The sequence below is a fragment of the Rhodococcus sp. ENV425 genome, from assembly GCF_002887785.1.
Taxonomy (GTDB): Bacteria; Actinomycetota; Actinomycetes; order Mycobacteriales; family Mycobacteriaceae; genus Rhodococcus; species Rhodococcus aetherivorans.
On record NZ_PCZU01000086.1, the window covers coordinates 8943 to 53940 of the forward strand.

The 44998-nt window shown below is 65.8% G+C and carries 37 protein-coding genes and 3 pseudogenes; 19 read left to right on the forward strand and 21 right to left on the reverse strand.

The annotated features are described in order from the left end of the window. On the forward strand, positions 1-1420 hold a 1420-nt coding region (locus CQZ88_RS06350; protein ID WP_258008472.1), incomplete at its 5' end, for an SDR family oxidoreductase. Between the two features lie 50 nt (positions 1421-1470). Here CQZ88_RS06350 and CQZ88_RS06355 read toward each other — a convergent pair. The 3 genes and pseudogenes from CQZ88_RS06355 to CQZ88_RS06365 all read right to left on the reverse strand — a co-directional run. Next, positions 1471-2609 (reverse strand): annotated as a pseudogene (locus CQZ88_RS06355) (BCCT family transporter); the annotation flags it as partial. 100 nt (positions 2610-2709) lie between these two features. Continuing rightward, the gene (locus CQZ88_RS06360; RefSeq protein WP_043802862.1) at positions 2710-3291 is read right to left on the reverse strand and encodes a lipocalin family protein; all 582 of its coding nucleotides are present in this window, start codon (positions 3289-3291) and stop codon (positions 2710-2712) included. Positions 3292-3320: 29 nt separating this feature from the next. Then, complete coding sequence (locus CQZ88_RS06365) at positions 3321-3992, reverse strand: fasciclin domain-containing protein (protein ID WP_029546844.1); 672 nt, start codon at positions 3990-3992, stop codon at positions 3321-3323. A gap of 147 nt (positions 3993-4139) precedes the next feature. Between CQZ88_RS06365 and CQZ88_RS06370 the strand changes: the two genes are divergently transcribed. The 3 genes from CQZ88_RS06370 (at position 4140) to CQZ88_RS06380 (ending at position 6306) form a co-directional block, all read left to right on the forward strand. Continuing rightward, positions 4140-4769, forward strand: coding sequence for a dienelactone hydrolase family protein (locus CQZ88_RS06370; protein WP_029546843.1), 630 nt, complete (start codon positions 4140-4142; stop codon positions 4767-4769). Between the two features lie 219 nt (positions 4770-4988). Then, positions 4989-5564 carry a sigma-70 family RNA polymerase sigma factor gene (locus CQZ88_RS06375; RefSeq protein WP_006931514.1) on the forward strand — a complete coding sequence of 192 codons (576 nt, stop codon included), beginning with the start codon at positions 4989-4991 and terminating at the stop codon, positions 5562-5564. Further along, a complete protein-coding gene (locus CQZ88_RS06380; RefSeq protein WP_006931512.1) occupies positions 5554-6306 on the forward strand; it encodes an anti-sigma factor in 753 nt (250 codons plus the stop codon). Before CQZ88_RS06375 ends, CQZ88_RS06380 begins: the two co-directional genes overlap by 11 nt. A 35-nt stretch (positions 6307-6341) precedes the next feature. On the opposite strand, the gene CQZ88_RS06385 is transcribed toward CQZ88_RS06380, so the two are convergent. Beyond that, positions 6342-6761 carry a MarR family winged helix-turn-helix transcriptional regulator gene (locus CQZ88_RS06385; RefSeq protein ID WP_006931511.1) on the reverse strand — a complete coding sequence of 140 codons (420 nt, stop codon included), beginning with the start codon at positions 6759-6761 and terminating at the stop codon, positions 6342-6344. A gap of 74 nt (positions 6762-6835) precedes the next feature. On the opposite strand from CQZ88_RS06385, the gene CQZ88_RS06390 reads away from it, so the two are divergent. The 5 genes from CQZ88_RS06390 (at position 6836) to CQZ88_RS06405 (ending at position 12048) form a co-directional block, all read left to right on the forward strand. Then, on the forward strand, positions 6836-8908 hold the full coding sequence (locus tag CQZ88_RS06390; protein WP_102799422.1) for an MMPL family transporter: 2073 nt from the start codon (positions 6836-6838) through the stop codon (positions 8906-8908). Between the two features lie 121 nt (positions 8909-9029). After that, positions 9030-9383 carry an HPF/RaiA family ribosome-associated protein gene (locus tag CQZ88_RS06395; RefSeq protein ID WP_006931507.1) on the forward strand — a complete coding sequence of 118 codons (354 nt, stop codon included), beginning with the start codon at positions 9030-9032 and terminating at the stop codon, positions 9381-9383. Between the two features lie 566 nt (positions 9384-9949). Continuing rightward, entirely contained in the window at positions 9950-10072 is a 123-nt protein-coding gene (locus CQZ88_RS30545; protein ID WP_006931504.1) for a hypothetical protein, read from the forward strand. 231 nt (positions 10073-10303) lie between these two features. Further along, entirely contained in the window at positions 10304-10462 is a 159-nt protein-coding gene (locus tag CQZ88_RS29790; RefSeq protein WP_006931502.1) for a hypothetical protein, read from the forward strand. Between the two features lie 464 nt (positions 10463-10926). After that, entirely contained in the window at positions 10927-12048 is a 1122-nt protein-coding gene (locus CQZ88_RS06405; RefSeq protein ID WP_146034261.1) for a hypothetical protein, read from the forward strand. 234 nt (positions 12049-12282) lie between these two features. Here the strand turns inward: CQZ88_RS06405 and CQZ88_RS06410 are convergent, their stop codons facing one another. The 13 genes and pseudogenes from CQZ88_RS06410 to CQZ88_RS06465 form a co-directional block, all read right to left on the reverse strand. Further along, positions 12283-13077: an SDR family NAD(P)-dependent oxidoreductase gene (locus CQZ88_RS06410; RefSeq protein ID WP_072633857.1), complete on the reverse strand. Its 795-nt coding sequence runs from the start codon at positions 13075-13077 to the stop codon at positions 12283-12285. Then, on the reverse strand, positions 13074-13571 hold the full coding sequence (locus CQZ88_RS06415; protein WP_050034299.1) for a hypothetical protein: 498 nt from the start codon (positions 13569-13571) through the stop codon (positions 13074-13076). The genes CQZ88_RS06410 and CQZ88_RS06415 overlap by 4 nt, the downstream gene beginning before the upstream one ends. Then, positions 13568-14712 (reverse strand): annotated as a pseudogene (locus tag CQZ88_RS06420) (thiolase family protein). Before CQZ88_RS06420 ends, CQZ88_RS06415 begins: the two are co-directional and overlap by 4 nt. Next, complete coding sequence (locus CQZ88_RS06425) at positions 14709-15101, reverse strand: Zn-ribbon domain-containing OB-fold protein (RefSeq protein ID WP_102799425.1); 393 nt, start codon at positions 15099-15101, stop codon at positions 14709-14711. Before CQZ88_RS06425 ends, CQZ88_RS06420 begins: the two are co-directional and overlap by 4 nt. Before the next feature lie 3 nt (positions 15102-15104). Then, positions 15105-16259, reverse strand: a complete 1155-nt coding sequence (locus CQZ88_RS06430; RefSeq protein WP_050034298.1) for an acyl-CoA dehydrogenase family protein — start codon at positions 16257-16259, stop codon at positions 15105-15107. Between the two features lie 17 nt (positions 16260-16276). Then, positions 16277-17959, reverse strand: a complete 1683-nt coding sequence (locus CQZ88_RS06435; RefSeq protein ID WP_102799426.1) for a class I adenylate-forming enzyme family protein — start codon at positions 17957-17959, stop codon at positions 16277-16279. Next, a complete protein-coding gene (locus tag CQZ88_RS06440) occupies positions 17956-18894 on the reverse strand; it encodes an SMP-30/gluconolactonase/LRE family protein (protein ID WP_006931487.1) in 939 nt (312 codons plus the stop codon). The genes CQZ88_RS06435 and CQZ88_RS06440 overlap by 4 nt, the downstream gene beginning before the upstream one ends. Continuing rightward, positions 18894-20030 carry a CaiB/BaiF CoA-transferase family protein gene (locus CQZ88_RS06445; protein ID WP_102799427.1) on the reverse strand — a complete coding sequence of 379 codons (1137 nt, stop codon included), beginning with the start codon at positions 20028-20030 and terminating at the stop codon, positions 18894-18896. The genes CQZ88_RS06440 and CQZ88_RS06445 overlap by 1 nt, the downstream gene beginning before the upstream one ends. Then, positions 20027-20275 (reverse strand): Zn-ribbon domain-containing OB-fold protein, encoded by a 249-nt coding sequence (locus tag CQZ88_RS30550; protein WP_006931483.1) that lies wholly within the window; start codon positions 20273-20275, stop codon positions 20027-20029. The genes CQZ88_RS06445 and CQZ88_RS30550 overlap by 4 nt, the downstream gene beginning before the upstream one ends. A gap of 33 nt (positions 20276-20308) precedes the next feature. After that, positions 20309-20428, reverse strand: a pseudogene (locus tag CQZ88_RS32380) (zinc ribbon domain-containing protein); the annotation flags it as partial. Then, positions 20425-21603 (reverse strand): thiolase family protein, encoded by a 1179-nt coding sequence (locus CQZ88_RS06455; RefSeq protein WP_258008474.1) that lies wholly within the window; start codon positions 21601-21603, stop codon positions 20425-20427. The gene CQZ88_RS06455 and the pseudogene CQZ88_RS32380, both read right to left, overlap by 4 nt. Before the next feature lie 219 nt (positions 21604-21822). Beyond that, a complete protein-coding gene (locus tag CQZ88_RS06460; protein WP_102799429.1) occupies positions 21823-22935 on the reverse strand; it encodes an NDMA-dependent alcohol dehydrogenase in 1113 nt (370 codons plus the stop codon). A 31-nt stretch (positions 22936-22966) separates the two neighbouring features. After that, positions 22967-24472 carry an aldehyde dehydrogenase gene (locus CQZ88_RS06465; RefSeq protein ID WP_102799430.1) on the reverse strand — a complete coding sequence of 502 codons (1506 nt, stop codon included), beginning with the start codon at positions 24470-24472 and terminating at the stop codon, positions 22967-22969. A 280-nt stretch (positions 24473-24752) separates the two neighbouring features. Between CQZ88_RS06465 and CQZ88_RS06470 the strand changes: the two genes are divergently transcribed. The 4 genes from CQZ88_RS06470 to CQZ88_RS06485 all read left to right on the forward strand — a co-directional run bounded on the left by CQZ88_RS06470 (position 24753) and on the right by CQZ88_RS06485 (position 29855). Next, a complete protein-coding gene (locus CQZ88_RS06470) occupies positions 24753-25484 on the forward strand; it encodes a GntR family transcriptional regulator (RefSeq protein WP_006931474.1) in 732 nt (243 codons plus the stop codon). A 632-nt stretch (positions 25485-26116) separates the two neighbouring features. Next, a complete protein-coding gene (locus CQZ88_RS06475; RefSeq protein ID WP_180986957.1) occupies positions 26117-27433 on the forward strand; it encodes an MFS transporter in 1317 nt (438 codons plus the stop codon). Positions 27434-27548: 115 nt separating this feature from the next. Further along, positions 27549-28328: an alpha/beta fold hydrolase gene (locus CQZ88_RS06480; RefSeq protein WP_050034290.1), complete on the forward strand. Its 780-nt coding sequence runs from the start codon at positions 27549-27551 to the stop codon at positions 28326-28328. A gap of 183 nt (positions 28329-28511) precedes the next feature. Next, complete coding sequence (locus CQZ88_RS06485; protein ID WP_102799432.1) at positions 28512-29855, forward strand: MFS transporter; 1344 nt, start codon at positions 28512-28514, stop codon at positions 29853-29855. Here CQZ88_RS06485 and CQZ88_RS30555 read toward each other — a convergent pair. Further along, on the reverse strand, positions 29770-30402 hold the full coding sequence (locus CQZ88_RS30555; protein ID WP_308410790.1) for an alanine racemase C-terminal domain-containing protein: 633 nt from the start codon (positions 30400-30402) through the stop codon (positions 29770-29772). The two genes, CQZ88_RS06485 and CQZ88_RS30555, sit on opposite strands and share 86 nt — an antisense overlap. A 441-nt stretch (positions 30403-30843) precedes the next feature. On the opposite strand from CQZ88_RS30555, the gene CQZ88_RS06495 reads away from it, so the two are divergent. Next, the gene (locus tag CQZ88_RS06495) at positions 30844-34308 is read left to right on the forward strand and encodes a serine/threonine-protein kinase (RefSeq protein WP_102799434.1); all 3465 of its coding nucleotides are present in this window, start codon (positions 30844-30846) and stop codon (positions 34306-34308) included. A gap of 5 nt (positions 34309-34313) precedes the next feature. Here CQZ88_RS06495 and CQZ88_RS06500 read toward each other — a convergent pair whose 3' ends face one another. The 3 genes from CQZ88_RS06500 to CQZ88_RS06510 form a co-directional block, all read right to left on the reverse strand. Beyond that, the gene (locus CQZ88_RS06500) at positions 34314-35576 is read right to left on the reverse strand and encodes an MFS transporter (protein WP_102799435.1); all 1263 of its coding nucleotides are present in this window, start codon (positions 35574-35576) and stop codon (positions 34314-34316) included. 96 nt (positions 35577-35672) lie between these two features. Continuing rightward, positions 35673-36419 carry a GntR family transcriptional regulator gene (locus CQZ88_RS06505; protein WP_050034286.1) on the reverse strand — a complete coding sequence of 249 codons (747 nt, stop codon included), beginning with the start codon at positions 36417-36419 and terminating at the stop codon, positions 35673-35675. A 9-nt stretch (positions 36420-36428) separates the two neighbouring features. Next, positions 36429-37814 (reverse strand): MFS transporter, encoded by a 1386-nt coding sequence (locus CQZ88_RS06510; RefSeq protein ID WP_258008479.1) that lies wholly within the window; start codon positions 37812-37814, stop codon positions 36429-36431. 448 nt (positions 37815-38262) lie between these two features. Between CQZ88_RS06510 and CQZ88_RS06515 the strand changes: the two genes are divergently transcribed. From CQZ88_RS06515 to CQZ88_RS06535, 5 genes are all read left to right on the forward strand, one after another. Continuing rightward, positions 38263-39633: an MmgE/PrpD family protein gene (locus tag CQZ88_RS06515; RefSeq protein WP_102799437.1), complete on the forward strand. Its 1371-nt coding sequence runs from the start codon at positions 38263-38265 to the stop codon at positions 39631-39633. Between the two features lie 118 nt (positions 39634-39751). Further along, positions 39752-41266 (forward strand): aldehyde dehydrogenase, encoded by a 1515-nt coding sequence (locus CQZ88_RS06520; RefSeq protein WP_006942120.1) that lies wholly within the window; start codon positions 39752-39754, stop codon positions 41264-41266. 20 nt (positions 41267-41286) lie between these two features. Further along, entirely contained in the window at positions 41287-42438 is a 1152-nt protein-coding gene (locus tag CQZ88_RS06525) for a zinc-binding dehydrogenase (RefSeq protein WP_006942121.1), read from the forward strand. Between the two features lies 1 nt (position 42439). Beyond that, the gene (locus CQZ88_RS06530) at positions 42440-43606 is read left to right on the forward strand and encodes a CaiB/BaiF CoA-transferase family protein (RefSeq protein WP_006942122.1); all 1167 of its coding nucleotides are present in this window, start codon (positions 42440-42442) and stop codon (positions 43604-43606) included. A 343-nt stretch (positions 43607-43949) separates the two neighbouring features. Then, the gene (locus CQZ88_RS06535) at positions 43950-44708 is read left to right on the forward strand and encodes a GntR family transcriptional regulator (RefSeq protein ID WP_006942123.1); all 759 of its coding nucleotides are present in this window, start codon (positions 43950-43952) and stop codon (positions 44706-44708) included. Positions 44709-44998 lie beyond the last annotated feature (290 nt).

The window sequence follows — 44998 nt, forward strand, 5'->3', positions numbered from 1 at the left end:
GCACCGGGTGCGGGTACTGGCCCGGACCCCCGACAAGTTGCGGGACGTGCCGTGGGCCGGCGACGTCGAGATCGTGCGCGGCGACCTGACCGACCCGGAGTCCCTGGCCGTCGCCTGCCGGGACATCGACGTCCTGTACTACCTGGTGCATTCGATGGGCGGGCGCGGCGAATTCATCGACACCGAACGCGCCGAGGCCGAGAACGTCGCCGCCGCCGCCCGGGCGGCCGGGGTGCAGCGCATCGTGTATCTCGGTGGGCTGCACCCGGACACGGCCGATCTCTCCACGCATCTGCGTTCCCGGGAGCAGGTGGGCCGGATCCTCGTGGAGTCCGGCGTGCCCACCCTGGTGCTGCAGGCCGGGGTGGTGATCGGTTCGGGCTCCGCGTCGTTCGAGATGATCCGGCACCTGAGCAACCGTCTGCCCCTGATGACCACCCCGAAGTGGGTGAACAACAAGATCCAGCCCATCGCAGTGCGCGACGTGCTGCACTACCTGGTGGGCGCGGCCACCGCTCCCCTCCCCCGCAGCCGCACCTACGACATCGGCGGCCCGGACGTGCTGCGCTACGGCGAGATGATGCAGGTGTACGCCGAGGTGGCGGGCCTGCGCCGGCGCCGCATCCTGGTGCTGCCCGTTCTCACCCCGAAGCTCGCGGGCCTGTGGATCGGACTGGTCACCCCGATCCCGCCGTCGCTGGGGCGGGCGCTGATCGAGTCGCTGAGCAACGACGCGGTGGTCGCCGAACACGATATCGACGAGGTGATCCCGCCGCCGCCCGGCGGACTGACCGGCTACCGCGAGGCCGTCCGTCTGGCCCTGCACAAGCTCGAGCGCGGCGACGTCGAAACCACCTGGGCGAGCGCGTCGCCCGTCGGCGCCCCCGCCGAACCGCTGCCGTCCGACCCGCACTGGGCGGGGGAGGCGGTCTTCGTCGACGAGCGCGTTATCGACTGCGACACCGACGCCGGCACGGTGTGGGAGGTGGTCGAGAGCATCGGCGGCGAGAACGGCTGGTACTCCTTCCCGCTCGCCTGGACGATCCGCGGGTGGCTCGACCGGTTCGCCGGCGGCGTCGGTCTGTCCCGGGGCCGCCGGAACCCGCGCACCCTGCACACCGGGGACGCGCTCGACTTCTGGCGCGTCGAGCGCCTCGAACGTCCCACCCTGCTGCGGCTGCGGGCCGAGATGCGGGCGCCGGGCGGGGCGTGGCTCGAGTGGCGCATCGAGCCGCTCGATCCCGGCCGGGCCCGGCTGCACCAGAGGGCGATCTTCTTTCCGAAAGGGCTTGCAGGACGGATCTACTGGTACGCGCTCGTGCCGTTCCACGGCATCATCTTCAAGGGCATGCTCGAGAACATCGCCGGCACCGCGCACCGCACGTCGGGGCCGAATGTCACATACGGTCACGTGAAGTGATGCGGTGTGACATTCGGCCCGCGGAAGGACGGCAGTAGCCGCCGCGGCCGTCAGTTCGGCGCGGGCTGGCGCCCGTGTTCGGCCTCGCGCTGGGCCACACCCTCGGCGGACTCGGCGAAGTGCGGCGTGTCGAACACCTCGCCGCCCAGCGGATCCTCCGGGTGGGCGTCGTCTGCGATTGCGACCTGCCCGGTCTGCGCGTCGACGCTGACGGAATTCGCGGGCACCTCGTGCACGGCGACGACGAGGCGGGCGGGCGCACCGGGCTCCACGACTCCGTTCCGGCTCGGATCCAGGCCGGCGAACGTGGCGGAGATTCCCGGCCGGTGGCCGGCCTTGTGCCCACCCGGGGCGGCGGCCGGTTCCCGCACGGCCACCTGCAGGTACCGGGGGCGGTGGCGACCTCGTACCGGAACGCCTTCAGCATCGACACGCACGCCAGCACCATGACGATCGAGAACGGGACCGCCGTCACGATCGACGCCGTCTGCAGGGCGGTCAGCGACCCGCTGCCGCCGACGATCAGCAGCACCGCGGCGGCCACGCCCTCGAGCACCGACCAGTAGACACGGGTGATCTTCGGTGTCTCGAGGTTACCGCCGGTGGAGAGGATGTCGATCACCAGCGACCCGGAGTCCGACGACGTGACGAAGAAGAACACGACGACGACGATCGCGAGCAGACTGGTCAGGACGGACAGCGGCAGACCGTCGAGCAGCACGAACAGCGACGTGTTGGTGTCCACCGTGCCGTCGGCGGCGAGCATGTCGCCGTCGTTGCGCTGCCGCAGGATCCCGGCGTTGCCGAAGATGGTGAACCACAGCGACGCGACGAGGGTGGGGGCGAGCAGGACACCGAAGACGAACTCGCGGATCGTGCGACCGCGGGAGATGCGGGCGATGAACATACCGACGAACGGCGCCCAGCTCATCCACCAGCCCCAGTAGAAGACGGTCCACGCCCCCGACCAGCCGTCCTCGGCGAACGGGGCGGTGCGCAGCATCAGTTCGGGCAGGGCCTGCACGTAGCCGCCGAGGTTCTGCACCCACGACTGCAACAGGAACAGCGTCGGCCCGAGCAGCAGGACGAAGACCGCGAGTCCCGCCGCGAGTGCCATGTTGATGTTGGACAGCCACTTGAGGCCGCGCGAGACGCCGGACACCACCGAGAAGGTTGCCAGCCCCGTCACCGGGGGCCGAATGTCACATGCGATCGATCGAGCTGATGCAATGTGACATTCGGCCGGGCGGAGCGGCACCGGTACGAGTCCGGTACGCGCAGAAGGCGGTTCACACGGTGCAGAGCGGTTTGATCTCCTGCAGGCCCTCCGTGGTGGGCGAGGTGAGCATGAGGCAGCTGTTGTAGCCCTGCTGCTCGACCACGGTCCGGATCTGCTGCCACGCAGCGTCGTCCACGACGGGCGAACGCGACAGTACGAACCCGGAGATCCGGGTCGGGTCCCCCACGAGCGCCCACGAGTAGTCGTCCGCGAGGTAGCTCACGATGTAGTTGCTCGGACCGTCCAGCGAATCCTGGGACGGCACACCGGGGAAGCTCACATGCAGCGACGCGGTGTCGTTGACCCGCGCGTTGCCGACGATCCCCCGTCGCTCACCGGTGACCGTGGTGCACGAGTTCTCCACCCGCACGTTGCGCTCGTCGAGCAGGGTGTAGTTCGCCGTGGTGTCGCGCACGCAGTCGAGATTGAACGGCGCGGGATTGGCGGCCAGCTGATACCAGGTGCCCATGTACCGGTTCACGTCCAGCTCCGCCACCGGGGTGAGCGGGGCTGCCTGCGCCGGTGCCGCCATGAGGGCGGCGCCCGCGGCGGCCAGGACGGCCGCCGCGAGGCCTCGGATCATTCGTTTCACGTCGCTCCTCGGGTCCTACCGGGTCCGGGTCACTGCTGCGGTGCCGGCGGCAGCAGGACGGAGTCGACGAGGTAGACGGTCGCGTTGGCCGTCTTCACGCCGCCACAGATGACGTTGGCGTCGTTCACCTTCCATTCCTCGCCTTCACCGGTCACCTCGACGGTACCGCCCTGAACGGTGGTCTGGGTACCTTCGATGTCCGACGGCGCGATCTGGCCGGGCACGACGTGGTAGGTGAGAATGGTGGTGAGAGTGGCCGTATCGGTCTTCAGGCTCTCGATGGTTGCCGGATCGACCTTGGCGAAGGCGTCGTCGACCGGCGCGAACACGGTGAACTCGCCGCCGTTGAGCGTGTCGACGAGATTCACCTGCGGGTTGAGCTGCCCGCTGATCGCCGCGTTCAACTGGGTCAGAATCGGAATGTCGGCGACGGCAGTCCCGACGGGTTGCTGCGCGATGGCCTCCAGCGAACCCGGCCCGCTGGGAACCTGCTCGGCGTACGCGGCGCAACCCGGACCCACCGGGGCCGACGCCATGGCCTCGGTGGTGGGCGACATCGCCGACGTGGCGCTCTCCATCGCCGACGTAGCCGACGTGGCCGACGACGAACCCGAGTCGTCGGACGAGCACGCCGCGACACCCATCATCGCCATTGCGCCGATTCCGACTGCCGCCAAGCTCTTTCGCGTGTTGATAACCATGGCCCCAATTCCCTTCGGTGTCGTGGTCCTTGCGACCACGTCGGTCAGGTGTGTCATCTGCCATTCGGCGCGGACGGAAGGGCGGATGGGTGGATCTGCAAGATTTTTTCGACCCATCCGATTCCGGCCGCGCTCCGAACACCCGGCATGGAGATTGCATCGAACCGGCCCCGCGCACACGTGCTGGTTCTTCCGGGTGGCAAGCCGGCCAGCACGGCCGCCGCCCGGCCGTGGCACCTGTCCGCGCTGCGGATGACCTTGCTGACCGAATCCCTGCGCTCCCGGCTGAGCATGTACGACATCACCGTCGGGCAGGTGCGCTACACACACCGCGGATGGAACGGGGACCGGATGAGTCCCGTCCACGACGCCCTGCGCGCCCTCGACGAGGTGCACCGGCGGCGCGGCGACGTCCGGATCGGGCTCGTGGGCCACTCCATGGGCGGAAGGGTGGCGGCCCACCTCGCGGCACAGCCCGGCGTCGGGGCCGTCGTCGCGCTGGCACCGTGGTGGCCCGACAACGACGGCGCTCTCGTCCCACCCGAGCGACGGCTGCTGGTGGTGCACGGTACCGCCGACACGAGGTGCGATCCGCGCCTGAGCGCGGTCCAGGCGGCCCAGGCCCGCGGACGCGGCGTGGACGCCCAGTTCCGTCCGCTCGCGGGGGCCGGCCACTTCCTGCTCACCAAGCCGGGCTGGTGGCATGCCGTCACCGCCGAATTCCTCCGTGAATCCCTGGCCCCGGCCGGCCGGCGGGCAGGAGGAGACCATGCCTGACACCCCGCGCGACGTCGCAGTGCTCGGCAGCGGTGGCGCCGGCCGGCCGGAACGGGCCGGCGGCGTCGCGCTCGAGAATTCGTTCCGGAGGTGATCGCCTTGCTCGATTCGACTCTTGCCTCGCCCGCCGGCCCCGGCCACCCGAACGGACCGGCCGAGGACGGCTTGAGCCGCCCGAATCGCCCGACTAGGCTTTCGCTCGATGAGCGGACAGGGCCGATGACCGGCGTCGGCGGACGTACCGACACACTCGATGCGCTGCTCGCGCGCGTGGCGGTGCAGGACGCGGCTGCATTCGCCGAGTTCTACGACCTGACCCGCGCCCGCGTGTACGGCATGATCCTGCGCGTCCTGCGCGATCCCGGCTACAGCGAGGAGACGGCGCAGGAGGTCTACCTGCAGGTCTGGCGTTCCGCCTCCGGTTTCGACGCCGCCCAGGGTTCGGCGCTGTCCTGGCTGATCACCCTGGCGCACCGCCGGGCGGTCGACCGGGTGCGGTCCGAGCAGTCCGGGGCCGACCGCGAGGCACGCTACGGCGCGAGCAACGTCGACGCGGCGTTCGACGTCGTCAGCGAGGAGGCGGCCCGGCGCGAGGACCGGCAGCAGGTCGCCCACTGTCTGGGCACGCTGACCGATCTGCAGCGTCGGTCCGTCGAACTGGCCTACTTCGGTGGGCTGACGTACCGCGAAGTGTCCGAACAACTTTCGGTCACGCTACCGACCGTGAAATCGAGAATCCGAGACGGACTGCTCCGTCTGCGCAAGTGTCTGGGGGTGCAGGGCGATGACGAGTGAGGCCCGGCCCGGTTTCGGCGATGTGGACCGCGAACTGATCGACCTCGCGGTCGTGTACGCGCTCGACGCGGTGTCCGATGCCGAACGCCGCGACATCGAGTCCCGGGTGGCCGAAGCCGCTCCCGAGGTGGCGGCGGCGTTCGCCCGGGAGACGGCGGCCGTCCGGGAGACCATGGCCGTGGTGTCGGCGTCGACGGCCACCGAGCCGCCGGCCGGACTGCGCGAGCGTCTGCTGGACGCGATCGCCGCCGAATCCGGCCCGCAGGCGCCGCCCGTCGCACCGATCTCGCTGGACGAGCGGCGCGGCCGGCGCCGCAACTTCCTGCTCGCCGCGGCGGCCGCACTGCTGGTCGCCGTGGGTGGATTCGCCGTCGTCGCCCAGTTGCAGGAGGGCACCGCACCCACCTCGGCGCAGGTGTTCGCGGCGGAGGACGTGCGCACCACGTCGGGTGAGATCGAGGGCGGCGGAGTCGCCACGGTGGTGTACTCGAAGGAAGCCGACGCCGGGGTGCTGGTGATGAACAACGTGGCGCCGCCCGCCGAGGGCAGCGTCTACCAGATGTGGCTGATCACCCCCGAGGGCCCGGAGTCCGCGGGCATCATGGACGCCGAGGCGGTGGCGCCGTCCACCACGGCCGTCCTCGAGGGTGTCGGGCATTCGACCGCCCTGGCATTCAGCATCGAACCGCCGGGCGGGTCGGCGCAGCCGACGCAGATCTTCGCCCAACTGCCGCTGGGCTGACCCGGGGGACGGAATCGCCCGCACCTCGCGGCGGCTCAGCGCTGTGCCGATCGGACCAGTTCGATCAGAAGGGAGCGCAAGGTGGCGGGGTCGGACACCACCGCGGTCGGCTGCGCATCGGTGCGCTCGAGTTCGATCATCGCCCGGTACAGCTCGTACCCCGATTCGGTGATCCGGACGCGCATGCGCCGCTCGTCGGCGGGATCGACGGTGCGCGTGGCGAATCCGGACCGCTCGAGGTGCTCGACGGTCCGGCTCATCGTCTGGTCGGTCACGCGGCAGGCCCGGGCGATCTCCCGCTGGGAGCGCGGACCGTCGGCGATCGTGTGCAGGGCCACCAACCCGGCGTGGGTGAGACCGTGGGCGCGCAGAGTCGATTCCCAGGCCTGCTCCACCAGCCGGGCGGCCGTGGACAGCAGCCGGCCGGTCGGCCAGCTCTCGAGATCGTCGGTCATGAGATACCTTTTCACTATTGTTCAGCTAGCTGAGTAATCTGGGCTCGGCGTACTCGCATTCTCCTGGAGGAAGATTGAACACCGTCACCGCGCCGGCGCGTTCACCTCGTCGCATCCGCTGGCTGCTGCCGGCGCTGCTGCTCATCGCGTGGCTCGCGATCGCCGGCGCCGGCGGTCCCTTCGCCGGCAAGCTCAGCGAAGTCCAGCAGAACGACAACAGCTCGTTCCTCCCGGCCTCCGCGGAATCCACCCGGGCGGGCGAGCTCTATGCGGACTTCACCGACACCCGGTACGTGCCCGCGATCGTCGTCGCCGAACGCCCCTCCGGCATCACCCCCGACGACCTTGCCTACCTCGCGGGGGCGTCGGCCGGCCCGCCGCCGGTCCCGTCGCAGGACGGTCAGGCCGCGCGGATGATCGTGCCGATCGACAGCACCGGAGAGGTCGGGGACGCCGTCGACGAACTGCGCGCCGAGCTTGCCGATCCGCCCGAGGGGCTGACGATCTACGTCACCGGTCCCGCCGGGCAGATCGCCGATCTGACGACGGCGTTCGAGGGCATCGACGGCCTGCTGCTGCTGGTCGCCGGTGGGGTGGTGCTGCTGATCCTCGTCGTCGTCTACCGCAGTCCCCTGCTGCCGTTCGTGGTGATCCTCTCGGCGGTGTTCGCCCTCGCGCTGGCGAGCCTGCTCGTGTACCTGCTGGCCGACGCCGACGTCATCGCCCTCAACGGACAGAGCCAGGGCATCCTGTTCATCCTCGTCTTCGGCGCCGCGACCGACTATGCGCTGCTGCTGGTGTCCCGCTACCGCGAGGAACTGCGCCTCGAACAGGACCGGTTCGCCGCGATGCGCACTGCGTGGCGGGCCACGCTGGAACCGATCGCCGCGTCGGCGGGCACCGTCATCGCCGGCGTGCTGTGCCTGTTGCTGTCCGACCTGAACTCCAACCGCGGCCTCGGCCCCGTCGCCGCGATCGGCATCGTCGCCTCGTTCGTCGCCTCCATGACGTTCCTGCCGTCCGCACTGGTGCTCCTCGGCCGGGCCGCGTTCTGGCCGAAGCGGCCGACGGCCGACCCCGACGCCGATCGGGACGACCTGGCGTCGGCGCACCGGTTCTGGAACGGGCTCGCACAGCGGGTCGGCGCCCATCCGCGGCGGATCTGGGTGGTGTCGAGCCTCGTCCTCGTCGGCTTCGCGATGCTGCTGCCGCAGTTCAAGGCCGACGGCGTCGCCCAGTCGGAGATCTTCCTGCTCGAGACCGACTACGTGACCGGCCAGGAGATGCTCGGCAGGCACTTCGAAGCCGGCACCGGCTCCCCCACCGTGATCATCACCCGCGAGTCCGCGGCCGGCGACGTCGCCGCCGCCGCCCGCGTCGAGGGCGTCACCGAGGTGGCGCCGGTGACCGGCCCGGACGGTGCGACGACCGTCGTCGACGGCCGCGTCGCGCTGCAGGCGACCCTCTCGGATCCCGCCGACTCGCCGGCCGCCGAGAACACCGTCGAGCGCATCCGCGACGCGGTCGGCGGAGTGCCGGGGGCCGAGGCCCTGGTGGGCGGGACCACGGCGGTCGATCTGGACACCAAGAACACCGCCACCCGCGACCGCACGGTGATCATTCCCGTCGTCATCGCGGTGGTGCTGCTGATCCTGATCCTGCTGCTGCGGGCACTCGTCGCGCCGGTGCTGCTGATGCTGACGGTCGTCGTGTCCTTCGCGGCGACCCTCGGCGTGTCGTCGCTGGTCTTCGACCATCTGCTCGGGTTCCCCGGCGCCGACCCGGTGGTGCCGCTGTTCGGCTTCGTCTTCCTCGTCGCGCTGGGCATCGACTACAACATCTTCCTGATGACCCGGGTGCGGGAGGAGAGCGCCCGGGTGGGCACCCGGCGCGGCACGCTGCGGGCCCTGACCGTGACCGGCGGGGTGATCACCTCCGCAGGCATCGTCCTGGCCGCGACGTTCTCGGCGCTGGCGGTGATCCCGCTGCTGTTCCTCGCGCAGATCGCGTTCATCGTCGCGTTCGGCGTGCTGCTCGACGCACTGCTGGTCCGGTCGCTGCTCGTGCCGGCACTGACGATCGACATCGGAAAGCGGATCTGGTGGCCGAGCACGCTCGCGCGCAGGGAACCGGAAGAGGTGGGCTGACACGGCCGGCCTGGTTGCTCACCCGTACCGAGTTCGGGTGGAATCGACACGACGCAGCGCGCGAAGGCACGGAGAACGACCTCCGGCCGTACCGACGCGCTCGAGAAGGAGACAGCTCGCGATGCAGATCCAGCTCAACAAGGACAGCCACATCCAGATCGACGACGACATCGCCCGTCGCCTCGAGGAGGAGTTGGAGTCCGCACTGAACCGGTTCGCCGACCGGATCACCCGGGTGGAGATCCACCTCAGCGACGAGAACGCGGACAAGTTCGGCACCACGGACAAGCGTTGTCTCCTCGAGGCGCGGATCGCCGGCCAGCAACCGATCGCGGTCACCCACAACGCGGGATCGGTGAAGGAGGCCTTCGACGGCGCCGTGCACCGCCTCCGCAGCCTGCTCGATTCCAAGCTCGGCCGCTCGACCGACCACAAGGGCGGCCCCTCCATCCGTCACATGGAGGTCGACGAGTAGACGACTCTCCCGGGAGTCGTCGGGACGAGAATCGCCGCGCCGCAGTTCCTCGTCCCGCACCGTCGACCGTTCAGGACGGCACGACGTGTCCCGCAACACCGCCCCCGACGGCATTGCGGGACACGCCGGGGGCCGCCGACCCGGCACGGCAGGTATCGCCGGCGCGGACACGACCCCACGGGACCGAGCGTGTTCAGCTCAACCCGACACCGAGACCGAACGTCACGCTCAGCCACTTGAGGAACGCGCTGAATGCGACGCCCAGATCGAATCCGGCAGACATCGGACTCTCCTTCACCCTCGAAGATCCCGACCCGACCTCAGTGTATTACCCTCGAAAGAGTCACACCACCAACGGATTTCGGGCAAATACCCCGGAGGGGACTTCTCGGGCGGTGGCGCGGGCTACGGCCCGAACCCCCACCACCTCGAAAATTGCGTCTCCGGCGACGCCGCCACCGCGGGCGGGTACCGACGCCGGGCGCCGTTCCGGCGAACTGGACTTTATTTTTTTGTTGGGTATGGTCGTGGCCAGTTTGCGATTGCCGATTCGGAAAGGATTGACAATGGCCGCCAAGCCCGCCGTCAAGAGTTCCAAACAGTCCGCCCGCACCCTGAAGGAGCGGCGCGCGGAAAAACGAGCCAAGGCGCTCGAGTCCACCCAGTTCCTCCGCAAGCGGAAGAGCTGACCGCGGATCGACGACGACCGATCCGAACGAAATGGATTTCACAACAACAGTTCTCGAAAGACTCTACGCGCAGCTCGGAAACGAGATCGCCCTCGCGAACCCCGGGGACGAATTCCTTCCGGGATATCACCGGGGAATTCGGACCGCGCGACTGTACGTCCTCGACGAATTGGCTCGCCATTCCGCACTGCCTGCCACCATCAGAAAAACTACGAGAGAATCGCATCTCCCATGAACACGGCACAGCACGCGCTCGGGAGAATTCGAGCGAACCTGGAAAATGATCTGGAGACACTCGCCCGCGCCGAGCACACCCGCGGGTTCCGCCGGGGACTGCGCGAGGCGTTGACTCGCGTGACGGAACTCGAGGACGCCACCGCCGCGGGCTGACCCTCCGGATCCCTCCGCCCCGGCCCGGGCGCTGCGTCCCCGGGCCGGGGCGGAGCGCTTCGCGCCGGAGGCGCCGACCTCGTCCCCGTGCCGAAAGCGAAGAATCAGATGCCGCGCCGGTATACCGATGTTGTTGCCACGCACGCCGAACCGATGCCCTCCCCGGCTCGGGCCGGGGTGCTGAAGGTGATGTTCCTGCCGCTGGACGTCGCAGCGAGCAGGCTTCCTCCCGCCGTTCCCGCCGTTGCCGGCACGAGCCGTTCCTCCCGGCACGCATAGCCGACGCGCCCGGTGCCGATCACGTCGAGCGGGCACCGAGCCTGCTGGCGTTCCGGCACCTCACGGACCCCGGCGACGGCCCCGCCGCCTTCGGACCGGTCCGGCGTCCGGCGGCGGACACTCCACCGTCGGCGCCCGGCCGGACCCGTGTCGGCGCGCCCGGCGCGTGTGCGTCCCTGTGGGAGGTGCCCGGCGGCGGACTGGTGCTGGTGTGCGAGGAGCTGACCGCCGAGGCGCCCGGCACCGTGCTGACCTGGCACAGCGATCCCCTCTTCGACGGTGCCGACACCGGATTCCGTCGTGCGCTCGACGCATTTCTGGCGCCGTTCCGGGTGACCGCCGATGCCGGACTGGTCGACGTGTTCCCCCGGCTCGACACCCGGCTGCCCGACCCCGCGGTGTACCGCCCGCTCCGCGAGGTGGTCGTTCGCACCGCTCGTTCCCTTGCGGGCGAGCGCACCGTCGAGGGACTGGTCGTGGAGGTCGCCGGGGACGGGTTCGATGCGGTGCGCCGGCTCGTCGGACCTCCCCGCTCCGGCACCCTCGCCGACGGGGTGTCGCGGGCATCCGGACGGTTGCGCACCTGGCATCCGGAACCGTTGGCCGATGCGCCGGTGCGGGCCGGGGCGCGGCTGGGCGTCCGCGACGACGCCCGGGCGATGCTCGTCGATCTCGGCGCCGCAGACCGTCACGGTTACCTCGGGGAAGGCACCCGCGAGATGCTCTACCACCTGATCTGCTGGGTCGGCGCCCGGGCACACCTGCACACCGATCGGCGCCGGCTGCTCGGGCACCTGCGCACCCACCGCTCATACGACCGTGCGCAGCTCCTCACCGCGCTCGACGAGGTGGCCGACGTGCGTGCGCGCCTGGTCGAGGTGGCGCTGCTGTGCGCTCCCCCCGACGACGCGCCGGGACGGATCGCGCCGACGCGGTTGCGCTCGCTGCTCGCGCACCGGGCGAGCGCGGAGATCGACGGGGCACGAGCCGAGTTGACCGAGCTGTGCGCCACCGCCGACCTGGTGCTGCACCGGCGCCTGCACACCGCTCGCCCCCGGCCGCAGCCGCTGCCCGCCGCGCCCGCCGTCCTGTCGGCGATCGCACTTCCGGCAGCGGCGACGGCGGCGCTGCTCGTCCCGCTGCAGCATCTGCACCCCCCGGCGCTCGTGCCGGCCGCCGTGTCCGCCGCCCTGGCCGTGGCGTTCCTGGCGGCGCCGCGACGAGATGGTGATGCCGCCGGACTCGTGCCGTTCCGGCGTCGGGACCCGCGGGCGCTGCGCCGCAGGGACGCCGGACCCGGGGTGTAAAGAATTCGTCAGGACATCGGCCGCGGGCGTCAAGATTCCGTATGGATCGCGGTCCGCGGACGGGCGCGGTGCGACAGTCATCGGTGACATCGGCTACCAGCGGGGGGACGACCTTGTTCGTAAGATCGTTCGGATTCGCGTAAACGGGATTGGAAGGCATGCTGACCCTTTCGTGGTGTTTTGACTTCAGCTGAAAGGGCGGTCTTCTGCGCAATGTCCGGACGAGTCTTCTCGTTACGCGGAGACGGTGTCCTTTCTGATCGAGCCGCTGATGCTTCGACCCCCGCATACCGGAATGCTCTGTCCGGTCACGTAACCGGCGTTGGCGTCGCCGAGGAAGGCAACCGCGCGGGCCACATCGATGGGCCGTCCTACCCGGCCGACCGGGATGGAGTGCCGGACCCGATCGAGGATGTGGGCGGGCATCGAATTCGACATCGGTGTTTCGATGAACCCGGGTGCAATGCAGTTGACGGTGATGCCGTCGGGCGCCAGGGACAACGACAGGCTTCTACTCACGCCGGCGATCCCCCCCTTGGAGGCGGCATAGTTGGTGGAGCCGAAGTTGCCCAGCCAGGCACGCGAAGTCAACGAGATGATCCGGCCACTTCCAGAGCAGCGCAGCGCTGGCAGAGCTGCGGCGGTGGTAGTCAGCATCCCGATCAGATTGACCTCGATGACCTGGCGGAAAACCGCGGGGTCCATTTTCTCGATGCGGGCGTCCTTGAGGATTCCCGCGCAGTTCACCAGAACGTCGAGTCCACCGAGATCGGCGACGGTGGCATCGACGGCGGCTTGTATGGACTGCCGGTCGGCGAGGTCTGCGGCTCGGGCCGACACAGCTACACCGGTTGCGTCGGCGATGTCGTTCGCTACGGTTTGCAAGGCAACTTCGGAGATGTCCGACAGCCCTAGGCTGTATCCGAGTTCGGCCAGGTGTTCGGCGATACCCCGTCCGATGCCGCCCGCAGCGCCGGTGATGAAGGCGACACGAGCACGCGGCGTGGATTGCTGGTGGTCGGGGTTCATGGGTGCAGCCTCCCGAGGTCGGCGCCATTGGCAGCGTAAATTTCTTGGCCGGTCACCGCAGTGGCATGCTCAGCGGTCACCGTGGCGATCAGCTCGGTAACGGCCGGTTCGTTGGGGTCGGTGTCGAAGAAGATCGCGTTCGCGGCACCGCCGTGCCGCTGCAACTCGATCGCGACCGACCGGACGAAGCTGATCAGAGCCCCCGTAACCGCACAATCCAATGGTCTGAGCGGATCCCCCAGGGCCGCAGACGCGGGGGCGAGGACGACCACCCGACCGCGACCGTGTGTTTCGGTTATCGACGGCCAGTGATGCTGAACGGCGGAGAACGCGGACAGCAGCGGATGTGCCACCGCATGCTCGAGGTCTGCGGTGTCGAGCGTCTGATCACCGTCTGCGCCGCGGAAGACGAGCACCACTACCGGGGAGGCGGCTACGTCGGCGGGGTTCGCGGGATCGGTGAGGTCGATTGTAGTGACCGTGGAGGCAGTCATCGCGTCACCAGCAGGACTGTGACCGAGCCACCGTCGGTGCCGCTGACGGTGCCTCCCTTGCAATAGGCGAGCCCGACGTTCGCTTCGTCGACTTGCCGTCTACCGGCTCGGTGGGTGAGTTGCCAGGTGAGCTCGCAGATCTGCGCGACGCCGGTGGCCCCCACCGGGTGTCCACGGCTGAGGAGGCCGCCGCTGGCGTTGACGGGAAGTTTGCCCCCGATCGAGGTGTTACCGCTCTCTGTCCATCGCCCACCCTCACCGACCGGGACGACGCCGAGGCTTCCAGGCGCACGATCTCGGCGATGGTGAAGCAGTCGTGCATCTCCACCAGGTCGATGTCTTCCGGCCCGTATCCGGTGATGTTCCACGCCTGTTCACCCGCTCGACGAGAGACGTCCTCGTCGTTGAGGTTGGTGTCGGCAGTGACGATTTTGCCGCTGACCAGGGCGCAGCCGGCGATACGCGGAGCTGATGAACGCCCTAGTCTGGCGAGACCGGCCGCACTGCACAGAACCACTGCGGCGGCACCGTCGCTGATGGGACTGCAATCGAGAAGTCCCAGTGGCTCGGCGATGGTGCGGGCGTCGAGAACTTCCTGCAAACTGATCGGTCGCTGGTATTGAGCGAACGGGTTGTGCACCGAGTGGGCGTGATTCTTCACGGCCACCGCGGCGATCTGCTCGCGAGTGGCACCGTGGTCGGACATATACCGCCGCGCACTCATTCCATGATTGGCGGCCATGACCAGGCCGTTGATGGCATCGAGGTCCGTCGGGTCGGGCATGACGCCGCCGGAGACACGGTCGGTCATCTTCTCCGCACCGATGACCAAGACGATGTCATACAGCCCGGCCTTGATCGCGATCCACGCCTCGCGGATCGCGGTCGCCCCGCTGGCGCAGTAATTTTCGTGGTTGGAGACGGGAAGCCCGCCAAGACCCATCTGCGCCGCGACGCGTTGGCCGGCGACCGGGCCGCCGAACACGTGCCCGACGTAGACGGATTCGATATCCTTGGTGGTCACGCCCGCGTCGGACATCGCTTCGCGGGCAGCGCCGACGGCGAGTTTCTCGAACGTGATGTCGACGGGGTATTTGCCGAATCGCACCATGCCGGCGCCGGCGATGTAGGTCTCGCTCATCGGTTCTCCTCGGTGCCCCGGAATCGGTACCACCACAGTGGTTCTCCGGAGGAATCGGTCTTCAACGTAAACAACTCGACGGCAACTTCGTCGTCGATCGCGACGGTGCCTGTCGCCGCGCCCAGCAACCGGACACCGTCGTCGAGATCGACGGTCACCAAGGTGTAGGGCGTCCGTAACGGGGGCGGAGCCTGGTGAACGATGGTCCAGCTGGTGACTCGACCTCGGTCGGCCAGCAGGACGTTGTCGACGGCGTCGGCGCCGCAAATGGGGCACAGCGGCCGCTCCGGGAACGAACGCCGGCTGCACGCCCGGCAGGCGATACCCTTGAGGCCCTGGGGCTCCAAGCTGACAACGTCGCTTCTCAGTGGTGAACCCGTGGAAGTCATGGGCTACATTCCGCCTCTCTGGACCAGCTGCGCTGCAATGATGTTCTTCTGAATTTCATTCGTACCCTCGCCGACGATCATCAAGGGGGCGTCGCGGAAGTACCGCTCGATGTCGTACTCGGTCGAGTAGCCGTATCCGCCGTGAATGCGCAGTGCGGACAGCGCGACCTCCATCGCGGTCTCGGAGGCGAACAATTTCGCCATTCCCGCCTCCATGTCACATCGGAGTCCGGCGTCGAATCGACTGGCGGCAAACATGGTCAGCTGACGCGCGGCAGTGAGTTTGGTTGCCATGTCGGCAAGTTGGTGACCGATTGCCTGATGCTTCCAGATCGGCTTGCCGAACGACTGCCGATCCTGTGCGTATTGCAGCGCGTCTTCGAGCGCGGCGCGGCCGACCCCGAGGGCGCGGGAGGCGACCTGGATCCGGCCGGTCTCGAGGCCCTTCATCATCTGGGCGAAGCCGTGGCCCTCGGCGCCGCCGAGCACGGCCGAAGAGGGAACTCGGAAGTTGTCGAAGGAGAGCTCGCAGCTCTCGACGCCCTTGTATCCGAGCTTGGGGAGGTCACGCGAGACGGTCAGTCCGGGGCCGTGCTCGACGAGCAGGATGGAGATGCCCTTGTGCGTCGGGGTGGCCTGGGGGTCGGTCTTGCAGAGCAGGGCGATGAGGCCGGAGCGGCGCGCATTGCTGATCCAGGTCTTCGAACCGTTGACGAGGTATTCGTCCCGTTCGAGGCGTGCATGGGTACGCATCGCCTGGAGGTCGGATCCGCCGCCGGGTTCGGTCAGCGCCATGGTCGCGCGCAGTTCGCCGGTGGCCATCCGAGGAAGGTAGGTGGCCTTCTGGTCGGGGGTTCCGAAGGTGGTGAGCAGTTTCGCGACGACGGTGTGACCGCCCATGGCGCCGGCCAAGCTCATCCAGCCGCGCGAGAGCTCCTCGGTGACCTGAACGTAGCACGGCATCGACACCGGAGCGCCCCCGAACTGCTCGGGAATGGCCAGCCCGTAGATGCCGATCTTCTTCATCTGTTCGATGAATTCCTCGGGGTACTCGTTCTGGTGTTCCATCTCGTGTACGACTGGCTTCACATCGCGGTCGATGAAGTCGCGGACGGTCTGGACGAGGAGTTGTTCTTCCTCGGGGATGTCGATATTCACGTGAGAGTCCATCTGCGTCAGTGGTCGGAGAGCGGAGTGTCAACCGCCGGGGTGGGCATCCCGGCGGCGTCGAGCCCGAGTTCGGTGAGCGCAAGTTCGCGCAGGCGGGCCTTGGGTACCTTGCCGCTCGCGACCCGCGGGAAACTGGCACTGGTTCCGTAGATCACATGGTGCGGGGCCTTGTACTTGGCGGCTCTGCTGCGGACGTGGTCCTGGATCCGGTCGAGGGTGACGTCGTCTCGGTCGGCGTCGACGAAGACAACGATCGCCTCCCCGCGCGCGATGTCGGGAATGCCCACGGCATGCACTTCGCGGACGCCGGCGATCTCCCCTACCAGAAGTTCCACTTCGAGTGGGCTGACGTTGATGCCGCCGGGCTTCATCATCTCCGAGAGCCGGGAGTGGAAGTGCAGGTATCCGTGCTCGTCCATGTATCCGAGGTCACCGGTGCGGAAGAAGCCGTCGGGTGTCATGACCTCGCGATTGCGGTCGGGATCTTTGTAGTAACCCCGCATGACGTGGCCGCGGATCAGGATCTGTCCGATTTCACCGGTCGGTATGGGCTCGTCGGTATCCGGGTCGGCGATGCGGATGTCCCAGTCGGGGAGGGGACGTCCGATGGTGTCCTCGGCCCGCTCGACGGGGTCGTGGGCATCGGTCAGCGCGCACAACCCGTAGGACTCGGTCAATCCATAAATGCTGGTGCCCAGGGTCAGCCCGAGTTCGGTGCGGGCGAGTCGACGGTCCGCCTTGCTCAGGCCGAGGACACCCTTGCGAAGGCTGAGTTGGCGGCGAGCGCAGTCGGGATGGTCGACGAGGCTTCGGGTCATGTTTCCGAGCCCGTAGTACGCGGTGCAGCGCTCACGTTCGAGCAGTTCGAGGGCTCGGCCCGGTTCGTACACCTCCATGAGAACCACACAGGCGCCGTGGGTCCAGGTCGCGCCGAGGGCCTGGATGACACCGAGTCCGTAGAACAGCGGTGTCGCGAGGAACGACCGGTCGTGTTCGTCGAGCGCCTGCCGTTCGCCGATGTTGAAGGTGTTGACGATGGCGTGGTGATGTTCGAGCGCGACACATTTCGGTCGCGCCGTGCTGCCGCTGGTATAGATCAGGTACGCGAGGTCGTCCGGCTCGACTGCGGCTTCCGCATCGGCCAGCGCGTCGTCGCTGATCTGTTCTCCGCAGCCGAGGAACTGACGGAGCGATACGGCAGCCGGGAGGCGGTGCTGCCCGAGCTCGACGACGTGGTGCAAGGCCGGCAATTTCGTGTCATGGAGTATGCCGTCGGGGCCGGGTGCCTCGGTGACCGCCGCGACGGTGCCCGCGACGATGGGAACGTAGTCCGTATCGCGAAGCCGATCGAAGAACAGCAGGACCTTCACGTCACCGTGGTCGAGCGCGTACGCGAGCTCATCGGTCTTGTACCAGGTGTTGATGGGCACGACAACTGCGCCTATCCGCGCCCCGGCCATCGCGGTGTACAACCATTCGGGGCGGTTTCCGGCCAGTATTGCGATCGAGTCACCACGGCCGATTCCCATGGCCAGCAGCGCCTTCGACCATTGGCTGACCCTGTGATCGAGTTCGGCGAAGGTGGTGGCCGTGCCTTCGAACGAGATCGCGGCCCGGGTGGGGAAGCGGTCGGCCATTTCGTGCAGCAGGGCCCCCCAGGTGCGAGCGGCAGGAGCTGATGCGGTCATTGGAGTTCCTCGCGGTGTGCAGGCGACGAATCGGGTGGGGCCGGAGAAGCAGGCGGGGTGGGTAATCCGGAGGTTTCGACAGGGAAGGCGAGTACGCGCCCGCCCTTGGCAACGGTGACGATCAGACGGTCGAGCGCGTCGCCGGCGAAGCAGACGCTGGTGGGCATCGTTCCTACACCGATCGCCAACTGCTCACACATCTGGCCGGTCGAGTCGAAGTAGGTGACCTTTCCCGATTTGCTGCCTGCTACCCACAGACCGCCCTGAGCGTCGATGGTGATGCCGTCGGGGGTCGAGACGGTGATTTGCGGGAAGTCATGATCGACGGTCGCGCTGTGTGCTGTGACCACATAGCGGCGTACCCGATCACGAGCGGTCTCGGCGACATACAGGTGTTCCGGGTCGGGCCCGAACGCGATGCCGTTGGGAAAGAAGACGTCGTCGAGAACGACTGAGGCGTGATCGGCCGCGGGGTCGTACCTCCAGACGCGCCCCGGCAGGGCTGCGCTGCCGAAGCCGTGGCCGTTCGGGTCGGTGAACCAGAGGGCGCCGTCCGGTCCGAACGTACAATCCGACGGAGCGTGAACCCTTCCGTTGAAGATGGTGCTCGGCGCGGCGGCCGCCCGGTGATCCCAGACCTGGATGGACGGCGAGACCGGCACCTGTGATCGGGTGGGCATCGCGCCGCCACCATTCTGGGTGATCCACAGTCGCCCGTCGCAGCCGAGCGTCATGCCATTGGGTCCACCACCGGTTTCGGCGACTGCCACAGCCGGGCGCCCGTCGAGGAAGATCTCGTACAGCGCGCCTCGACTGACGCTCGTGACGAACAATCGGCCGTCTGTGGTCCATACGGGCCCCTCGGTGAAACCGATGTTCTTCCCGAGTGTCAGGCCGTCGTGGACTGTTCTGCGGATAATTGTCGGTGCCGCCATCAGTGCTGTCCTGTTCTGATTGTCTCCGGTGCCGCGCGGACGGTCGACGCCCAACGCGTCATCAGGGTCTCGGCTGGCTCTGTGTTCTCGCCGCGGCCACCGGCGGTGCCCGGTGTTCTGCTGTAGCGAGGAGCGGGCGCCGGCTCGACGCGATCACCACGGACGAGGGTGTTCCGAAACTGCATATGCGGATCGGTCACCGCCTCGTCGAGCGCGAGAACGGGGGATACGCACGCGTCGAGTTCGGCGAAGACCAGTGTCCATTCTGCGCGCGTTTTCATCCGGAAGATTCGCGCAAACAGGTCCTTCATGGCGGGCCACTGCGCCCGGTCGTGCTGTGCCGGTAGGTCGGCGTCGGCGAGCCCGAGACCGAGGAGCAGTCGCTGGTAGAACTGCGGCTCGATGCTGCCCACGGCCATGAAGGCGTCGTCCGCGGTCCGGTAGACGTTATAGAAGTGCGAACCACCGTCGATGCTGTTCGTGCCGGGTTCGCCCGACCAGTTCCCGGTGGCCTTACGGTTCCAGATACCGCTCATGAGCAGGCTGGTTCCGTCGATCATTGCGGCGTCGACGACCTGGCCGGTACCGCTGGATACCCGCTCGTAGAGTGCGGCGAGGATTCCGGTGACCAGCAGCATCCCGCCGCCGCCGTAATCGCCGACGAGGTTCAGTGGCGGAACAGGGACTTCGCCCTGGCGGGCGATGGACCGGAGGGCACCGGTCAGGGCCAGGTAGTTGATATCGTGCCCAGCGGTAGCGGCGAGTGGTCCGTCCTGCCCCCAGCCGGTCATTCGGGCGTAGATCAAGGCCGGGTTGCGGTTCAGGCAGGTGCCGGGTCCGAGCCCCAGCCGTTCCATCACGCCCGGCCGGAATCCTTCGATGAGTACGTCGGCGTGGTCGATGGCCTCCAGAGCACGGTCGCGATCGTGTAGGTCCTTCAGATCGAGGCTCAGTGCGGTCCGTCCCCGGCCGAGGATGCCGGGGTCGTCGGTGTGCTGCCCGGGCCGGTTGATGCGCAGAACTTCCGCGCCGGCGTCGGCGAGCATCATCGCGGCGAACGGTGCCGACCCGAGTGCGGCAATCTCGACGACGCGCAGTCCACGGAGCGGGCCGAGGGAGGGGGCTGTGTCGGTCATGTGCCTTCCTTGTCGGCTGCGACGAAGATCAGGTGCGACTCTCCGTCGTCGATGGTGGTGAAGTCGGCGCGGACTCGCTGCCCGATCCGGAGAGAGGACATCGGCGCGCCGACGACGTTGCCGTAGATCCTGGCGCCCTCGTCGAGTTCGATGACCGCGACGACGTACGGGCTCGGCAGGTAGAAGTCGGTCAGGTAAGTCCTGTGGAAGGCGGCGTAGGACCACAACCGGCCCTCACCGCTCACCGTGTTCCACTGCGGGCTTTCCGTGTTTCCACAGCGAGTACAGGCCGCTTTCGGGGGGAACTGATGATTTTCGCAGGCTGCGCATGCGCTGATCAACAGCTCGTGCCGGGCCAGTCCTTCGAGGTGGGCGGTCAACGAATAGCGGGGGTTCATGCCTGTGCTCCGTACACGACCGAGGTCACCACGGGAGCGGCGCACAGGTACTGAGCGATGGTCGCATCGTGCACCTGGCGGTCGCCGCACGTTTTCCTCAACTGGCGGATGGCCTCGACGTTCAGCCCCCACCCTTGCATGTAGCTTTCCGACAGATGTCCGCCGGAAGTGTTGATCGGCAGTTCACCGCGCAGTCCGATGCGGCCGTCCTGGATCCATGCTCCGGACTCGCCGGGAGCGCAGAATCCGAGGCCCTCCAAGGTAAAGAGCACATTGGGGCTGAAGTTGTCGTATGCCATCAGGACGTCCACGTCGGCCCGAGTGCAATCGGCCATTGCATACGCTTGTTGCCCGGCGGTGCCGATTGCCTCGCGCCAGAAGTCGTCCGGCGGGAAATCGGAGTTGCGCAGCTGCCCTTGTTGTCCGAACCCCAGGACGTGAACGGGTGGTTGAGCGCAGTCGCGGGCCCGGTCCGCTGAGGTGAGAATCATGGCCACGCCGCCGTCGTTGATCAGGCAGTAGTCGTAGATCTTCAGCGGTTCGACGATGAATCGGGACTCGAGGTAGATCTTGTGTGAGATGGGATCTTTGAATACGGCTTGCGGATTCCGCGATGCGTGCTCTCGCAGGGTGACCGCAACCTGCGCCAGTTGTTCGGCGGTGGTGCCGTACTGCGCACAGTGCCGCTGGAACATCATCGCGTAGAAGGCTCCGGGCGAGGTCATCCCATACGGCAGGGTCAACGCCGGGTTGGTGCCGTATCCCTCGGCGGCCGCGCTGGCGCTCGCGCCGCCGCCTCCATAGGTGTGCCCACCCGAGCGCCCGTTGTTGCCGTACACCAGCGCGACGGTAGAGGCCATTCCGGTAGCGATGGCCAGCACCGCCATCTGGATGGCGACGCCGGTCATGCGTCCCTCCGCCGGCAGCTGCGCCGACCAGCGGGGTTCAATTCCCATCCGCGAGGCCACCACCTCGTAGCTACTCACCCGGTTCACGATCAAGCCGTCGAGGTCGCGCGTGGTGAGTCCGGCATCGGCGAGTGCAGCCTCGAGGGCGGTCAAGCCCAAATCGTCGGCGGAGGAACCCGTGAAATTGCCGAATTCGGTCGTGCCGACCCCAACCACTGCGGTGGCCGCGCGAAGTGCGGCGCGATCTGCGTGACGGTGCGTCTGCACTACAACTCCCGATTTGATAAATGATACGTACGGACAAATTCACTGTGACATGCCCGCGGTGTTTTCGCAAGAGGGCGGACGTGAGGGTTGTACCGTATACCTTTGTGCTGCTGAGGCATTGGGCTAAGAGTGAGTTCACCGGATGTGCGAGCATGCCACGGCGACCTTCCGGTCCCTTGGAAGGGACCGGAAGGCCCCAAGCGGCCGCGGTAGAAGCGCTCAGAGTGAGAAGTCGATGATTCCGCGGATGTTCTTACCGTCTCGCAGGTCCTGATAGCCCTGGTTGATCTCGGCGAGCTTGTAACGGGTGGTGATGAGTTCGTCGAGTTTGAGCTGTCCTGCATCGTAGAGTCGCAATAGCCGGACGATGTCGTACTGCGGGTTCGACGAACCGAACAGAGTGCCCTTGATGGTCTTCTCCATGAACACCATTTCCTGGCCCGACACGTGGACGGTGAGGTTGGCGGCATTGGACACGCCCGTGACCACGACCGTCGAGCCCTTCCCGATCACCTTGAATGCTGCGGTGATGGTTTCCTCGTCCATGGTGCCGATCAGCACGAGGGCCTGATCGGCACCCTGGCCCCAGGTGAGTTCATCGACCTTCGCATGTGCTTTCTCGGCGTTGGAAAAGACGTGAGTCGCTCCGAATTTGAGCGCGGTGTCTCGCTTGAATTCGACGGGGTCAACACAGACGATGTACTTCGCTCCGGCGTGCACCGCACCCTGAACCGCATTGACGCCCAATCCGCCGATGCCGTAGATCACGGTGGTGTCACCGGGGCGAACGTTGCCGGCATTGACGGCGGTGCCCCATCCGGTCGGGACGCCGCACCCAACGAGCACTGCAGAGTCGAGGGGAAGCCAGTCGTCGACCTTCACGACCGAGTACTCGGACACGGTCGCGAGTTCCGAGAAGGCTCCGAGCATACAGAAGGCGCTGTAGTCGGTGCCGTCCTTGTGTAGGCGGAAGGTGCCGTCCGGCATGCTGCCTTCGAGAATTGTCGATCCGGCATCGCAGAGATTCTGGTGCCCGGTCGAGCAGTACCGGCAGATGCCACAACTCGGGGTGAAGCTGCAGACCACGTGGTCTCCGACAGCGACCTTCTTCACGCCTGGGCCGATCTTCTCGACGATGCCCGCGGCTTCGTGCCCTCCCACCATCGGATAGCGCACCGACAGATCTCCGTCCATCATGTGCAGATCCGAGTGGCACAGTCCAGCCGCGGACATTCGCAGCATGACCTCCCCGGGCCCGGGATCGTCGATGTCCAGTTCCATGATTTCGAACGGGGCGTGGGGTGCGGTCAGTACGGCGGCGCGTGTCTTCATTGTTCTTCCGATCGTCGTTCGAAGGATTTTCTCAGCTGTACATGGTCCATACGGACTTGGTTTCCAGATATCCGTCGAGGCTGTCCGGGCCCAGGTCACGGCCGTAGCCCGACTGGTGGAACCCGCCGAACGGAGCTGCTGGATCGGTCAGCCCCCAGCCGTTGACGTAGACGGTCCCGGCCTGCAGTCTGCGCGTCATCGTCTGGACGGTATTCACATTCGTCGTCCAGATACCCGCGGCCAAGCCGTAGTCGCCGGCATTCGCCCGCTCGATGACCTCGTCGATGTGGTCGAAGGCGAGAACGACGACAACCGGACCGAAGATCTCCTCACGTACGCATTCCATGTCGTCGGTCGCATTGGCGATGATCGTCGGAGGGTGGAAGTGCCCGGTCAGATCGCCGGGAACCTGAGCAGCCTGATAGACCTTGGCGCCCTTGATTTTTGCACGTTCGACGTATCCCCGGACGCGCTCGAGTTGCGCATTGTTGACCAAAGGGCCGAAATCGACACCCTCGTCGAGTCCATGTCCGATCCTCAACTGCCCGGCGATCGCGGTGAGTTGCTCGACGACCTCGTCATGGATGTCTCTGTGTACGAACAATCGTGATGGTGCGCTGCAGGTTTGACCGGAGTGCCAGAAGATGCCGCCCGCAGAACCGGTCACCGCCTCCGTCACGTCGGCGTCGGGCAGGATGATGTTGGCGGACTTGCCACCAAGTTCGAGTGTCACCCGTTTGACGTCGGCCGCGGCTTGGCGAGCGATGTGCTTGCCGACCTTCGTCGAGCCGGTGAATGTGAGCTTGTCGACCCCAGGATGGGCAACCAAGGCTTGACCAGCGGTCCCGCCGGCGCCGGGAACGACGTTGAGCACGCCGGGGGGCAGTCCGGCCTCGCCGGCGAGTTCCGCCAGCCACAACGCCGACAGGGGCGTTTCTTCGGAAGGCTTGAGGACCATCGTGCACCCGGAGGCAAGTGCGGGGCCGATCTTCCATCCGCACAGCAGAAGTGGGAAGTTCCATGCGGTGATCGCGCCCACCACTCCGACCGGTTCGCGTTCGGTGCGCACGTGGATACTCGGATGAGATACCGGGACGGTCGAACCGACGATCTTGGTGGGCCAGCCGGCGTAGTAGTGAAACGCCCGCGCGGCGAACTCGACATCGATGTTTCGTGCTGCGCCGAGGACCTTCCCTGCATCGAGGACCTCGAGCTGAGCGAAGTCATCGGCGTGCTGGTAGATCAGATCGCCGATCCGGTGGAGGATGCGTCCGCGGTCGAGGGGGCTCATCTGCCGCCACGGGGCCGACTCGGCAAACGCGCGCCGGGCCGCGTCGACCGCGTCGGCGACGTCGTCCACTCCTCCGGAAGCCGCAACCGCGATCTGGCGCCCGGTTGCCGGGTCGAAGACGGGCATCTCCTCGCCGCTGCGCGCTGCGCGCTGTCCGCCATCGATGAAGACGTGCGGGGCGGTCTTCAGGCGGTTGACGACAGCCGAGGAGAGAAGGTGATCGGTCGATGCGATGGGTGTCATCATGCCTCTCAGATTGGATATGTGATACATCAGATGTGACTCACGTTACGCCCGCGTGGCCTCGAAGTCGAGTCCGGCCCCGGCGCCGCGGACAGCGAAGTACCGGGCCAGGAGAAGCGGTCGGCCGACGAACTGCACAAACCCGCTGGTCAGAGCCGTCGATGCGCTACTTGGGGGACGATTGGCGTGCGGCGGCGTGTTGCACGCGGCGATGCGTCAGCGGCGCCCCCTACGGATCACGTACACTAGCCCGTGTTGATGATTGATCAAATTAGGAGTCGAGATGACTGCGTCTGACGCCGGAATCGATCTACCGATTCGTGCTGCACAGAACGGTGGCCGGCGTGAGGACGCTCGTCCGCAGGTGGCGCGACGAAACATGAGTGGTCAGGTCGTCGACTACATCAAGAATATGATCTTCGACGGGTCTCTGATTCGGGGACAGCGAGTGCCGCAGGACCAAATCGCCAAAGATCTCGGCGTCAGTCGTCTGCCGGTTCGGGAAGCGCTCATCACTCTCGAGGCCGAAGGATTGATCGACTCCGAGCCGCATCGCGGTTCTTATGTTGTCCCCATCCGGCGCGAGGACATCGACGATCACTACCGAATCTACGGAATGGTGCAGGGGCTCGCGTCACGACGCGCCGCGTCCCGTATCACCCAGCCAACGCTTGCCCGGTTGCAGGAGCTACACGAACTCATGCAGAACAGCGACGATCCTGACGTGCTTCATAATCTGAACTGGGAGTTTCACGCCCTCATCAACCAGACGGGTGGCAGCCGGCGCCTGTTGTCGGTGCTGCGGCAGCTGGCCAAGAACCTGCCACGGGCCGTGTACGAGGCACCGCCCGGCGCGAGTCCCGAAGCCACTCGGAGTCACCAGAAAATGCTCGACGCCTTGAAGCGTGGGGACGGGGCAGCAGCGGAGGCTGCGTCGCGCGAACATGTTCAGTTCGAGGGCGAGTACGTGATAGCCAAGCTCAAGCGCGACGGCATCCTCGCCGACGACGACTGAGGACGGCGAACAGACACGTCGGAAGACGGCGCAGGTCACCGGCCGGGCTGAGACGGTGAACCGGCCGGTGACCTGGCGGGCGAGTGCGTCCGAAACTCGGCAGGTCGAGTTGCTGCTGCATCCACCCCAGCGCGATGGCTTCGGCCCGTGTACGCGCGCGTAACTTGCGCTCTCGACCGTTCGATGATGTCCAGCGCGTCCAGGGCCCGCGCCATCGACGTGGGAAGAAACGCGGTGAGCTGACCACGGATGTGAAGAGCCGCGCGTCGGGCTGCCGGTCATCCAGCCCGTCTGAATGCCGGGCCCCTCATGGCACGGTGGAGGACGGACCATCCGCTGCGCCGAGATCGGTCTCGTTCCGCGAGTGACAGCGATCGGCCGGGGTGTCGGCACTCCCCCACCTTCCTTCCCCGTAGGAGCAGGTAACTTGTATCAAATATCCGGGGGATGTTCGTCGACCTGAACCCTAGCCGCACCGTCCTGTCGGTAAAAGTACCAGTTCAGAGCGGTCATACGTGCCACTCCCGACTCCCCTCGTGGCTGCACACTTGATAAATGATGCAAAAAACCGCAGACTGTGTGGCGCACGCCACTGCGTGATCCCCTCCTCCTCGATGTCCCCAGGAGCCCCGATGTCAGAAACAGCCATCGACGATGGTTTGCGCGAACGCCCATCCACTCCACTTTCCGCGGAGAGCAACCGCCTGAGGCCCTACCACTGGGCTGTCATGGTGCTCGGGGTGCTCGGCTACGCGACCATCGCCGCCGACGCCGCGATTTTCCCCACGAGCTATCCCCTCATCCAGCAGAGTCTGGGGTTCTCCGACAATGCCGTCGGGTACATCTATGCGGCCGGATTCTTCACCTGCGGCGTCATCGCCATGTTCCTCATCGGCCCGTTGACGGACCGCTTCGGTCGTAAGCCACTCTTCGTCGCAGCTATCGCAATCTGCTCTGCGTTCACGATTCTTGCTGGATTCTCATGGAACACTGTGTCATTCGGTGTAATGCGGTCGATCGCAACAGTCGGGTACGTTTCGTGGGGACTGGCCACCGTGCTCATTGCCGAGTCAGTACCTGCGAAGCACCGGGGATGGATGACCGGGGCCGTACCAGTGGGGTGGGCCATCGGATTCGGAACATCGGCCTTCTTCTCCGAACACATCGCAGCCAGCATGGGATGGCGGGCGGTGTTCTGGATCGTCGGCGTACTCCCCTTGGCCTTCGGTATCGCGGTCTTCTTCGTCATCAAGGAAACACCGCACTTCCAGGACCTCCAGCATGCCCGTCGGACGGGGGCGAGCAAGTTCCACGTTGATGTCGCCAAGACGGAGAAAAGTGTGCTCGCTCAGCTGTGGGCAGCGGATATGCGTCGCCGCACCATCGGAGTAACCCTGTTCTTCCTCTTCATCGTGCCCCAATACGCCATCATGTCCTATTTCGGACTGAGCTTCCTGCAGGCGAAGGACATCTCGTTTCTCGAGGCCAACCGCGCAATAACCTGGGCAAACTGGCTCGGTATCGTCACCATCCTCGCCGCCAGTTTCCTCACGCGGGGCAAAGGCGCCCACTACACCCTCACGTCCGTCGGAGTGCTCGGATCTGTCTGCGCCATCTTCATGGTGTACCTGGCCACACCGTCGACGATCTTGCCCTGGTTCGTCGTCTACGTCTTGATCACCATCGGGCTATGGGGCGGATCCTCGAACTTCTTGCAAGAAGCCTTTCCCACCCGTATTCGTGGCACGGGTGGAGCATGGGGTTCTGGCATGTTGTGGGCCAGCTACGGAACTCTTGCGCTCATCGTCGCTCCATTGCTGACCGTCTACAGCTGGAATGTACTGGTCATCGTCTTTGGTGCCGTACTGCCGCTGATCGCGCTGATCGGTCTGTGGCTGGTTCCGCGACCGAAGGCGCTCAACTCCAACCTCGAAGACCTGCTGCACTGACATGCTCCCCCGCACACTCCGAGCGATCCGGAGGATTTCGCCGCCGTTGTCGAACACAACCTCCCCGTGCCTCGGCCCTCCGCCTCAGGCCCAATGACGTGAAAGGGAAGAGCCGATGAAGGTTTTCGACGTTGTAGACCAGGGACACGGACCAGCGGTGCTCTTCTCCCACGGCACGCTCCTGGATCGGACCATGTACACCGAGCAAACCGCTGCTCTGGCCGATCGCTACCGAACCATCGCCTACACCAGCAGGGCCGGAACATCGGAATATGCCACCGACTACGACCTCGACTCGCTGGTCTCCGATTGCCTGGAGGTGGCCGCCCGAGCAGGAATCGACCGATTCGTACTGGTGGGAATGTCCGTGGGCGGTTTCATGGCGATCGAACTGGCCCTGAAGCACCCTGAACGGCTGGCCGGGCTGGTCCTGATGGACACGATGGCTGACGCCTATACCAGCGAGGAGAAGGCTCGGTTCGCCGATGTATTCCGACCCATGAAGAGCGAAGCCCCCATCTCCGCAAGCTTCGCACAAACCTTCGTTCCCATCATTTTCGGTCCGCAGGCCATCGCGAACCGTCCCGATTTGGTCGATTCGTGGGTGCGCAAGTGGCGGACCAGACCATCGCGGTCGGTGTGGGGCGAATACAACTCGTGGATCGGCAAGCACGAACGCCTTTCCCGCCTGCCGGAGATAGAGATCCCGACCCTCATCGTGCACGGTGAGGACGACAACGGCATCGACATTGCAGCTGCCGAACGGATGCATGCCCGGATACCGGGATCGGCCTTTGCCCGAATCCCAGGCGCGGGTCACTTGGTGACTGAAGAAGGCCCCGATGCCGTGACAACCGCGCTGACGACCTTCCTCGATGCCCTACCGCGTTGGTAGATCCGGCCGGACGGTCATCGAGCATCCGTGGACTACCTGGTCTCCCGTCGAGCATCGTCGTCACCGGTGCCGATCATGATCGACGGAGGACAGTCCGCGTGAACGTTGCCCGACTCCCGGAAACCGTGCACTACGCCACGGTTGCCGCTTCCTCACATTACTGTTCTCTCTGGAGGAACCATCATGAGCGTGCGTGAAAAACGCTCCACCGCAAAGATGCTTCGTGTTACTGCAGCAGGATTCGCCGGCACCGCACTCGAGTACTACGACTTCTTCCTGTACGGCACCGCCGCAGCCCTCGTGTTCGGACCCCTGTTCTTCCCGTCATACAGCCCGCTGGCGGGGACCCTCGCCTCCTTCGCGACTTTCGCGGTGGGATTCCTGGCGAGGCCATTGGGCAGCGTGCTCTTCGGCGGAATGGGTGACAAGGTCGGCCGGCGCAAGACGCTCGTGGTCTCGCTGTTGATGATGGGCACCGCAACGGTTCTGATCGGCATACTTCCGACATTTGAGCAAGTCGGCTGGCTTGCACCGCTCCTGCTGGTCACTCTCCGTTTCGTGCAAGGCATCGCGATGGGCGGAGAGTGGGGTGGAGCTGCACTGATGCTCGTCGAGCATTCACCCCCGCGCCGGCGTGGGCTGTATGGCAGCACCGTCCAGATGGGGGTGCCCGGTGGACTCCTGTTGTCGACCATCGCCGTCACCGTCAGTGACCACATCTCCGGCGACGCTTTCGAAACGTGGGGATGGCGGATTCCGTTCCTGCTCAGCGCCGGACTCTTCGCCATCTCGATGTTCATTCGCCTCGGCGTCGAGGAAACCCCGGACTTCACCGAACTGCAGACTGCATCGGCCCAGCAAAGCACCCCGGTGCGCACACTACTGCGCAGTCAATGGCGGGACGTCGCATGGGCCGCGGGCGTCATTGCTCCCGGAGGCATCCTGTTCTATCTGGTTTCCACCTATGCCGTCTCCTACGGCACCACCATCCTGGATATCAGCCGTACCACGATGCTCAAGGCACTGCTCGCCGCATCGATCGTTTATTTGATAAGTCTGCCGGTATCCGGTCATCTGAGTGACCGGTTCTCACGCCGTACTGTCCTTCTCGCCGGGTGCTTCACCGCCCTGTTCGGAGGGTTCGTGCTGTTCGCGCTGATGAACACCGGATCGGGCTGGGCCGCGTTCTTGGGTATCACCTTCATGCTGGCGGTGGTGCATTCGGCACTGCAAGCCCCGCAGCCGGCCTTCCTCGCGGAACGATTCAGTGCCGATGTCCGGTTCAGCGGCGTCGCGTTGAGTCAGGCGCTGTCGGTCAGCGTCATCGGCGGCACCGCCCCCTTCATGGCGACGCTGTTCTATAGCTGGACGCACTCCACCTGGCTGATCTGCACCTGGCTCGCACTCTGGAGCGTGGCTGGGGCCGTCTCGACGATCGCGCTCAGCAGGAGACCATGTGCGATCGACGATGCCGGGCAGCGACCGGCCGATACCGACCGGGAACACCGGCTCGGTGCGACACGTTAACTGACCGGCACTCACGACAATTTCCGCGGGTGTGCTGTTCCGTCCGCTCGGTGGACAGCGCACCCGCGGCGCTCTGAACCGGAAATATGCTGCGCGCCAATGATATAACGCCACTCGATCCGACTACGCAGTCCGCCGAGGATCTCGGCGGGGGTCGTTCCGAACGCGCGAGCCCACCGATGCGCGCCCCCGGTGGTGCCCTCAGTTCCTCGAACAACACCGCACGATCTCCTTCCGTGACATCGGTGTCCGTCCCGAGGTAGACCACAATCCGATCCATGCACACCAGCCCGATCCGAGGGCGCCACCTACCGCCCAGCAGCACCGGCATACTGCAGCCCAGCGCACGCGAGCTCCCGTCCGCGTGCCCCACGGGCAGCAGAGCGACCGAACAGTCCCTCTCTGCCACCCGACCGAGGTCGGCATGGACCGGATCGAAACGCAGGTCACCGCGGCACCTGCTCGAGGTGAACGTTCGCAGTTGACCGCCACCTGGTCCCTCGCGGCGGTCCCGTGCCGTGCCACCGCTATTACCTGGCCAACGCACTGACCGCGATCTTGCACCGCACGGTGGCTGTACGCGTCTGGCTCGACTGCCGCCATCGACGACGCCAACGGGGTCGGAGCCGACAGGGCCATCGTGCTGCGGGAGACGGGGTCGAGGTTCACACAGGCTTCGATGACAGGTCGTCGGTCCTTCAGAGATGCGGTGCTGGGAGCGCCATCGTTCTCCCAGTAACGATTGACACGGTTACGGCCCTCGATTCGATGCTCCGCACCCGCCCACACAGGGTGGGGGATGACGGGTAGTGCCGCGGACGAGGCCGCGAATCCTGCTTGACCCCTCCTCAGCCACCATCGCGGTCATCGAGCGTGTATTGACGCGTTCAGGGCCGGTTCGGTCGGCTACCAGATTATCCTTGATTCAGTAGGCGCGAGGTGGGTGATGAGCCGATTCAAGGCACCAGGTGCCGGTTCGAGGTCGTAGGTGGCCGAGACCGATCCGGGGGCAACGCAGCGCGACCAGACTGCAGCCATCGCCACGGAGCTGGCTGCGGAGGGATTCGAGGGCGCCACCGAGATCGGACGGGGCGGCTTCGGTGTGGTTTATCGCTGCGAAGAGCGGGCTCTCGATCGCGTCGTAGCGATCAAGGTGCTCACGACCTATCACGACCCGGAAGGCGTGGATCGGTTTCTCCGTGAGCAAAGAGCAATGGGACGCTTATCCGGGCACCCCAACATTGTCACCATCTATCGCGTCGGGACGACGGGTGCCGGTCACCCGTACCTCGTCATGCAGTACCACGAGCCGGGCTCCCTTCAGTCGCTGATCGAGTCGGGTCCGATCCCCTGGCCCCGTGTCCTACACCTCGGTATCAAGGTGGCCGACGCGCTCGAGACTGCCCACCAGCAATCCATCCTGCACCGAGACGTCAAACCCGCGAACATCTTGATCGACACCTACGGAGAGCCGCAGCTGACAGATTTCGGCATCGCGCGCATCGCCGGCGGGTTCGAGACCGCGGCCGGTGTCGTCACCGGGTCACCCGCCTACACCGACCCCGACGTGTTACTCGGGCGTCCCCCCAGCCCGGCGAGCGATATCTATAGCCTCGGAGCCACTCTGTTCTGCGCGCTCACCGGGCACGCGGCCTTCGAGCGGCGCCGCGGAGAGCCTCTGATCGACCAGTTTCGGCGCATCACCAATCCGAGCGGCTCCCTGCTACGCGACTGGTATGGAGAGATTCCGGAGGAGGTCTGCACTGTGATCGAGCACGCGATGGCACGCGATCGCGGCAATCGTCCCAGCACGGCAGCCGACTTCGCCGACCAATTACGCCGCGCCCACCACAACGCCGAAGGGAGCGCGACAGACTCAGGTGCCGCTCCGGACTACACTTCACCAGCGTTCGGATTCGGATTCCCGGCACCGCACTCACGGACCCCGATGCCCTCCGGCCGGTACTCGGCACCCCCAACACCCGCCACCAGATTCCGACCCCCACCACCGAGCCGTACGCTGGTCACCCGGGACCGTCTGATGCAGGCCCTTCACACCGATCGACGGCGACGCCTGACCGTCATCCACGCACCCACCGGCTACGGAAAGAGCACCGCAGCGGCACAGTGGCTCCATCAGCTCGCCGACGAGGGCATTGCCACCGCATGGCTGACCATCGACCGAGACGACGACAATCCTCTCTGGTTTCTCGCACATCTCATCGAAGCCATCACCACCGCGTTGCCGGCCTTGGCGACCGAATTACGTGACACCTTCGAAGCACACGGTGACCGCGCGTGCCCACACGTGCTGACAACGTTGATCAACACACTGCACGATCAAGACCAACACCTGGCTCTCGTCCTCGACGACTGGCATCGGGTCTCGGATCCCTCGAGTGTGGCTACGCTGACGTACCTACTGGACAACGGTTGCCACCACGTCCAGATCATCGTGACCAGTCGCACGCAAACTGGACTGCCGATGAGCCGGATGCGCGTTCGCAACGAACTAGTCGAGATCGATTCGGCAGTATTGCGATTCGACGAAGATGAAACACGCAGCTTCCTCATGGAAGCCTCGGGACTGGACCTGGCAACAGAGGACATCGCCGACCTGGCGAGGTCGACCGACGGCTGGGCCGCCGCCATACAGCTGGCGTCGATTTCTCTGCGCTCGTCCGCGGACCCTGCCCAGTTCATTGCCCACCTCTCGGGCCGCCACCACGCGATCGGTGATTTCCTCGCCGAGAACGTCCTCGACTCCCTCGATACGGATACGCGCGCATTCCTACTGGCCACCGCCATCCCCGACCGCATCTGCGCCGACCTGGCCTCGACCCTGACCGATGTGCGACGCGGTCAGGCGATGCTCGAGCTGATCGAAGCGCGTGACCTTTTCTTGCGCCGAGTCGACGACGAAGGGCACTGGTTCAGATACCACCACATGTTCGCAGAATTCCTGCGTGGCCGACTCGACACCGAGTTCCCCGGGCGATCGGCGCAGTTGCATCGATCCGCATCCACCTGGTTCGCCGAGCACCGCTTTCTCAGCGAAGCAGTCGATCACGCACTGCGTGCCGGCGATACGGCCGGTGCAGTGAAACTGGTCGAACGCGACGGGACGTATCTGCTCGAGCATTCGCAGATGTCGACGTTGCGTGGACTTGTCGACAAGCTGCCGACAGACAGCACAATGTCCAATCCGCGGCTGCAACTCGCCGCCGCGTGGTCGAACATCCTGCTCTACAACCCCGGCCCCGCTCTGCAGGCACTTGACCGCGTCGATACCGCGCTCACCCACCTCAGCGCGTCGGAGACCCCCGCGCTGCGTGCCGAAGCCTCGGTGATCAGAGCGGTCGTGGAATTGCGTGCAGACCGAGCCTCGCGAATCGACGACTTGGTGCGTCCGTGTCTCGATCGTCCCGATGACTTCCGGCCGTGGGTCGTATCCGTCGCAGCGAACGTTGCGACGTTCGCCAAGATCTGTCGGGCGGACTACCGCGCCGCCTATGCCCTTCAGCACTGGGCCGCAGCGTATCACCAGCGGAACAACGGACCGTACAACTCGGTACACGGACACTGCTGGGTGGGTATAGCGGCCTTCGAGCAACTGGATGTGAAGCTGGCGGAAGCGAGTTTCCGCACCGCGATGAAGATCGCTCAGCAAGTGGATGGTCGACGCTCCTACACCGCTCGGTTAGCCGGCGGGCTCCTCGGTGAAGTTCTGTACGAACAGGGACACACCGCCGAGGCCGAGCGACTACTCGACGACGGATACGACCTCGGACCACACGCGGGCGCTGTCGACTTGAAGATTGCCCGGTACGTCGTCGGAGCCCGAATCAAAGTGATACACGGCGACCAGTCAGCGGCCGTTGCACGACTGGACGAGGGAGCACGATTCTCCATGCAGATGCAACTGCCGAGGCTCTACAGCTCCATCGTCAACGAATCGGTGCGCCTGGATCTCGTCCTACCATCCTCAGATGCCTCGCAGACTGCAGATCTCACCTACGCCGAACGTGCGGAGCAGGTGTCCGGTCTCGACGAGGTTATCGCGCAGAACCGGGAGGAGGCGGCCATCACGCGATTGGTGCGAACCGGATCCCTGGCGAATACCGAGCTCGCATGCCGGTGGGCCGGAGAGTGGGCGGAGCGACTTGCGGGCAGCGAACGCCACCGGGCTGAGCTACGGGCCCGCAGGCTGCTGGCCGGCTGCCTCGCCGCATCCGGCCGTAGCGAAGAGGCTGGAAGCCTGCTCACCGGGGTAGCAGCCCAATGCGCGAAAGCCGGGTTGGTGCGGTTTCTCGCCGATGGCGGAGTACACGTCATGGACACCCTCCGACAAATCGCCGGCAACGTCCATCCCCCCAGCCATCCGCCGCTGTCGTCGGACCTGCCGGACGAATTCGTGTCGGCCGCGCTCGCGGCTGATGCCGGCCTGCCCTGAGCTCCCTACCGCAGGGATGACACAGCGCCCTCGGTGCCGTGTTGAATCGATCGTCGGGCCCCGGCTCCTGCGGAAGAGACGAGGATCAACCCCGCCCCGATGGCGAGCCAGATGGCCGCGGCAAGCATGCCGATCCGGAAACCCCAAGGGCTGACCACCGAGGCGAGGGCTGGTCCGGCGCTGGCACCGAGAAAGGTGAAGGATCCGTACAGTGCCGTTGCACCGCCCGTTTCCTCCGGACGCACCTGCACCAGAAGTGACTCGACAATGGCTGACGCCGTAGCGGAAATCGCCGCCACGAGCAGCAACACCGCTATCGACAGTCCTATCAGGTAGTCCGACGACACCGATCCGGCGGCCACGGACATCGCCGCCACACCCAACGCCGCCGCGCCCCGGCGGGCCGGTCGCCACCGCCTCAGTACTCGACCCAGAAATGGAATGACGAGAAGTGCTGGCACGGTGATCAAGCGCAGCACCTGCAGGGCCTCGGGATTTCCGGCAACCGACGGCGGGCCCACCAGCGAGATGGTGGTGAAGACGCTGACATACCCTCCGAGGAATGTGGCCGAAGCACCGAACAGCGCGACCAACCGCCACCTGCCCAGAATCGTCACCAAGACCCCGAAGAGCCGCGCACCACGGGGGTGGCGGATGGCCCGCGCCCTCGGAACGAACACAACAACGACCACGGCGGCCACCGCGAGCGCACCCGCACCGAGCACAAAGACCGCGCGCCAACCGGCCGCAACAGCGATCACCTGTGCGGCGACGGGAACGACTGCCGCCGCTCCGAGGAAACCGCTGGTCAAACAGCTCAATGCCAGCAGACGCTGGCGCGGATCGATGTTCTCGGCAATATACGTGAACGCGGCGGGGGCGAAGGCGGCTGCCGCGCAGCCCTGCCCCGCGCGAGCGATCAGTTCGAGAAGCAGCGTGGAAGGAAGGGCTGCCAGCAGCGTGGTGACGGCAGCGGTGCACAGACCCACAGACATCACGGTATGGGAACCGAATCGCGACGCCAGCGGCCCCGCCGCGAGGAACCCGACAGCATAGGCGACGCCGAACACAGTGGAGGTCGCCGTCACCTGTGCAGGGTTGACATCGAAGGAAGCGGCCATCTGCGGTAACAGCGCCAATACCGAGTACATCTGTCCTACCGCGGTGACAGCCGTGGCGGTGAGAATGATAATCACTCGCCGGGGCGGGACATACCGATCCCGGACGACGTCGATCGAACCGATATCGGTGCTCGTCTCTCGACCCACACCGCCTCCTTCGTGCGTTCCTGGTAGGTCAACCGTGTAATCGATTGCCACCCCGACCACTTCGTGGTGGCTCGGAGCGGACCGCGGACGTCCCGATCAGCGGTGCCGGCGCAGGTCCATCCGGTAGCTGTAGCGGCGGGGATTGAAGCGGGAGGCGGTGAACTCGACCGGCCGCCCACCGGCGTCGTGGTACAGCCGCTCGATGAGCAAGACGGCGTCCCCTACCGAGCATCCGATCAGTTCGCTCTCAGCTTCTTCGGCTCGAGTGGCGTGGATGCTCTGGGTCGCCGAGACGATGCCCTCGGGCAGTAACCGCTCCGCCGATTGAATGATCGTGCTGTCGGTCTCCCATGCTGCCCGATCGATCACGTTGTCCGCCAATGAGGAAACCATGTAGTGCCGAGTCAGGGCGAAGGGCGCATCGTTGTAGCAGCGCTGGACGAGGGCACAGCGGACATCTGAGATGTCCGCGCCGAGGTCACGAGCGATCGCAGGCTCGCTCACCCCCCGCCGGAAAGGCTCGAGCAACCGAGTGGTGGTACCGGGCCAGCTCATGATCTCGTCGAGCGATCCGATCGCACGCTGATAGCGAACGGAGTTCGTCTCGTACCCAATCAAATACGTGCCACTGCCCTGAACACGGTGCACCATGCCCACCTCGACCAGGTGTCCGATTGCTTGCCGGATCGTGTGCCTGCTGACGCCGAAAGTGTGCCGAAGTTGATCCTCGGTAGGCAACTTGTCACCCACGGCGTACTCACCGCGTTCGGCTCGCCGCCGAAGTTGTTCGGCGACGAGCCGGTACGCGGGACGCTTCAGATTCGAATGCGTCTCCACAATCATGCCTGCCTGTCAGTCCCTCACCGAGGGTGCTTCGTCACTTAACAGCGACACTCCGCGAGTCTCGGGGAGATACCGCAGCAGGATCAAGAACGACAGCGCTGCAACCGCGACCAGATAGAAGGCGGGAGCGACGATGAGCGCGGCCGCCGCCGCGATGGCGGTAGCGATGAACGGGCCGGGCCCGCCGATGAGAGCCTGCGCGACGTTGAAGCCGATCGAGCTACCCGTCACCCGCAGTCGGGCCGGGAAGAGCTCGACCATGAGAACTCCGAGCATGACATTGGCCAGTGCCTCGAACGCCGCCAGGATTGCCAGACCGATCAGTGCGAGGTACCAGGTGCCGGTCGAGAGCAGCGCGAAGCAGGGGACCGCGGTCAGAGCAATGCCGACGGCGCCGAGCAGCATCGTGCGTCGGCGGCCGATGCGGTCGCCGATCATGCCTGCGACGGGGCACATGAGTGAGTAGATGAGCAATCCGAGCACCGCGAGTTCGAGGGCGGAGGTCTTGGCCATGTGGACCTCGACACTGAGGAAGGTGACCACGAAGGTTGCGAGGTAGTAGAAACCGAGGCCGGTCACCGCGGTGCAGACGAACACCAACAGGATTCCGGATCGACTGTGCTTGCCGGCGTTGCGCAGCGGGGCATGCTCGACCTCGTGAGCGCGCTGGAGCTCCTGGAACACGGGAGTGTCCTCGAGCCGGAGCCGGACGTAGAGACCCAGGACGGCCAGTGGGCCGGCGACGAGGAAGGGGACACGCCACCCCCAGCTCGTCATCTGGTCGTCGGACAGCAGGGCCGTCAACAGCAAGGTCACCGCACCCCCGGCCATGACCCCGATGCCGGCGCCGGCGGAGACCACACTGCTCCACAGCCCGCGCCGGCGGGCCGGTGCATATTCGACGAGGAAGGCAGCCGCGCCCGCGTATTCGCCACCCGCAGAGAAACCTTGGGCACACCGAAGGAGCACCAGAAGAGCGGGAGCAGCGACGCCGATTGTGGCGTACGTCGGCAGGACGCCGATGCCGATCGTGCAGATGCCCATGACGACAATCGCGAGCGAGAGCGCCGCGCGGCGACCGGCACGATCGCCGAAAGCCCCTATCAGCAGCCCGCCGAGCGGACGAAAGAGGAACGCGACGCCGAAAACGGCGAGGGAGGCCAACAGCGACGTCGTGGCGTTGCCGGACGGAAAGAACAGCTGTCCGATGGTCGCGGCCAGAAACCCGTACACCGCGAAGTCGAACCACTCGAGGAAGTGGCCGATGCCCGCGGCGACGGCGACGCGTCGAGACACCCGGGGTGCCAGCGTCCCCGATGAGGTCAGCGCATCAGTCGTCGGCGCCTCTCCCGGAGTGGTGGGGGGTGACGGCAATACGGGGGGTGGGTTCGTCATCGAGGTCTCCTCGGGAAGCGTCGTGGACTTCTTTCGCCACGACGTGAATTTGGTCCTGCGCGAATCTGATGGTGTTTCTGGCGCGCCCATGATCCTCCGCCCTGGCGGCCCACAGTGAGATGAGCCACAGTTGTACGGATGATTGGAAGGTAGTCATGGTCGACGCTTGCGTCAACCCCTTGGAGTGGGCGGGTTCGCCGCTACGTGGAACTTGGACAACGGAAACGTCTTGAACAGGCAATTACCGTCAAATAGCGGGACCGTCGTGGTCGGATCCAGGAGGTGGACGGGTTCGATTCGCGTCGTGATTGACAGACGCATCGTTGCGCAATAGTGTCTCAAGTCATACGGACAAATTGTGTAACGGTGGTGGTCGGATCCGCTTCCGCGGGCAGCTCCGGCAGGAACTGCAACTGACGTGTCCACGAATCACGGAAGGGATGTGCGCATGGCTGGCAGCACGATCGCCGAACGACTCGGCGCCTTCGCCGCAGATCTGGAGGTCGATGCGCTTCCGCTACCAGTCGTCGAGCGGGCGAAAGGGTGCCTCATCCACGCTTTGGCGGTGGGGATGGCCGGCTCGGCCGCTGGCTTCGGGCGACGGGCCGAGCAGGTTACCCCCGGAGTGAGCTCGCCACCGAACCGCCGGGGATACGCCCGCTCGCTGGTGACCGGCCAGTGGCATCCGGCCTCGACGGCGGCCTTCATCAACGGAGTGCATCTACATGCCCGGGCGCAGGAGGACACACATGGCACGTTCCATCCAGGCGTAAGCGTCGTACCCGCCGCTCTGGCGGCAGCAGAGGCCAGCGCTGTCGACGGTCGGACTCTGCTTGCAGCGGTCGTCGCGGGTTACGAGGTGGGCATCGCGCTGTCGAAGCCACTCACGGACCTGACCACCCCGCCCTTTCGCGCCACGGCGGTGTTCGGACCGGTAGCTGCCGCTGCCGCCGTCGCACGAATCCGCGGCCTGAGCGGCGAACGCACGACCTCCGCGCTGGCGATCGCCGCATCGATCTCGGGTGGCACGTCCGAATCGTTCGGTGCCGGAACTGACGAATGGCATTTCCAGTCGGGAATTGCGGCGACGAGTGGACTGATGGCAGCGCAACTTGCCGAAGCCGGAGTTGCGGGCTCGCGGGCCGCTTTCGAAGCCGAAGCGGGATTCCTCGACTGCTTCTCGCGATCGCGTGAGGCAGCGGAAATGATCGCCCGCGACCTCGGGCGGTCCTGGAACATGCTCGAAGTAACCTTCAAGCCCTACCCGGTGTGTGCGTTCAATCAGGCGCCGGCCATGCTCGCGGTGCGGCTGCGCGAGTCCGGTCTCCACGCCGACGAGGTCGCATCGATCCGGCTGCAGATGAACGAACGCGAGGCAACCTATCCGGGCATGCCCTCGCGCGGGCCCTTCACCAGTACCTCACAGACACTGATGAGCGCCAGATTCGCCTTCGCAACCGGGCTCGTCCACGGCGACATCACCTACGGCCTGTTGCAACACTTCACCGATCCGCAGGTGCTCGACCTCATCGGCAAGATCGACCTCGTCGGCGAGTCGGCACGCCCGGCGAAAACCGCACACGCCACTGTGGGCCTGGTCGACGGGACCGCGGTCCGAGACGCCATCGAGGACTCCGATGCGATGCTGTCGTGGGACACCGACGGCGTCGTACGCAATGCCGAACGCCTCGCAGACGAAATTCCGCTGTCCACAAAGGAACTGGAAACCTTGATCGACAGCGTGGCCACGTTGCCCGACGCGCCGTCCATCGACCCGTTGATCCGTGCGACTTTGGCGGGCATCTCCGTCAGAACGTGAGGACAGCTCTTTTCCAGTCGTCCCCCTCGACATGCGGGGTACATCGAAACCCGAAACCGACGCTCCCAATTCAACAGTGCCGGGCACTCGATCCGGCCGAGAAACGAGAAAGAGCACTATGACCGAGAACGTCGCCATCGCCGAACGGCGAAACAGCGAACTCCAACACCGAAAGATGTACATCGACGGCGAATGGGTCGACGCCATCTCCGGTGAGATTTTCGAGACCGTCAACCCCTACAACGGGCGGGCCTGGGCCACTGCCCCACTCGCCGGACCGGAAGATGTCAAGAATGCTGTCGCGGCCGCGCGACGCGCGCTGTCCGGGCCGTGGGGATCGATGTCCGCGGCGCAGCGAGGCGCCCTGATCCGTAGACTGGCGGCGCTGATCGAGCCCCACGCAGACGAGCTCGCGCGTATCGAGACCACCGACAACGGCAAGGTCATCCGCGAGACGCGCGGCCAGATGGCCGGATTGCCGGCGACCTACGAGTTCTTCGCCGGCGCTGCCGACAAGATCTTCGGTGACACCATCTCCGCGCCCCAGACGAACTTCTTCACCTACACTCGCCGCGAGCCAGTCGGCGTGGTCGCCGCGATCCTTCCCTGGAACAGCCCTCTGTTCCTGCTGGCGAGCAAGCTCGCGCCCGCCTTGGCCGCCGGCTGCACATTTGTCGCCAAGCCCGCAGAGCAGACGCCGACGTCGACCCTCGAATTCGCCAAGCTCGTCGATGAAGCCGGTTTCCCGCCCGGAGTGTTCAACGTCGTCACCGGCGCGGGGAACACAGGAGCCGCACTGACCGCCGAACCCGGCGTGGACAAAGTCACCTTCACCGGCTCCACTGCCACCGGAATCGCGGTCATGAAGAGCGCCGCCGACCACATCGCAGAGGTCACCCTCGAACTCGGCGGCAAGTCCCCCAACATCATCTTCCCCGACGCCGACATCGATGCGGCCGTCAACGGGGTGATGGCAGGAATCTTCGCCGCCACCGGCCAGACCTGCATCGCCGGAAGCCGTTTGCTGGTCCACGAATCGATCCGCGATACCGTCGTCGAGCGACTCGCACGACGCGCACCCCAGATCAAGATGGGGGATCCGCTCGACATCGAAACCGAGATGGGCCCCATCGCCTTCGCCGAGCAACTCGAGAAGGTCCGCTACTACGTCGACCTCGGAGTCGACGAAGGAGCCACAGTGGTGTGCGGCGGAGAGCGTCCGCAGGACACCGAACTGGCCGACGGGTACTTCTTCCAGCCCACCATCCTCAGCGGCGTCGACAATTCGATGCGCGTGGCACGGGAAGAAATCTTCGGACCCGTGCTGTCGGTCATCACCTTCACCTCGGAAGAAGAGGCGGTCCAACTCGGCAACGACACGACCTACGGACTCGCCGCGGCGGTGTGGACGAAGGACGTCCAACGCGCGCACCGCGTGGCACACCGGCTCAATGCCGGCACGATTTGGATCAACTCCTACCGTGTGCTCGCCAACAACGTCCCGTACGGCGGCTTCGGGCAGAGCGGAATCGGCCGCGAAAACGGCATCGAAGGCCTCGACGCGTATCTGCAGACCAAATCCATCTGGGTCGAACTCACCGGTGAAAGCCGTGACCCGTTCAAGCTCGGCTGAACCAACAGGAGCAGAAACTGATGACCACCACATTCGACATCCCCAAGACCAGCCAGGCGGCGGTGCTCACCAAGCACAGTGAGCCGCTCGAGATCCGCGAAATTCCGGTACCCCAGACCCTGGAACCGGGCGCACTCCTGGTCCGTATCGAAGCAGCGACGGTGTGCGGCTCGGACCTGCACCTATGGGACGGCTCCCTCGGCGGCAGCCAGGCGCTGGACCTACCCGTCATTCCCGGACACGAAATGGTCGGGCGGGTGATCGCATTCGGTGACGGCGCCGAGCGAGACACCTTCGGGACACCGCTCGAAATCGGCGATCGCATCTGCTTCACCCACGCTTCATGCAACCAATGTGACCACTGCCGGTTCGACAACCAGCCCACCCTGTGCACCAACCGGCAGTACTACATGTTCACCAACTGCGAGCGTCCCCCGTACCTGGTCGGCGGCTTCGCCGAGTACGCCTATGTCTTCCCCAATTCGGGACGAGTGCGCGTGCCGGACGAGGTGGAAACCTCTTGGGCATCGGCGGCCAGCTGCGCACTGCGCACAGTTGTGCACTCTTTCGAACGCATCGGCAAGATGAATCCCTGGGAAACCGTCGTTATCCAGGGAGCGGGCCCGCTCGGCCTGTTCGCTACCGCCCTCGCCGATCATCTCGGCGCCGGACGAATCATCACCGTCGGCGCTCCCGATACCCGCCTTGCCATTGCCAAGCAGTACGGGGCAACCGACCTCGTCTCTGTCGCCGAACATCCCGAACCCGAAGACCGGGTCGCCGCGGTCCGCGAATTGCTCGGCGGGCACGGCGCCGAAGTCGTCTTCGAGTTCTCCGGCGCACGCACCGCGTTCCCAGAAGGTCTGGGAATGATCAAGGAAGGCGGCCGCTACATGGTCACCGGCCAGATCGACGGTCCAGGCAAGGAAGTCCCGGTCCGGCCCGGCTTCATCACCCGACAGCAGCTGACCATCATGGGAACCTGGTCCGGGCACATCGCCGAATATCGCAAGGCTCTCGACTTCATGAAGAACACACATGGTAAGTACGACTTCGGCGCACTGGTCCCGAACCGGTACCGGCTCGACCAGGCGACCGAGGCACTGACGCGGATGCGGGCACAGGAGGACATCAAGCCGATGCTCGTCCCGCACGCAACCGAAGGAATCTGACGTGAGGCCCCTCGACGGCATTCGGGTGCTCGAGATGGGCCAGTACATCGCCGCCCCCTACTGTGCGATGATGCTGGCCGACCTGGGCGCGGAGGTCATCAAGATCGAGAAGCCCGACGGCGGCGATCCGCGCAGAATCTACGATCCGCTCGAGCAGACCGAGACCGGATCTATGAGCGGCGGGTTCCTGAGCTACAACCGCAACAAGAAGTCCGTCACGCTGGACTTGAGCACAGAAGGCGACCGAGCCCGATACCGGACCCTTGCGGCGACCGCGGACGTAGTCGTGGAAAACCTCCGTCCCGGTGCCGTCGACCGTATGGGAGTCGGATACGAAGCGCTCAAGGAGGCCAATCCACGCCTGATCTACTGCGCCATCAGCGGCTACGGACGGTTGCGGACGCATCGAGGTGAATTTGCCGAACGGCCGGCCTTCGACACCGCCATCCAGGCAGTCGGCGGATTGATGTCGGTGACCGGAGAACCCGGGGGCCCGCCGCTGCCGACGGTGACCGGTTTCGCGGACGTCTTCACCGCGGTCCACGCCACCGTCAGCGTGCTCGCCGCTCTACAGGGACGTCAGAATACCGGTGTGGGCGCGTTCGTCGATCAGAGCATGTACGACTCCGTGGCGTCCCTGCTCGAACGCGAACTGATGCTGTGGGATTTCACGGGCGAGCATCGAGTGCGCGGGGTGGATCGCTACTCTCCACTCGGTGCCCTCGAGGCCGAGGATGGTTATGTTGCACTGATTCTGCCCACCCACGAAATGTGGCGGCGGCTGTGTGTGGCAATCGAGCGGACCGACCTGCTCGACCATCCACTGTTGGACACCGTCGTTCACCGGGCCGAGAACTTTGCATCGGTGATCCGCCCCGAAGTCGAACGGTGGACACGGTCGCGCACCCGCCGCGAGATCGTCGAACGTTTCGCCGCCCATGGGCTTCCCGCCGGGGAAACCCAGACCGTGGACGAGCTCTACCGGTGCCCTCACCTTGACGCGCGTCGCATGTTCCTCGAGATCGACGATCCGTATGCCGGTCGCCGAAGGATGATCCGGACACCGTTCCTGACCGACACCTACGAGGAGCCACGCACCGACTCGGCGCCCCAGCTCGGCGCCCACAACGACGAACTGCTTGCTGAGGTGGAACCGACCACGGCCTGAGGCGCCCGCCGACATGGATGGCGGGGACACCAGCACCACCGCGACAGGGCCCACATCCGTATCGGGTCCGTCGTGCTGCGGTGACAGACGTCCATCGGTCGCCCAACTCCGGCGCCGGAAGGACCGAGTGTGGAGGTGTGATCGCAGACGGTCACACCTCCACACTCGATTCATCGGTATCAATTTGCGAGGTAGCAGAAGTAGCATGCAATCTGACGCCACGAATATGCTGTTGTTGCAGTCAATTCCCGTTACCGAGTCTCCCACGTTGAAGATTCATCCGTACGAGCGCTAGTGTGGTGGATGACACCCTGCCGATCGCATCAGGGAGAAGGAGGAGCCCGTGGTGACGAAGAAGGCCGCTCCCGCGGAGCGTGGTGTCCCAGCGTACCGAGAGTTGGCCGAGAAGTTGCGGGCCGACATCGAGGCAGGTGTCTACTCGGTGGGACGGAAAATGCCCACCGAAAGCGTGTTGCAGTCGGTCCACAACGTCAGCCGCCACACGGTGCGTGAGGCGCTCCAGATACTGCTCTCGGACGGGCTGATCTACCGCGTCCAAGGCAGCGGAACCTATGTGAGCGGGCGTCAACAGGACACCCGGGGCCGCTATGTCCGCTCGATCGGCTCCCTCGACGAAATTATCGTCTGGCCCGATACGAACACCGAGGTGATCGAACCATTCACCGTCGTCGTCGAGCCCTCCATCGCGGCCCGATTGGAATTGCCGTACATCGAGGTCAGCAAGGCCACCGTTCGACGTTCCTATGAGGGACTCCCCTTCGTCCTGACACGTCACTACGTCGAACCCGAACTCGGTGCGAAACTGGCCGCGGACGGGGTCCCGTCGGTCGGCGAAGGAACCGTGATCGGGGCGGCCGAAAAACTCCTCACCAAGCCGATCATGGGCGCGCGCCAGGAGATCACCGCCATGAACGCCCCCGAGCACGAAGCTGAGCTGATCGGATGTCAAGCTGGAGACGCCATACTGCTGATCGAGCGTCTTTATTACGACGCGGACGGCAAGTTCGTCGAGTTCACATCCTCTCATTTCAATCCACGTCGGTACTCGTACCGCATGGAACTGAGGCGGCGAGGAGCCTGAACAGGTCGTATTCCTTCTCGGCCTCGAAGTAGAAGGTAGTCACGTCGTAGAGCAGCAGGTTCAGATCACCGGCTGCGACAACATGTTCGAAGCAGCACTCCGCGATTCGGTCGCGGTAGCCGCGGTCGGTGCAGCGGTGCGGTGTCCGCACGAACGTGTTGATCTGCTGGGTGGGCGCCCGGGCGCACCTGCACACCGATCGGCGCCGGCTGCTCGGGCACCTGCGCACCCGCTACTCGTACGACCGTGAGCAGCTCCCCCCGCGCTCGACGAGGTGGCCGACGTGCGTG

Excerpts from the sequence above, each read along its gene's own strand:
- CQZ88_RS06365 (WP_029546844.1), bottom strand. The coding sequence starts at position 3,992 with ATGGTTATCAACACGCGAAAGAGCTTGGCGGCAGTCGGAATCGGCGCA.
- CQZ88_RS06370 (WP_029546843.1), top strand. The coding sequence starts at position 4,140 with ATGGAGATTGCATCGAACCGGCCCCGCGCACACGTGCTGGTTCTTCCG.
- CQZ88_RS06375 (WP_006931514.1), top strand. The coding sequence starts at position 4,989 with ATGACCGGCGTCGGCGGACGTACCGACACACTCGATGCGCTGCTCGCG.
- CQZ88_RS06380 (WP_006931512.1), top strand. The coding sequence starts at position 5,554 with ATGACGAGTGAGGCCCGGCCCGGTTTCGGCGATGTGGACCGCGAACTG.
- CQZ88_RS06385 (WP_006931511.1), bottom strand. The coding sequence starts at position 6,761 with ATGACCGACGATCTCGAGAGCTGGCCGACCGGCCGGCTGCTGTCCACG.
- CQZ88_RS06395 (WP_006931507.1), top strand. The coding sequence starts at position 9,030 with ATGCAGATCCAGCTCAACAAGGACAGCCACATCCAGATCGACGACGAC.
- CQZ88_RS30545 (WP_006931504.1), top strand. The coding sequence starts at position 9,950 with ATGGCCGCCAAGCCCGCCGTCAAGAGTTCCAAACAGTCCGCCCGCACC.
- CQZ88_RS29790 (WP_006931502.1), top strand. The coding sequence starts at position 10,304 with ATGAACACGGCACAGCACGCGCTCGGGAGAATTCGAGCGAACCTGGAA.
- CQZ88_RS06410 (WP_072633857.1), bottom strand. The coding sequence starts at position 13,077 with ATGAACCCCGACCACCAGCAATCCACGCCGCGTGCTCGTGTCGCCTTC.
- CQZ88_RS06415 (WP_050034299.1), bottom strand. The coding sequence starts at position 13,571 with ATGACTGCCTCCACGGTCACTACAATCGACCTCACCGATCCCGCGAAC.
- CQZ88_RS06425 (WP_102799425.1), bottom strand. The coding sequence starts at position 15,101 with ATGACTTCCACGGGTTCACCACTGAGAAGCGACGTTGTCAGCTTGGAG.
- CQZ88_RS06435 (WP_102799426.1), bottom strand. The coding sequence starts at position 17,959 with ATGACCGCATCAGCTCCTGCCGCTCGCACCTGGGGGGCCCTGCTGCAC.
- CQZ88_RS06440 (WP_006931487.1), bottom strand. The coding sequence starts at position 18,894 with ATGGCGGCACCGACAATTATCCGCAGAACAGTCCACGACGGCCTGACA.
- CQZ88_RS06445 (WP_102799427.1), bottom strand. The coding sequence starts at position 20,030 with ATGACCGACACAGCCCCCTCCCTCGGCCCGCTCCGTGGACTGCGCGTC.
- CQZ88_RS06460 (WP_102799429.1), bottom strand. The coding sequence starts at position 22,935 with ATGAAGACACGCGCCGCCGTACTGACCGCACCCCACGCCCCGTTCGAA.
- CQZ88_RS06465 (WP_102799430.1), bottom strand. The coding sequence starts at position 24,472 with ATGATGACACCCATCGCATCGACCGATCACCTTCTCTCCTCGGCTGTC.
- CQZ88_RS06470 (WP_006931474.1), top strand. The coding sequence starts at position 24,753 with ATGACTGCGTCTGACGCCGGAATCGATCTACCGATTCGTGCTGCACAG.
- CQZ88_RS06475 (WP_180986957.1), top strand. The coding sequence starts at position 26,117 with ATGTCAGAAACAGCCATCGACGATGGTTTGCGCGAACGCCCATCCACT.
- CQZ88_RS06480 (WP_050034290.1), top strand. The coding sequence starts at position 27,549 with ATGAAGGTTTTCGACGTTGTAGACCAGGGACACGGACCAGCGGTGCTC.
- CQZ88_RS06485 (WP_102799432.1), top strand. The coding sequence starts at position 28,512 with ATGAGCGTGCGTGAAAAACGCTCCACCGCAAAGATGCTTCGTGTTACT.
- CQZ88_RS06505 (WP_050034286.1), bottom strand. The coding sequence starts at position 36,419 with ATGATTGTGGAGACGCATTCGAATCTGAAGCGTCCCGCGTACCGGCTC.
- CQZ88_RS06510 (WP_258008479.1), bottom strand. The coding sequence starts at position 37,814 with ATGACGAACCCACCCCCCGTATTGCCGTCACCCCCCACCACTCCGGGA.
- CQZ88_RS06515 (WP_102799437.1), top strand. The coding sequence starts at position 38,263 with ATGGCTGGCAGCACGATCGCCGAACGACTCGGCGCCTTCGCCGCAGAT.
- CQZ88_RS06520 (WP_006942120.1), top strand. The coding sequence starts at position 39,752 with ATGACCGAGAACGTCGCCATCGCCGAACGGCGAAACAGCGAACTCCAA.
- CQZ88_RS06525 (WP_006942121.1), top strand. The coding sequence starts at position 41,287 with ATGACCACCACATTCGACATCCCCAAGACCAGCCAGGCGGCGGTGCTC.